Source organism: Acinetobacter sp. YK3 (assembly GCF_001729365.1).
GTDB classification, from domain to species: Bacteria; Pseudomonadota; Gammaproteobacteria; order Pseudomonadales; family Moraxellaceae; genus Acinetobacter; species Acinetobacter vivianii.
The window spans coordinates 1-43,910 of the sequence record NZ_LZPJ01000090.1 but is presented as its reverse complement, the minus strand read 5'-3'; the positions used below and the strand labels follow the sequence as shown (position 1 = coordinate 43,910).

Below are 43,910 nucleotides of genomic sequence, written 5' to 3'. Positions count from 1 at the left end.
AATCCTACTGCTCCGACCATCATCTTAAAGATGAGATAAAATACCGCTAATTTAGCGGTTTTTTTACGTCTGGATTTTTTCCTATCCTAAAATATGATATTTATAAAACTTATTAAAATTATTTTGTTAAACATTTAAAAATTATAAGTGGGGGCGGGGATATGTTTTTCTATTTCATTCTGATGTTTATTCTATTCATTTTGATTGCTTATTTAAAATCACCGCATTTTAAAGGTAAAGTCGGTGAGATGCAGGTTTCAGCCGATGTGACTAAGAACCTAGGTGAGGAATATATCTTATTAAATAATTGTACGCTGCCAGATCGCGAACAAGGTACCACACAAATTGATCATATTCTAATAAGCCCTTATGGGATTTTTATTATCGAAACCAAAAATTATACAGGCTGGATTTTTGGTAATGCACGGCAAAAACAGTGGACGCAGAAAATTTATAAAAAAAGTTATAAGTTTCAAAACCCTTTGCATCAGAACTATAAACATACCAAAGTACTGGAAACGGTTTTAAATGATGTTGTAGCACCTGAATATATTCATTCGGTTATTGTATTTACCGCACGGAGTGAATTTAAAACAGAAATGCCTGAAAATGTATGTCGTGGTAAATCATGGTTAAACTATATAAAAGGTTTTAATCAAGAAGTGATTAGTCCGATGAAACAAAAAAGAATTCGTTATCGTATAGAAAAAGAAGTGCTGGAGCCTTCTTGGAAAACAGACCGACAGCATGTAGAACACTTAAAACAGAAAAAGCTGGAGAAAGAATCTTTTTCCTGATTTTGAATACTGGCGATTTACTTCATGTGATTTGCGCGATTTTACGCTTGTGGTTTGATCGAGATCACGTTAACTTGCATTTGATGTATTAACTTGTTTATACAACGATAACAGTATTGAAATGCCAGATTTGGCATAATATTGCCGCTTTTTAAAAAGAAAAAACAGAGTATAGAGATGACACAAACAGCTTTTGATTTTGTAATTATAGGTGGTGGTTCAGCAGGTTCGGTGCTGGCTGGACGATTAACAGAGAATCCTAATATTTCGGTATGTTTATTAGAAGCGGGCGGAGAGGGTAATAGCTGGCTTGTGAATACACCTGCCGCCGCTGTCATCAGTATTCCCACTAAAATTAATAACTGGGCTTTTGAAACGATTCCACAAAAAGGCCTGAATGGCCGTAAAGGTTATCAACCGCGTGGTAAATGCTTAGGTGGAAGTTCTGCGGTCAATGCCATGGTCTATATTCGCGGACATCGTAGTGACTATGATCACTGGGCAGCCTTAGGCAATACGGGCTGGTCGTATGAAGAGGTGCTGCCTTATTTCAAAAAATCAGAACATAACGAACGTATCCATAATGAATATCATGGTCAACATGGCCCCTTAAATGTCAGTGAGTTATTTTCAGATAACCCTTATCAGAAAACTTTCATCGAAGCGGCAAAACAGGTCGGTTATCCATTGAATGATGATTTCAATGGCGCTGAACAAGAAGGTTTAGGTGTTTATCAGGTCACCCAGAAAAAGGGTGAGCGCTGGAGTGCTGCGCGCGGCTATTTATTCCCTTATTTAGGAAAACGTCCGAATCTGCATGTGGTTACGCAAGCTAAGGTTTCACGTATTGTGATTGAAAATGGTCGTGCAGTTGGAGTGGAATATAGACATAAAGGTCAAACCACGATTGTCAAAGCCAACAAGGAAGTCTTGTTGTCGGCAGGGGCATTCCAGTCACCGCATATCCTGATGCTTTCGGGTATTGGCCCACGTCAGGAACTGGAAAAGCATGGTATTCCTGTTGTTAAAGAACTTGCGGGAGTGGGTGAGAACCTGCATGATCATCCGGACTTTATCTTTGCCTATAAAACCAAACTGATGGATGGCACTTTTGGTGTCTCAATGGGTGGTAGTCTGGATCTGTTTAAGCAGATCGGGCTGTACCGTAAAGATCGCCGTGGTCTGCTCACCACGAACTATGCAGAGTGTGGTGGCTTCTTAAAGAGCCGCCCTGAGCTAGATAAACCGAACTTGCAATTACACTTTGTGATCGCCGTGGTGGATAACCATGCCCGTACCATGCATATGGGGCACGGGATTTCATGTCACGTCTGTTTGTTGAATCCACGTGCACGTGGTTCAGTCAAACTCGGCGGTAAGCATGTGGATGATCCATTACTCATCGACTTTAAATTCCTTGAAGATGAACAGGATCTTCAAGATATGGTAGATGGTTATAAAGTCACGCAAAAGTTGATGCAGGCACCCGCTTTACAAGACAAAATCAAAGAAGATATGTTCACGGCCAATGTAAAAACGGACGATGAAATCCGTGAGGTTTTACGTCAACGTGTCGATACGGTTTATCACCCCGTTGGTAGTTGTAAAATGGGCGTAGATGATATGGCTGTGGTTGATCCTGAACTTAAAGTATATGGTGTTGAAGGACTGCGAGTCATTGATGCGTCTATTATGCCAACGGTGGTCAATGGCAATACCAATGCGCCTACAATCATGATTGCAGAGAAAGCGGTAGATATGATTCGGCAGGCTTGGAAGTAATTTCTAAGTTGTGGGAGCTAAGGTATTTGCCTTAGCTCTTTTTATTTGGGGTGATGTTTCGAATAGAAATTGAATAAAAATATAATTTTCCAAGACTTTGTGAAAATGATTGAAACAGTGCTTATGCGTGTTGTTCTGAGCATAAGAATCATCTGAAATTAAAATATAAGTTGGAGCTGACCTTATTTATTCAAGATATTTATATTTCGGTCATAGGTTTTGACAATTATCCTTGTCAGGATTAAGGAAAGTGTTGTTTGCTTATTTCCTCAGCCCATCAGAACAAGCTGAAAAGTGAATAACTGGAATAAAACAAAAAAGGAATATCCTATGAAATCTCTGGTCTGTCATAACGCTCAACTGCAACTTGAAGATTCGTTTGAACTGATTCCAGCCAAAGGGCAGGTCTTGCTTGAGGTGGTGCGTTGCGGGATCTGCGGTTCGGATTTGCATATGCAACATCACTGTGACCACATGCATGATTTGGCAGCACGAGTTGGTTTTAATGGTGTGGCAAAATCTTCCGATAAACTGGTTTTTGGTCATGAATTTTGTGGCAAGGTCTTGGATTATGGTCCTAAAACACGTCGGAAATTGAAAGCGGATACCTTGGTTTGTGCCATGCCTTTATTAAATGTTGATCCACAGGGTTATGTTCCGACAGGTTTGTCGCCAACTGCTTCAGGGGGCTATGCAGAGCAGGTTCTGGTGCAATCCAGTTTGATGTTTGCAGTGCCGAATGGTTTAGATGCGGATCGTGCAGCATTAACTGAGCCAATGGCAGTGGCTTTACATGCAGTACGTCGTAGCCGAATCAAGAAAAATGAACCTGCCATCGTGATCGGTTGTGGTCCTGTGGGTTTGGGTGTGATTATTATGCTGAAAGCGGCAGGCGTTAAAACCGTGATTGCCAGTGATTTTTCACCAAATCGTCGTCGTCTGGCTGAACAATGTGGCGCAGATATCTTGATTGATCCTAGACAGCAATCTCCATTTAGTAACTGGAAAGAGCTGGGCTTACTGGGCAATGTTTCTGAAGCCATTAATATGGGAATGGGGCTTTTTGATAAGGTTCAAACCTACTCATTACCGTGGGTCAATGCCATGCGAGTGGGGGATAAACTTGGAGTGTTGCCAAAACGTCCTGTGATTTTTGAATGTGTGGGTGTGGCAGGGATCATGCAGCAGATTCTGGAAGGTGCTCCCTTATTCTCACGTATTGTAGGCGTGGGGGTGTGCATGCAAAGCGATAAGATTGAACCCGCATTGGCGATCAATAAGGAGTTGGAAATCCAATATGTGTTGGGTTATACACCACTGGAGTTTCGTGACACACTGCATATGATTGCAGAAGGAAAAGTGGACTGTTCACCATTGATCACGGGTGTGGTCGGGCTGGAAGGGGTGGGCAATGCCTTTGATGCCTTACGTGACCCAGAGCAGCATGCCAAAATTTTGATTGATCCGAAACGTGCAGGATCAGCAATCGATTTGGTCAAGTCTTAATACCAAAATTAAAAAAAGCCGCTCTCATCGAAAGCGGCTTTTTTATGGGAACTTGATTGATATTTGCTTATTTAAAAGGTTTTGGTCAGCGAAAATGTCACTGTTGAATCAATTGGATTCGAGACTTTGGCGTTTGGATTACCATTACTATATTGCTGATAAAAACCGTCTTTATCCCATGCTTTGCTATAGGTCAGGCTGCTGGACAGGTTATAGGGCAATTCTTTGTTGACTGCAAAACTGGCATCCTGAAAGTTGGCTGCAGAAAAGTTTTTGATGCGTTGATTGCCATAATGGGCATTGACTGACCAGCCTTGTGTGATCGGTTGATACCAGTTCACATCCAGATAACCTGAGCCGCGAGAATGTTGGTTATTTCCCATGCCTAGCGTATCGGAATTATTGCCAAAATAGTCTTGAGTATAAGTAATGGCATATTTAACGCTTAATGGGCCGTAACTGATTTCAGGGATGATTTCCCCATAGTCAAAGCGGGTGTTGCCTGTGTCAGCTGTGGTTTTTGCGCCTGGATAATAGTAATAGGCAACTTTAGTCCCGACCGTAAAATCCCCGATCGTACGGCTATAACCCGTATATACATCCCATTCAACAGAGGCATCACGAATAAAGTGATCGCTTACAGTCGATGCCCATGTCCCTGCATAAAAACCGCTGTCATGGTTGTAGTCCAGTCCACCCTGTAAGGCAGGTTTACCCCAAGTTTGCTGGAAACCGCGTGAAACGTATTGGCTGGCCGCAGTGATATTGGCAGAGTAAGGTGAGGTGGGTTCAGTTGCGTGAGTGCTTTGAAAATAAAAAGCGAAAGGTGCAATTACGAATAAGGTTTTTTTCATCATTTCTCCCTGAATGAAGTGAAACCCGAAGCCTAAGCCTCGGGTATCCCCTAAAGGAATTTCATGCTTATTGTATTGGACGTAACGGCGCTTGGCGTGCCGGTGTTGTACCCGCTTTGTAATAACCCGCCTCTGAACGTGGCAATTTTTTACCACGGATCTGATCGGCAATTTTTTCTGCGATCATGATGGTGGTGGCATTCAGGTTACCAGTAATGATCAATGGCATGATTGAGGCATCGACCACACGCAAGCTTTGTACGCCGTGAACGCGACCTTGACCATCTACAACCGCCATCTCATCTTCACCCATTTTGCAGCTACATGAAGGATGGAATGCTGTTTCCGCATGGGTACGGACGAATTCATCTAGCTCAGCATCAGTCTGGATATGTTTACCCGGGCTAATTTCTTCACCGCGATATGGATCGAGTGCTGGTTGTGCCATGATTTCACGGGTGATACGGATTGCATCACGGAACTCGCGCCAGTCTTGCTCGGTTGACATGTAGTTGAACAGGATACTTGGATGCTCAAACGGATCCTTTGATTTCAACTTAATACGACCGCGTGACGGTGAACGCATTGAACCGACATGGGCTTGGAAACCATGTTCTTTCACTGCATTACTACCGTTGTAGTTAATCGCGACAGGCAAGAAGTGGTACTGGATATTCGGCCAGTCAAATTCTTCCGAACTACGGATAAAACCACCCGCTTCGAACTGGTTACTCGCACCAACGCCAGTACCGTTGAATAGCCACTCAGCGCCAATCGCAGGCTGGTTATACCATTGCAGGGCAGGGTAAAGTGAAACCGGTTGCTTACATTGATATTGCAAGTACATTTCCAAGTGGTCTTGCAGATTTTCACCGACACCCGGTAAATCATGAACTACATCAATGTCCATCGATTTCAGGAAATTACTTTCACCCACGCCTGAACGTTGCAGGATTTGCGGTGACGCAATCGCACCTGCGCAAAGTAAGACTTCACGTTTGACCTGTGCCTGTTTCATATTGGCTTTGTCTGCACCAATAATATATTCCACGCCCACAGCCTGTTTTTGATTGAATAGGATGCGGTTGGTGGTGGCATGCGTAATGATGGTTAAGTTTGGACGACCTTTGGCCAGATCCAGATAACCACGCGCGGTACTTGAACGACGACCATTTGGCGTTACGGTACGATCCATTGGACCGAAGCCTTCCTGTTGATAGCCATTTAAGTCATCGGTACGAGGGTAACCCGCCTGTACGCCTGCTTCAACCATTGCATGGAATAGCACATTGTTGCCATTTTTAGGCGTTGCCACTGACACAGGACCATCACCACCGTGATAATCATTGGCACCAATGTCACGAGTTTCAGCTTTTCTGTAATACGGTAGGCAGTCTGCATAAGTCCAGTCTTCCAGACCTTTCATGGTTGCCCACTGATCCAGATCCATGGCATTACCACGGATGTAGCACATCCCGTTAATGAGAGAAGAGCCACCTAAACCTTTACCACGGCCACATTCCATACGGCGATTGTTCATGTGTGGTTCAGGATCGGTTTCATAAGCCCAGTTATAGCGACGACCTTGTAATGGGAACGCCAACGCGGCTGGCATTTGAGTGCGGAAATCTAAACGGTAGTCTGGGCCACCGGCTTCCAATAATAAAACAGACACATCTTTATCTTCAGTCAGACGTGTTGCGAGCACATTTCCGGCAGATCCTGCGCCAATGATAATGTAGTCGTATGCTTGAGTATTCATCGTTATCCCTTTTGTATTCTGGAGAGTGCCAGCGCGATCAGGTGACGGCGTGGCACATAGGATTAATCTTGAGGGTGAAGGGTGAGCGCATTAGAAAATGCTTTGATACTCACCTAACTCAACTTGAATAGATTTGATACGGGTGTAATGACCCAGTGTGGTTAAGCCATTTTCACGGCCTACGCCTGATTGCTTATAGCCACCTACGGGCATTTCCGCAGGGGATTCACCCCATGTATTGATCCAGCAAATACCTGCTTCAAGCTGGTGAATAATGCGATGTGCTTTGGTAATGTCTTGAGTCACCACACCTGCTGCCAGACCGAAGTCAGTGGCATTGGCACGGCGAATCACTTCTTCCTCAGTTTCATAGCTCAGAATGCTCATGACTGGGCCAAAGATTTCTTCCTGCACAATCGCCATATCATCTTGGCAATCACTGAAAACGGTTGGTAATACATATGCGCCTTTGGCTAGATCACCTTCAGTGGCACGGCCACCACCGATCAGCACTTTCGCACCTTGCTGTTTGCCAGACTCGATGAATGACAGCACTTTTTCCATATGCGGGAAGCTGGTGAGTGGACCAAAATTGGTTTGCTCAGCCATTGGATCACCAATACGGATACGTTTTACACGTTCAACAACGGCTGCTTCAAAATCAGCGAGCATGGTTTTTGGTACAAATACACGCGTACCATTGGTACATACCTGACCAGAACTAAAGAAGTTCGCCATCACTGCAATATCAGCAGCACGATCAAGATTGGCATCATCACAAATAACCAGCGGAGATTTACCACCAAGCTCCATCGTCACTTCTTTCAACGTTGAACCCGCAGCACTTGCCATCACTTTCTTGCCAGTTTCGACACCACCAGTGAACGAGATTTTTTCAATCACTGGGTGTTCAGTTAGCCATTGACCAATATCACGACCAGCGCCTTGTACTACGTTAAATACGCCGTCTGGTAAGCCTGCTTCGGTATAGATTTCAGCAAGTTTGAATGCAGTCAGTGGCGTGGTTTCGCTTGGTTTGAAAATCATGGCATTACCCGCAGCGAGGGCAGGGGCAGATTTCCACATTGCGATTTGAATTGGATAGTTCCATGCACCGATACCAGCCACTACACCGAGGGGTTCGCGACGGGTATAGAAGAAGCTTGATTCGCGAAGTGGAACTTGTTCACCTTGAATGGCAGTCGCAAGGCCTGCGTAGTATTCAAGTACATCGGCACCCGTTACGATATCGACAGTCGATGTTTCGCTGTAGGCTTTACCTGTATCGAGGGTTTCTAACTGAGCCAGTTCATCATTACGTTCGCGTAAGATATCAACTGCACGACGTAGGATACGAGAACGTTCCATTGCGGTCATGGCAGCCCAGATTCTCTGGCCTTGTTGTGCGCTTTGAACAGCCGCTTCAATGTCTTGTTGTGACGCTTGTTGAAGTGTTGCGATCACTTCACCGTTGGCAGGGTTAATACTGGTAAATGTTTTACCACTGGTCGCTGCGACATAACGTCCGTGGATATACAATTGATGAACTTGTGCATCACTCATTCTGTTTCTCCTGCAAGGGCTTGTTCGCAAATTGCAATTGCGTTTTTACATAATCGTAAGCAATGGAACGTGCCAGCTGGCTGTCAAACTCGTCATGACTGCTTAAACTGCCACGTAACCATAATCCGTCAATCAAAGCCGCCAATCCGCGGGCGGCAATGCTTGCCTGTTGTTTATCATCGACCAACATGAGGAAATAATGTTTCAGGTTGGAATACAGGCGTTGATCATTAATTCGTTGTAAACGTCCAAGTTCGGGAAGGTGCATACTTGCAGACCAAAAGTCTAACCAGACCCGCATGGCTTGTTTGTTGACCTGACTAATATCAAAGTTGGAATCAATAATGGCCTTGATCTGGCTTTCTGGATGTGGATCTGCTTCCGTTTTATATTGGTCAGTTTTCTGACGCAAAACGTTGAGCATCTCCTGCATACAGGTATTGATTAAACCCTGCTTGTCACCAAAATAGTGACTCACAATACCGGTTGATAGTTCGGCCTTTTTTGCAATCTGTGCAATGGTGGTATTGGATAACCCCACTTCAGAAATCACATAAAATGCGGCGTTAATAATTTCTTCACGTCGCACATGTTCCGGTTTTACTCTACGCTTTGTCATGCTTATCCATTTAAAGCCCTGCCAAGGTGCTTTTTATTCAACATTTCTCAATGTAGAGCATCATAACATTTTTTTATCATACTTTTTATTGATTGAACGTTCAATCAATAAAAAGTATAATCTGTAAAAATCAATTAATTTTTGCTTGGCAAGAATAGATGTAAAGTAAGAAATCAAGGCTTCTTATGGATAAGAAGGTAAGTACTCAATAGGACTTATCACATTATTTTTTAAGAAAAATACACCAATTGCAAGGAGCAAGAACATGGTGTCAAAAAGTAATGAAGGATCCCCATCCGAACCCATACGTTTAAATTTGTTTGTTTTTTGGAGCTCTGCAATCAGTATAGGCATTTTTGGCCTATTGTTTGTGCTGTTTCCAGCCCAAAGCCAGTTCTGGCTGACCTATGTGCAAGGGCAGGCAAACAAATTATTTGGCTGGTATTACATGCTGGTCATTATTCTGTGTTTAGGTTTTGTTGCCTGGCTGGCATTTTCGCGTGTCGGACAAATTCCCTTAGGGCGAGATGACGATAAACCTGAGTTCGGTTATCTGGCGTGGGTGTCTATGCTCTTTTCGGCGGGGATTGGTATTGCCTTGCTGTATTATGGCGTGGCTGAACCTGTTGATCACTTCTTGCGACCACCCGAAGGTACAGGCGGAACAATTCAGGCTGCACGGGATGCCATGATGTATAGCTTCCTGCATTGGGGGATTCATGGCTGGGTACTGTATGCCTTATTGGGTGTAACACTGGGTTATTTTGCCTTCCGTTTAGATTTGCCGCTGGCACTGCGTTCTGCGTTATATCCGATTTTTGGTGAACGTATTTATGGTCTGGTTGGTGATTTTGTCGATGGTTTCGGGATTCTGGCGACGGTTATTTCCCTTGTGACCAATCTGGGCATTGGCGCATTAGTGTTGGTGTCGGGCCTTCATTATTTAGTACCAGACATTCCCAATAATCATACAACGCTGATTGCCGTTGTGTTATTGATGATGTTTGTGGCGACCATTACAACAGTCATCGGTATTGAAAAAGGTCTGGCATGGCTATCGCGTATCAATCTGCGTCTGTTGTATGCCTTATTGTTATTTGTGTTCCTGACTGGCCCAACTAATCATTTACTCAATGGTCTGGTGCAGAACACGGGTGATTACCTCGATCATTTCATTAGTAAAAGTTTTGACATGTATCTTTTCAATGCCAAAGCGGGTGAATGGCAGGGTGCATGGACGGTATTTTACTGGGCATGGTGGATTGCGTGGGCGCCATTTGTCGGCATGTTTATCGCACGTATTTCTAAAGGCCGTACCATTCGTGAAGTTGTGCTGGGCGTTTGTCTGGTGCCATTGGGCTTTACCTTAGCCTGGATCTCAATTTTTGGAAATACAGCGATTGATCTGATTTTAAATCAAAAGCAGCAAGCACTCGGCGATATGGTGTTGACCGATGCGGCTTTATCTCTATTCAAGCTTCTCGAATATTTACCATTCAACCCCTATATTGCTGGCATTGTTGTTGTGATTTGTTTCGTATTGTTTTTGACCCCAGTGGGTTCTGGTACACTCATGATCGCAAATCTGTCCTCGAAAGGGGGTAGCAATGAAAGTGATTCACCAATTTGGTTAAGAGTTTTCTGGTCTGTGGTCATTACCATTGTCAGTATTGGCTTGCTTTTGGCAGGGAGTTTTCACTCCATGCAAAGCGCGGTGGTACTTTGTGGTTTGCCATTTTCCGTTATTATTTTGCTGTATATGTTTGGGTTAGCCAAAGCCCTGAAGCAGGATGCTTTACGACCTCAACCGCCGCAAGTTATAGCGCCAGTAACCCCACCATCACATTTTGCAACTGAAAAATCAGAAACATTGTAATTTGGGTAATGACTTTTATTTTTCATTTTTTATTCAGAAATGTCTTTTCATTGAAGATGCAGTGGAAAGACGTGGATGAATATTTTCTTTTTGTTCTCTAACTCCCTGAGGATTGTATGGCAACAGATAATCCAAGAGCGGTTGATGATTCTACATTAGCGAATAAAGATCATTTGAATCGTGTGGTCTTTTATGTTTCAGCTCTACTTATTTTAACATTTGCACTTGTTACGATTTTTTTTAACGATTTTGCCAACCACTTATTGAATGTGGTACTGGCATGGGTCAGTGATAAATTTAGCTGGTACTACCTGTTAGCAGCGACGCTTTATCTGGTCTTTGTGGTCTTTATCGCTTGTTCCCGTTATGGCGATATCAAGCTCGGCCCAAAACATTCGAAGCCTGAGTTCAGTCTACTGAGCTGGTCAGCCATGCTGTTTGCGGCAGGGATCGGGACAGACTTGATGTTCTTCTCGGTTGCAGAGCCGCTCTCCCACTATATGAATCCTCCTGTTGGCGAAGGTCAGACCTTTGAGGCGGCTCGTCAGGGGATGGTGTGGACGCTATTTCACTATGGTTTAACTGGTTGGGGCATGTATGCACTGGTCGGGATGGCGTTAGGTTACTTTAGTTACCGCTATAATCTGCCACTGACTATCCGTTCTGCGTTATACCCGATTTTTGGTAATAAAATTGATGGCCCGATTGGCCATACCGTCGATACTGCCGCCGTCATTGGTACCATTTTTGGTATAGCAACTACTTGTGGTATCGCGGTTGTACAGATCAATTATGGTCTGCATGTACTGTTTGGCTTACCAGAGAACCTGTGGATTCAGATTGCCCTGATTGGGCTTGCGGTAATCGTCACCATTATTTCAGTGACAGCAGGGGTCAATAAAGGCATTAAGATTTTATCTGAAATCAATATCTATGCTGCAATTGGCTTGATGCTGTTTGTATTGTTCCTCGGCAATACCGAATTCCTGCTCAATGCACTGGTACAAAACTTTGGCGATTATATTAGTCGTTTCCCGAGTCTGGCACTGGAAAGCTTTGCCTTTGACCGTCCAAAAGACTGGATGAATAGCTGGACCTTGTTCTTCTGGGCATGGTGGGTGGCTTGGTCTCCATTTGTTGGTCTGTTTCTGGCACGTATTTCCCGTGGTCGTACCATCCGTGAATTTGTCTGCGGTACCTTGATCATTCCATTATTGTTCACCATTACTTGGTTATCTATTTTTGGTAATAGTGCCTTACATAGCGTGATCTTTGATGGAAATACGGCACTGGCACAAACGGTATTGACCGATCCTGCGCATGGTTTCTATGACTTGCTGGCTCAATATCCGGGCTTTGCCTTTATTGCGGGTATTGCCACCATTACGGGTTTATTGTTCTATGTGACGTCAGCGGATTCTGGCGCTTTGGTGCTTGGTAACTTCACTACCAAATTCTCCAATGTCGATAATGATGCGCCGCGTTGGTTACGTATCTTCTGGGCCACTGCAATTGGCTTATTGACGGTTGCCATGCTGATGGCAAACGGGATTACCGCCTTGCAAAGTGCCACGGTCATCATGGGATTGCCGTTTAGTTTTGTTATGTTGCTGGTAATGGCGGGTCTGTATAAGTCCTTGCGCTTAGAAGATTATCGTAAAGCCAGCCGCAGTCTGAATGCGGCACCTGTGGTGGGTAACGTTGATATTCTAAACTGGAAACAGCGTTTATCTCGCGTTATGCATCATCCAGGCAGCAGCGAAACCCAACGTATGCTCGACAGTGTATGTAAACCTGCCGTTCAGACCGTTGCGGATGAGCTGGTCAAGCGTGGCATGAGTGTCGAAGTCACGCAAGGTGAAGTGGAAGAGAGTGATACGCTGTATCATCTTGATCTCACCATTTACATCGAAGAAGAGCATAACTTCGTTTACCAGATCTGGCCTGTGCGTTATATCGCGCCGACCTTTAGTGAGCGTGGCAAACGTGGTAAGCAACATTACTATCGTTTAGAGACGTTCCTGTATGAAGGTTCACAGGACAATGACTTGGTGGGATACACCAAAGAACAGGTGATTAATGACATTCTCGATAAGTATGAACGTCACATGACTTTCTTGCATATCAACCGCATTAGTCCCGGAAACCGTCCTTTGTATCCTGATTCGCAAGATTAGTATTCGCAATAAAAAAACCTCACGTCATGTGAGGTTTTTTATTGGATAGTTTTTATAAAGCGCCGTGTTGTTGCCAAGTTTCACCTGTTTCATAAGGCGCATATTTTTGTTTTAGTTCATGTAGGGACTGGCTTTGATACAGTGCAAAAATAATCATGATCAGAAATAAGCCTGCCAGTTTGATCAGGCGTTTATTCTTATACTCATCGGAATATAAATGGAAAATACAATAGAAGGCGACAATCAGATAAGTGCAAAACAGTGAGTTAAGCACCAGATAAATCAGCAAGGCTGCCGTCACAACGGTGGCAATTCGGTTTTTTAAGACGGTTGGACGAAGGCTGAGTACATTTAAAATCAGTAAGCCAAAAGAGGTCCAGAAAAGATAAGCGCTGCCGCCAATAATCACGATATAGATGGATTGCAGGCACAAAAGTACCAGCCATACAAAAATGGAAACAATAATGAACCTAGATGCACCAGAGGATGCGGGCAAAGTGTGTTTCATATGACTTACATTGATTTTTCTAAACAGCGATATAAAAGAATTTAAAAACGGAATTTAAATAACGCTTTGCTTCTGACGCTAGTTAAAGCCACGCAGAGCAAAGAAAGCGTGCCGCCGATCAACATTGCTGGAACCACGCTGAAAAAGCGTGTCATCACACTGGACTGCAATGCGCCTAGCTCATTACTAGACGTGACAAAGATGCCATTAATGGCAGCAATACGTCCAAGCATGTCCTTGGGGGGAATAAGTTGCAGTATGGTTTGACGAATGACAATGTTGATACTGTCACAAGCTCCCATAATAATGAGAACTGCGACAGAAAAATAGAGGTGTCTGGTAACAGCAAATAACAATGTGCAACAACCAAATCCTGCAACGGCCATTAGCATGATCTGCCAAGGTCTATGTTTGGGTGGATAACGAACCAGAATCATCATCATGATCAGGCCGCCAAACGCAGGCGCAGCACGCAATAGACCGAAACCGTCGGCACCGATATGCAACACATCCTGTGCAAAAATTGGTAGCAGGGCAATGATGCCACCAAAAAATACCGAGCCAAGATCGAGAAACATGGCCCAGAAAATAATTTTAGTTTTAAAAATAAATTGCAGTGCCTGTTGCAGGCTTTTAGCAATCGATTCGGTTTGAAGTTGTGGAAATTGTCTTTTTTGTAAGCGCCAGAGTGCCACACTGCCTGTCATAAATAATCCGACGATAACGGCAAAGGTAATATCTAGATCAAGATGCGCCAGCAAAAAACCACCGATCACGGGAGCAAGGATACCGCAGGCCTGCCAGCACATGCTGGTCCATGTTGCGGCATTGGTATAAAGATGTTCGGGCACGACAAAAGGTCGTAACGAGTTAAAGCACGGACTATAAATACCGCGAATGCAGCCAAATAGAAATAAAAGACTAAAGGTCGATATTAGTAAGACGGTGGTTGTGATTTTGTCCGACTGAAACAGATCGAAGCACAGCCATAAAGCGATGGAAAGGGGAATGGCAATACTAAAGCTGATCTGCAAAATACGCTGGCGATTAAAACGGTCAGCAATATAACCGCCCCATAAAGAGAGCGCCAAAAAGGGTAAGAAATCCATGATCCCAACCAGACCGAGGATGAGTGGATTCTTGGTAATTTGATAAAGATGAAAAGCAATCAGCACTTCCTGAATCAAAACCGCAAAGGTTAAGCAGCATTGATTGATGGTCAATAACTTGAAGTCACGACAGGCAAATGCGGCAAAAGCTGAGGGGCTTACATCGGAAGGCATAGATTTAAAAAGGCACAGAAAAAATAAAACAAAAAAGGGAAGAGCCGAAACTCCTCCCTTTTGAACTCATTCCTAAGCAGAATTACTGAGCAACAGCTTCAGCTTTTTCGACTTTTTTCGCAGGAATCAAGTTTGCTGGTGTCGTATAGTTCAAGCCAAGTGTTGAGCTTGAATAATGACGGATTTGATCAAGCAATGCTGGATCATTGGCAAGATCTTGACCATAAGAACGGACAATCTCGTGCAACTTGTCATTCCACACACCTTTGGTTTGCTCTGGGAATGCTTTTTCAAGCAAGTTAAGCATGATGTAAGGTGAAGTAGAAGCACCCGGAGAAGCACCCAACAATGCTGTTACAGACTTGTCTTTAGACGCAAAGATTTCTGTACCGAATTGCAATTTAGCTGGTTTGCCCGGTTCTTTCTTGATGATCTGAACACGTTGACCACCTTGTTGTAGATGCCAGTCTTTTGGATCTGCTTCAGGATAGTATTTTTTCAACTCGTTGAAACGGTCAGCATCCGACATCAATACCTGACTTACGAGATACTGTACAAGGTCAGCATTTTGTAGACCAATTGCCGCCATTGGTAACACATTGTTTTTGTTGGTCGATGTAAGCAAATCAAGTTGTGAACCATTTTTCAGGAACTTGTTTGAATAGGTTGCGAATGGGCCAAACAATACATATTTTTTACCGTCGATATAACGGGTATCAATATGTGGAACAGACATTGGAGGCGCACCAAGATCAGCACGGCCATACACTTTAGCTGTGTGTTTTGCAGTTACCGCTGGATTGTCGGTTACAAGGAACTCACCACCTACAGGGAAGCCAGCGTATTGTTGAGCTTCTGGAAGGCCAGTCATTTGCAATAATTTGATTGCCGCACCGCCCGCACCAATAAACACAAAACGCGTTTTTACATGATCAACTTTACCAGATTTCACATCTTTGAAAGCGACAGACCAAGTGTTGTCGTCATTTTTGCTAATGCCAGTGACTTCTGTTGAAGTGCTTAGCTTGAAGTTTGGACTTTTTTCGAGATTGCCAATTAACTGTTTGGTGATTGCACCGTAGTTCACGTCAGAACCTACGTCCATACGTGTTGCAGCAACTTTTTGTTGAGGATCACGACCGTCCATCACCAATGGAGCCCATTGTTGAATTTCAGCTTTGTCTTCACTCAATTTCATGCCAGCGAATAATGGATGTTGAACCATGGCAGCATAACGCTTTTCCATAAAGTTCACATTGTCGCCCCAGACAAACGCAATATGCGGTACTGGGTTGATGAATGTATTTGGAGTTTCAAGCACACCTTGTTTGACTTGGTAAGCCCAGAACTGTTTTGCAATTTCGAACTGGCTTGCCACGTTGATGGCTTTAGAAATGTCCATTTTACCGTCTTTTTCTTCGGTATAGTTCATTTCCATAAAGCCAGAGTGACCTGTACCCGCATTGTTAAAACCGTTTGAACTTTCTTGTGCAACAGCATCAAGACGTTCATACATGCGGATGTTCCAGTCTGGTTGTAATTCGTTGAGGTAAGTACCTAAAGTGGCACTCATGATCCCGCCGCCGATGAGTACAACATCGACAGTCGGCTCGTCATTTGCAGTTTTAATTGCCTTAGACGCAACTGGTCTAAAAAGAAAGGCAATTGCAATAATAATTAGTACTACGAGCAGTACTAATAAATATTTCCAAAATTTTTTCATTCAATTTACCTTAAAAATTAAATGACGCTCTATATGACAAACGATATAGAGAGAAAGAATTTAAATGATGATACAGACGCAATAAAGGCACATCAGTCAAGGGATGGCCTTGAAACAGACGTTGGAGGAGTTAGTTCATGAATTTTACTTTAAATTAGACAGTGTTTTAGTTAACGAATGTTTCAAAGTGTACTAATCAAGTCGCTTTTAATTATTTTATGTATTTATATTGTGTAAAGTGGTGGAAAATCTCTCGTTTATGGTTTAGAGAAGTGTGTCACATTTTAACCAAATATAACGTTAATAAATTGGTTCTGGTGAAAAAAGCCGATTGGCACTGCCTTTTGTTTAGGGTTGGCTTATGCTTTTGAAAATTAGAAGAGCAAATGGAAGTTATAAAGTGAAATTAAGACAGCTCTGCCAGCGAGATCAGCAAAACTGGATGTCATTATGGCAAGGATACCAAGCTTTTTATCAGGTTGAGATCGATCCTCAAATTACAGAAAAAACATTTTCTCGTTTACTTGATCCTGATGAAGCGATGTACTGTCTGGTTTTCGAAGAGCAAGAGAAGCTGGTTGGTTTTGTGCATTTTATTTTTCATCGAAGTACATGGACGATAGGCGACTATTGCTATTTACAGGATTTATTTGTTGAACCGAATGCGCGGGTAAAAGGTTTGGGACGCAAATTAATTGAAGCTGTTTATGAAAAAGCGGCTGAAAGACAATGTTCACGTGACTACTGGTTAACGCATGAAAGTAATGAGCAGGCCAGAAGGCTTTATGACAATATTGCTATAAACGCTGGTTTTATCCAATATCGAAAAAATCTGGAATAATTTTTAAAAATCCGTTATCTGAATGCTTATGCAATTGTGCTGGAGTATCGGAACTGACTGGTTGATAGAGGATGGTAATACCTTTAGTACGGAAGAAGAGGTATTGCAAGGATGACCTCTTCTCAATAAGCTTTTTTTATTTTAATTGATGGCTATAAATATGGGTGTCTTTTTTACTCTCATACACTGAGCCATCTACCCAAAAAACTTGGTCAGAGTTTGCTTCAACTCCTAGTACTCTGAGATAACCTTTAATTGCTAATTTTTGCCAAGATGTACCCCAGTCTTTTGAATAAAAGACTGCAGTTGCAGAAACTGTTCCTCCAGAGCTTGTTGGTTTGCGCCAAGTACTTGGTTGCAAAATGCGCGCTGCAATATGTTCACTCATTGTGGTAATCAAAAGTGCATCATGGGTTATCCAAATATCATAAACATATGAAGAACCATTAAAAGGTGAAAAAGGATGGGGTAAAGTTCCATGTATTTTCCAACTTAAATTTTCTGGGAGTAACTCTGCAATCACATCTTGATCTTGATCCATATAATTCTGAATGGTAATAACTTTACCTTGGGTATTCTGCGCTAATTTCTTGATTGCTAAACCCTGAATGCGCTTAACTTCACCCATGACCCATTTATCATTGATTCGATCAAGTTTAGCTTGGGTTGTCACTTGAAATGAGCCTGTAGTTAGAGCTCGACTAAAAACCTGTGTTACCCATAAGATTGCATGATCATTATGTAACTGAGTAATAAAAGCTTTTATTTCTCCAAGATCATCGGCCTTCCAGTCTGGGTCTAAATTGGATTTATCTGTCAGAGAAGTGATATCAAATAGAAGAGGGGCGGAAGCCATAATGGTTTCTATATTTTTTCCTTGATCTTTAGAAAAATAAAGTCCACTTGGTTGATTAGCTGCCAGTCCTTCTGTTGGTTGCTCAAAGGCAAAGTCTTTCCATACCCAGAGTGCATTGTCTTTATATGCTGTAGGACGAACCGTCCATGCTTGTTGCTCAACTGAGGAAAAAAAGCCTTCGTTCTGAATTTTCCAATGACGGCCTTGATCATCACTACGGAATACGGCAGTTTGTTTTGAATAATCTTGTTGACCTTTATTAAGATCCGTTAAGACTAATACGCTATTTAATATGGGCACTAAACAACCCACTCCTTCAAATCGTGCGACTTCTTCGAAATGCCCCTGATCATTAAGTCGTGAGATGTATGTGATCGGTATCTCTTTACTGAATCCGAGGAAGTTGCTGTACTCGTCAGCTTTTTTAGGAGGGAGTAATGTGTTTAGATCGAAAGATTTGCTAGGCTTATCATAACTAAAATATGTGGAATCACTTCGGGCGACTAACCATGTTCCACTGGGAGTGATTTTTATGCCTGTACAATATTGTTGCATTTCTCTTTGGAAAGGGCTCTCTACACTACCAATAATTTTATTTTGTGGCTTTTCGCCCAGCCACTCATATTTTGCTGCCGTTATAATAGTGAGGTAGATTCCTAATATTGTAAGAATTAATACAATAAAAAACCATTTAAGGCGAACGTAAGACATTGGATTCGAAAGCTCGTTATTTGTTATTAATAATCTAAACGTGACATAAATAAAGGTTAAAATTTAAAAATATTTTTGCTACTGAGATAAGAATAATATACAACATAAGATATTTATAATCTTATGCCACGTTATTATTAGATAACAACGTGGCATAATCAAATTTACCAGCTTAACGCGCCACCAGTTTGGTAATCCGTTACACGCGTTTCAAAGAAGTTCTTCTCTTTACGCAAGTCCATCATCTCAGACATCCAGCCAAACGGGTTAGTTACACCAGCAAACTGCTCTGGTAAACCAAGTTGCGCTAAACGACGGTTACAGATGAACTTCAAGTATTCTTCCATCATGCTTGCGTTCATACCCAATACACCACGTGGCATTGTGTCACGCGCATATTCGATTTCAAGCATAGTGCCTTCAAGAATCATTTGAATCACTTCTTCTTGGAACTCAGCTGTCCACAAGTGCGGGTTCTCGATCTTGATCTGGTTGATCATGTCGATACCGAAGTTCAAGTGCATAGATTCATCACGCAAGATATACTGGAACTGCTCAGCAACACCATTCATCTTGTTACGACGACCCATACTCAAGATTTGAGTAAAGCCACAGTAGAAGAAGATCCCTTCAAGAACACAGTAGAATGCGATCAAGTTACGAAGTAAACGTTGGTCGTTTTCAGGTGTACCTGTATTGAAAGTAGGATCACTTAAAGATTGAGTGTACTTCAAGCCCCATGATGCTTTACGCGCAACACTTGGAATCTCACGATACATGTTGAAGACTTCGCCTTCGTCCATACCCAAAGATTCGATACAGTATTGATAAGCATGGGTGTGAATCGCTTCTTCAAATGCTTGACGTAAGATGTATTGACGGCATTCTGGGTTGGTAATGTGACGATAAATCGCCAATACCAAGTTGTTTGCAACCAATGAATCGGCAGTCGAGAAGAAACCTAAAGAACGCATGATAATGGTACGCTCATCTTCGGTTAAGCCATTTTCAGACTTCCAAAGTGCGATATCGTGGTTCATGTTGACTTCTTGCGGCATCCAGTGGTTTGCACACCCGTCAAGGTACTTCTGCCAAGCCCACTCGTATTTGAATGGCACAAGCTGGTTCAAGTCTGCGCGACAGTTGATCATCGCTTTATCATCAACCTGAACGCGCTGAGCACCCATTTCAAGTTCTTCTAAACCTGGTGCAACGTCTAAGTGTTCTAGGGCTGCAGATGCTCGAGCCAGCGAATCGGCTGAATCTGTTGATCGCACGGTACTGGTTCCAGCGGATTGTGGAGCTGCCACGCGCGGCGATGGTTGCTCTGAATCAGATACCACTTGCGTATTAACCGTTTTTTGCGTGTCGATGGGCGCAGACTTGTGTTCAGGTGCAGTCGGTTTTTGCGAATCATCTTCAAAATCGTCCCAACTAAGGATAGACATATCAATTCTCTCTTCGTTGCTTTATATCTTTTATGAAGACATCTCAATCAAGAAGATGTCCTTACTATACGCTCAATTTGTGTAAGCAAAATTAAGTTTTATTGATTGATTTTTTATAAGTGACCAGTGGGCACTGACAATCCCTAAGACTTATTTTGATTACGCTGTTGTCTACGTATTTTAAAAAACGCGTAAACGAGGGGGATATAAAACACTAGAAAGGCACAAATCAGAACAATCACACCAAATTGATAATTATGACTGAGATGGAACATGATCTATGCCTCTATAGATTTAAATCTTGCAAGGCCCTTCCAGAGTGAGAAGGGCGTATGCGGATTCAATTACTGACAAGCTTCACAGTCTGGATTGTCGATTGAACAAGCCATTGGTACTGGTGCTGCTGTCGTAAAACCATCTTCTTCAACTGGAGTTTCTGGTTTTTTCTCTGCAACCGCCGCAGGTGCTGCTGCAACCACAGGCGCTTCAACCGATGCTGGTTTTACTGCATTGAGTGCACCAGTATTAATTGTTGATTTCTCAGCAGAGGTCGCACCTAAAGCTCGGAGGTAATATGTGGTTTTAAGACCACGTAACCATGCCATCTTATAAGTGATGTCAAGTTTCTTACCGTTCGCGCCAGCGATATAAAGGTTCAATGACTGTGCTTGGTCGATCCATTTTTGACGACGTGATGCAGCATCTACGATCCAGCGTGTATCAACTTCAAACGCTGTTGCGAAGATTGCTTTTAATTCGTCAGGAATACGTGCAATCTTTTGAACCGAACCTTCAAAGTGTTTCAGGTCATTTACCATCACTGTATCCCAAAGACCACGTTCTTTTAATGCACGAACAAGGTAAGGGTTGATCACAGTGAATTCACCAGACAGGTTAGATTTCACATACAAGTTCTGGAATGTTGGCTCAATTGATTGAGACACACCACAAATGTTTGAAATGGTTGCTGTTGGTGCAATCGCCATCACATTCGAGTTACGCATACCGTCTTTTTGAACTTTGGCACGTAAAGTGTCCCAGTCTAAACGTTGTGTACGATCCACTTCGAACATGCGTTCTGGACGTGATTTTGCAACGATTTCTAAAGAGTCGATTGGTAAGATACCTTGATCCCACAATGAACCTTTGAATGTTGAGTAAGCACCACGTTCGATTGCAAGGTTGCTTGATGTTTCGATTGCGTAGTAGCTGATCACTTCCATTGATTCATCAGCAAAATCAACTGCTGCGTCAGAACCGTAAGCAAGATTCATTTCATATAATGCATCTTGGAAGCCCATGATACCCATACCCACTGGGCGGTGTTTCATGTTTGAGTTTTTCGCTTGTGGAACAGCGTAGTAGTTGATGTCGATTACGTTATCGAGCATGCGTACCGCAGTTTTTACTGTACGAGCAAGCTTCTCACGATCTAACACACCACCTTGAACGTGTTGTACAAGGTTGATCGAACCTAAGTTACATACCGCGATTTCGTCTTGGTTTGTGTTTAAGGTAATTTCTGTACACAAGTTCGATGAGTGAACCACGCCCACGTGTTGTTGTGGTGAACGTAAGTTACATACATCTTTGAACGTGATCCACGGATGACCAGTTTCGAATAACATCGAAAGCATTTTGCGCCATAAGTCTTTCGCACGTACTTTCTTGTGTAGCATGTTTTGTTCTTTTGCTACAGCTTCGTAGTGTGCATAACGCTCAGCAAATTCAGCACCTGTTAAGTCATGCAGGTCTGGTGTTTCAGAAGGGGTGAACAGTGTCCATTCCGCGTCTTCAAATACACGTTGCATGAATAGGTCAGGAACCCAGTTTGCAGTGTTCATGTCATGGGTACGACGACGGTCATCACCTGTGTTTTTACGTAGCTCTAGGAATTCTTCAACATCCAAGTGCCAAGTTTCGAGGTACGCACAGACTGCACCTTTACGCTTACCACCTTGGTTAACCGCAACCGCTGTATCATTTGCAACTTTAAGGAATGGTACAACACCTTGTGATTTACCGTTGGTGCCTTTGATATAAGAGTTCAATGCACGTACAGGTGTCCAGTCATTACCTAAACCGCCAGCCCATTTTGACAGCATTGCGTTGTCACGCATTGCGCCATAAATGTCATACAGGTCATCACCAATCGTGGTTAAGTAACAGCTTGATAACTGTGGACGTAACGTACCTGAGTTAAACAGGGTTGGTGTAGACGCCATGTAATCGAAGCTAGACAATAAGTCATAGAATTCGATTGCGCGGTCTTCTTTATGTTCTTCGTTGAGTGCAAGACCCATCGATACACGCATAAAGAATAATTGTGGTAATTCGAAACGTACGCCATTCGAGTGAATGAAGTAACGGTCAAATAAAGTTTGTAGACCTAAATAGGTAAACTGGTTTGAGCGCTCTGGCTTGATTGCAGCTGCCAATTTTTCAAGGTCAAAGTCAAGCAGGTCAGCAGAAAGAAGATCAAGCTCAATACCTTTCTTCAAGAAGGTTTCTAAAGCATTGCCTTCAGGTGTATCTGAAGGTAGACCTAAGAATTCAAGACCTGTGCTCACCAATTCATTTGATAATAAACGTGCAGTCACATAAGTATAGTTTGGCTCTTGTTCGATACGCGTACGGGTCGCCATCATCATGGTCGTCGCGATATCGCTTTCTTTTACGCCGTTATATAAGTTTTTAACGGTTTCATCAACGATCGCTTGAACATCAATACCTTCCAAACCTTCGCTTGCCGTCTGGATGGTTGCAGTCAACGCATCAAGATCTAATGGCTGGAGCTGGCCATTGCTGTCGGTGATCTGAAGAGTAGGGTGATGGTTCGCACCAGTTTGCTGACGGGCACTTGCGCGTTGGTCACGATAGATCACATACGCACGGGCAACTTTTTGCTCGCCAGTACGCATCAGGGCCAATTCAACCTGATCCTGAATTTCTTCGATATGAATCGTGCCACCAGAAGGTAAACGACGGTTAAATGTGTTCATAACCATTTCTGTAAGTTGGGTGATGCGGTCATGGATACGACTAGAGTCAGTACCTTGTTGACCTTCAACAGCTAGAAATGCTTTCCCAATCGCAACAGAAATTTTCTCGGCATTAAATGGCGCAATCTCACCGGTGCGCTTAATGACCTGAAGTTGGCCAGGAGTAGAAGTGATGATGCTCATGTCAGCATAGCTCCATTATCATCTATTTTTATGTTCATTGACCGTTTGAATCGAGCAAAAAGCATGCCACGATGTTTGAGGGATAAACACAATACTTAGTGGTTAAAGTTTATTTTCAACACAAGATACGGGATTTTTAGTACTAGATCAATCCTTGACATTTTACTAATTTTTTTTTCATGTCTTAACTGCTGAATTCACAGGGACATAGCATAACAAAGCCATTAAAAAAGGCTTATAGATAACTCTGTGGATAAGTCAAAAAACAGACACTTAAATTGTTATAGGCGAAGAAAGAAACAAATTGTTTAACATTGGCACAAAATCTATACTAAACATCCATCCTGAAGAAAAAACGCTTACAATTCTGAAAAATATATTAAAATTCATAATTTTAATAAAAAGATAACAAAACAGGGTGAGCGTGTATCAGTTTGGTGAACGGCTACTTGTTTACAATGTAAACGTGTGTATATTGCAATTCATAAACCAATGTATCTGTCAGATTTCATAGACAGATTCACTCAGATTTTAGGGGCAACAAATGAGCCAAGAAGAAAAGTTACCGAAGATTTTGATTGTTGAAGATGACGAGCGTTTAGCGCGTTTAACCCAAGAGTATTTGATTCGTAACGGTTTAGAAGTTGGTGTTGAAACTGATGGTAATCGTGCCATTCGTCGTATTATCAGCGAGCAACCAGATTTAGTGGTTCTCGATGTGATGTTACCTGGTGCAGATGGCTTAACCGTTTGTCGTGAAGTTCGTCCGCATTATCATCAACCCATCTTAATGTTAACTGCTCGTACCGAAGATATGGATCAGGTACTTGGTCTGGAAATGGGCGCAGATGACTATGTTGCCAAGCCTGTTCAGCCACGCGTACTGTTAGCGCGTATTCGTGCCTTATTACGTCGTACAGATAAGACGGTTGAAGACGAAGTTGCACAACGTATCGAGTTTGATGATCTTGTGATTGATAACGGTGGTCGTTCAGTGACTTTAAATGGTGATCTGGTTGATTTCACCAGCGCTGAATATGACTTGTTATGGTTACTTGCTTCAAATGCAGGCCGTATCTTGTCTCGTGAAGATATCTTCGAGCGTTTACGCGGTATCGAATATGATGGTCAAGACCGTTCGATTGACGTACGTATCTCGCGTATCCGTCCAAAAATCGGTGATGATCCAGAAAATCCAAAACGTATTAAAACAGTACGTAGTAAAGGTTATCTCTTCGTTAAAGAAACCAACGGGATCTAAATCCCTGGAATCCTCCTTCTTTAAGGGGGATTCTTTCCTTTCTGCTAAGGACTTGCGTAGCAGGCTGCTCAAGCGGGGTTTTAATGAGCTTGGAATTATTTAGCTTATGGTAAGTCGAGTACTGAAAAACAGCATATTCTTGCGTATTTATGCTGGCTTGGTGGTTTTAGTTGTTGTCGTTGCCGCATTTTGTTATTTGCTGGTGCAGATTATCAACTACCAACGGGCGCAAGAATATCGTGAATCTCTGACCGATGGCATTTCCTATGTCATTAGTGAGGGGGTATCTCGCCAGCCAGAAAAACAACAGAAACTCGACTGGATTTCCGATGCATCTGATTTGCTGGAATTACCCATCTACTATGTGGATGCGGAACGGGTAGAGTTATCGCGTACCGAGAAAAAGCGCATTGCCGAGCAAAAGTCGGTGGTTCGTTATGATGCCAATAATGGGATTGGCTATATTATTATCGGTCTAAAAGACGATCCCAAGCATTTTCTCTATATCAAAGTGGATAAAATTGGCGAACGCCAGATGAAGGCGCTGCCGATTTTTGTGCTGGATTATTTGATTTTCTATCCCGGACAAGAGCGCGAATATTTAGACCGAATCAAAAAGCATTTCTATTATCCGATTGAAATTGCAGATATTAAAGATATTAATTTGGATTCAGAGCAAATTGGTCGTTTACGCCAAGATCAAAGTATCTTGCTTTATAAAGACAGTGCAACAGTCCGTGGCACGACCATTTCAATTGTGTCTCCAATGCCAAACCATCCTGCACAAGTGCTGATCTTAGGCCCAGTGCCGATGTTTAACTGGATGCCATTCCAGCTTTCAGCAGGGATTACCTTATTCAGCTTATTCTTACTGAGTTTGGGTGTTTACGGTTTGATTCTGCCGCTTGAACGTAAAATCCGTCAGGTACGTTATGCCTTGAACAAGATGAAGTCAGGTGATTTGTCTTTACGTGTTCCGATTGAAGGAACCGATGAAATGGCGAATCTGGCATCAAGTTATAACAATATGTCGGATCATATTCAGCGTTTGATTGAAGCACAGCGTGAATTGATGCGTGCGGTATCACATGAACTCAGAACCCCTGTTGCACGAATCCGTTTTGGGATGGAAATGCTGGCAGAGGAAGATGACTATAATTACCGTATCCAGCAAGTCGACATGATTGATAAGGATATTGAAGCACTCAATACCCTGATTGATGAAATCATGACCTATGCCAAACTGGAGCAGGGCACACCATCTCTCGATTTTGAAGAAATTGTACTGGTTGAAGTTCTAGACCAAGTGGCAATGGAAACGGAAGCGCTGAAGACACAAAAAGAAATCGAGTTGATTGCACCACCAATGGCGTTGCAGGTCGATGCAGAGCGTCGCTATCTACACCGTGTGGTACAGAATCTGGTTGGAAATGCCGTGCGCTACTGTGACCATAAGGTGCGTATTAGTGGTGGTATCCGTGCCGATGGCAATGCCTATGTCTGCGTTGAAGATGATGGGCCGGGGATTCCTGAGCAGGAGCGCGCCCGTATCTTTGAAGCCTTTGCGCGTCTGGATGATAGTCGTACTCGTGCTTCAGGTGGTTATGGACTTGGTTTGTCGATTGTCAGCCGTATTGCTTACTGGTTTGGTGGTACCATTCAGGTTGATCAGAGTCCAAATCTAGGCGGTGCACGTTTTATCATGACTTGGCCCGCAAAACGATATAAGCAAGTCTTAAAGAAATAATTAAAGAAAAAGGAATGGCGAGTACCATTCCTTTTTTGTTTTAAAGCCAATAAAAAAGCCAAAGCGATAAACACCTTGGCTCAATTGAAATAAAAACTTTTAAATCAATTCATCTACTTTTACTCATGAACCGAAGGATCTGGTTCGATCAATGGTTTGCCTGAGCGCAGCGCATGTAATGCGTCGGCATTGAAATCAATGAGTAGGGAATTGTTTTTAATATCGATTTTATAGCCTTGGATCAGTGCCTGATCTCCATTTAAGGTTTCGACCTTATAACTGTCTGCAATATTAAGAATGCTTTCTAAATTAGTTGTGGTTGCGGCAAAATCCTCTCTAAATACTTCATAGATATCTCTTAAATCGAAAATTGCATTATCAGCATCTGGATGTTTTCGAACATAACTTTCTATATGACGCATGAGTAGTTGTGAAAAAAAGAAATAATCCGAGTCGTGTGTGTATTCTAGATGCATGTTTTTCTCCTTCTTTGCTTCTATTAGAATAACGATCTATTGCTCGAGCTGTGTATAAAGATAATTAAAGTATTTAGCTGAATTGCAACATATTATGTCGAAATGACAACTTGATTTCAGTGCGGTCTTTTAGTCGGAGAAAGTGCCTGATCTGCCTGTTTAAATCATTGTTTAATAGAATAGGGATTCTCCGCTTGATAAATACAAATATAGAGAGTGATTTGAATAAATTTTGTTTAAATTTTCAGCACAAATTTGTATCAATGCAATGATTTAGTTCGTGCTGCTATATTTAGGAACATTACGCAGAAATGATGAATGTTTTTGATGCACTAATAAAGAAAAAAATGATCAATATAGAGTCTTTGATTAGATAATTCGATTTCTAGGGGTGAATTAACCATGATCTTGTATATATCAGTAACTTTATGGACAAAATCATCCGAAAGACTAAAGCGCTTCAACTAGCATGAGAAATTAGAAATCAGGTACAATTGGCGGGATTAATTTTGTGTTTGGTGTATTTGAAGGCCAATACATACATTCTTTGTTAAAAATAGGCCTGCCAGGAGTTATCCCCGCATGAGTGCCATTACTCCATACGATTGGGCAATTATTGCCTTCGTGATCGGCGTTACATTTCTTTGCGTTTTTATGCTCACTGTTCCCTTACTCCTAGGGGGTAAAGCATGGGGACGTGCGAAGCAAGAGCAGTTTGAGTCAGGTGTAGTTGGTGCGGGCGGTGCTCGTATCCGCTTGTCTGCCAAGTTCTATTTAGTTGCAATTTTCTTTGTGGTTTTCGATCTGGAAGCCCTCTATCTCTACGCTTGGTCAACTTCAGTTCGTGAAGTCGGTTGGGTTGGTTTTGCAACTGCCGCAGTCTTTATTCTAGTTTTATTAATTGGTTTGATTTACGAACTTTCAACAGGCGCACTCAACTGGGCTCCTTCTGATCGTCGTAAAGCTGCTGGTGTTAAAACTAATATCGGTTCGCCAAATATGAACATTGCTGACATTACCCGATTCAATAACATTGAAGAGTTGGTTGTCGATCCTACTGGTCATATTCCAGCACAGTCTTCTGGTCGTGTTAAATCTAAAACACCGACTACCTCAACATCTGAACAGGAGTAAGTCGGGATGAAATATACTTTAACCCGTGCGAATCCGGATGCCGATCAATATCCATTACAAGATCGTCAAATTGTCACTGATCCCCTTGAGGAAGAAGTTAATAAAAGTGTGATGATGACACGTCTTGAAGATGTGTTGCATACAGCGGTGAACTGGGGGCGTAAAAACTCTTTGTGGCCATTTAACTTTGGTACTTCATGCTGCTACGTTGAATATGCAACCACATTAACCGGCGTTCATGACTTGTCACGTTTTGGTGCCGAGGTTATTCGTGCTTCACCGCGTCAGGCAGACTTGATGATTGTTGCAGGGACCTGCTTTGTCAAAATGGCACCTGTAATTCAACGTTTGTATGAACAAATGCTTGAGCCTAAATGGGTTATTTCAATGGGTGCTTGTGCTAACTCTGGTGGTATGTACGACATCTATTCCGTGGTTCAGGGTGTAGACAAAATTATTCCTGTTGATGTGTACATCCCAGGTTGTCCACCTCGTCCAGAAGCATTGATTCAAGCATTGATGTTACTTCAAGACCAAATTCAACTAGAGCGCCGTCCACTTTCAGCGGTTATTGGTGATGATCTTCAGCCTGTGTATAAGCCAAAGATGATGCCAGAACGTGACCGTAAAAATGCTGAACGTATTGCGGTAAAAAACTTACGCTCTATGGATGATATTAAATAATTTTAACGATGAGTTTTTGACATATCCCGTGATGGATATGGTCATCGGAAAAATTGCCAGAATTTGTATTAAATAGGAAGCCAAGCCAATGGCTGAAACTGACATTGCTATGCCAGAATCAACTCCAGTTGATTCACGCCCAGCATTTGCAATCGTAGAAGAGCTCAAAACCAAATTTGGTGAGAACTTTTACGTGCAGGCGACTTTTGAAGAGTTTCCAACAGTCTGGGTTGAGCGCGCACGCGTGCAAGAAGTCCTCATGTTCCTCCGTAAAGTGGAACGTCCTTATGTCATGCTGTTTGACTTGTCAGCGGTAGATGAGCGTTTACGTGTTCACCGCGATGGTTTGCCAGCATCTGACTTCACTGTGTTCTATCATTTGTTATCGCTTGAGCGTAACAGTGACATCCGTATCAAAGTTGCGTTGAATGAAAATGATTTAAGCATTCCAACGGCAACCAACATTTGGCCAAACTCCAACTGGTACGAGCGTGAAGCTTACGATATGTTCGGTATCGATTTCGCAGGGCATCCAATGCTCCGTCGTATCTTGTTACCAACCTATTGGGAAGGTCATCCGTTACGTAAAGAATATTCTGCGCGTGCGACAGAATATACGCCGTACATGCAAGACCAGGCAAAGCAAGATTTCGAACAAGAACACTTACGCTTTGTACCAGAAGACTGGGGTCTAAAACGCGGTAATGATGACGAAGACTTCATGTTCCTGAACTTGGGTCCTAACCATCCATCTGCGCACGGTGCGTTCCGTGTGGTCTTACAGTTAGACGGCGAAGAAGTTAAAGACTGTGTGCCTGATATCGGTTATCACCACCGTGGTGTGGAAAAGATGGCTGAACGTCAAACATGGCATTCATTCATTCCTTATACGGATCGTGTTGACTACTTGGGTGGTTGTGCGCAAAACATGCCATACGTGATGGCTGTTGAGCAAATGGCAGGGATTAAAGTTCCTGAGCGTGCACAAGTCATTCGTGTCATGTTGAACGAATTATTCCGTATCAATAACCACTTGTTGTTCTGTGGTACAGCGATTCAGGATGCGGGTGGGATGACACCAGTATTCTATATGTTCGCAGACCGTCAAAAAGTCTATGACATCGTTGAAGCGATTACCGGTTACCGTATGCACCCAGCATGGTTCCGTATCGGTGGTACAGCACACGACCTTCCAAACAACTGGCAAAAACTTGTTAAAGAATTGCTAGAGTGGATGCCGAAGCGTTTGAACGAGTACTACACTGCTGCACTTAAAAACTCGGTATTTATTGGTCGTACGCGTAACGTTGCGCAATACGATGCTAAATCTGCGTTGGCTTGGGGTGTAACGGGTACAGGTTTACGTGCGACGGGTATCGATTTTGATGTTCGTAAATATCGTCCATACAGTGGTTATGAAAACTTCGACTTTGATATTCCAGTGGAATATGAAGGCGATGCATACGCACGTGTCTTGGTTCACTTCCGTGAAATCACTGAATCATTGAAAATTATTCAACAGTGCTTGGATAACATGCCATCTGGTCCATATAAAGCGGATCACCCATTGGCTGTTCCACCACCAAAAGACAAGACATTACAAGATATTGAAACCTTGATTACGCACTTCTTGAGCGTATCTTGGGGTCCTGTAATGCCAGCAGGCGAGTCTTCATTTATGACTGAAGTTGTGAAGGGTGCGAGTACGTATTACCTCACTTCAGATAAGTCAACCATGAGTTATCGTACGCGTATTCGTACGCCAACGTTCACGCATTTACAGCAAATGCCATCTGTGATTAACGGCAGTCTGGTTTCTGACTTGATCATTTATTTGGCGACCATTGACGTGGTTATGGCTGACGTGGATCGCTAGGGGTAAACGATTATGATGATTTTGACTGATAAAAAACCACGTGTGAATGTTGAAGGGATTTTGACTGCTGACGAAATCCATGAGATTGAACATCACATTGGTCATTACCCATACCCACGTGCAGCCTCTCTGGATGCATTGAAGTGTGTACAGCGCCGTAATGGCTGGGTAGATGACGCACAAATGAATGCGATTGCACAATTGCTCAGCATGAGTGTGGCAGATCTGGAAGGCGTAGCAACGTTCTATAACCGTATCTACCGTCAACCTGTTGGCCGTCACGTGATTTTATTGTGTGACTCGATTGCATGCTTCTTGATGGGTGCAGAAACTTTGGCAGAAGCGTTCCAGCGCGAGTTGGGAATCCAGTATGGACAAACCACAGCAGATGGTCGTTTTACCTTGCTCCCAATTTGCTGTCTAGGCAACTGCGATAAAGGGCCAACTTTAATGATTGATGAAGATACCCACGGTTTAGTGGATGTGTCATCAGTTAAACAGTTATTGGAGAAGTATGTATGAATACTGAACCAAAACCAATTTATGGCGACGGTAATCCAGAAACTCATCCGCTGACTTGGCGTTTGAGCAAACAAGATGCAGTACGTAATGCTGACGAGTACGAAACACTAGAAGGCTATGCAGGCTTTAAAAAAGCACTGAGCATGCCACCAAAAGATGTACTTGAAGTCATTAAGGCTGCAACAGTAAAAGGTCGTGGTGGTGCAGGTTTCCCAGCAGGGATCAAATGGTCATTGATGGCGCCAAATGATGGCGGCCCTCGCTATTTGATCTGTAATGCCGATGAAATGGAACCGGGTACCTTTAAAGACCGTTTGTTGATGGAAAAACTTCCACATCAATTGATCGAAGGTATGTTGATTGCAGGTTATACCCTAGAGGCAACTCAAGGTTATATCTTCATCCGTGGCGAATATATCGAAGCAGCTCAATACTTAAATGAAGCATTAGAGCAAATCCGTGCTAAAGGTTACCTAGGCGAAAATATCCTCGGAACTGGCTGGAACTTTGATTTACACGTTCATACTGGTGCAGGCCGTTATATTTGCGGTGAAGAAACTGCATTGATTAACTCGCTTGAAGGCCGTCGTGCCAATCCGCGTACCAAGCCGCCATTCCCGCAAGTTGCAGGGGCATGGGGTCGTCCAACGATTGTCAACAACGTTGAGACCTACAATAACTTGCCAGCAATCATGTTGCGTGGCCCTGAGTGGTATATCAACCTTTCAGCAGGTAAGTCAAAAGATCCAGGCACCAAGATTTATGGCGCATCAGGTAAAGTCAAATTCCCTGGTCTTTGGGAACTTCCATTCGGTACAACTGCGCGTGAAGTGATTGAAGAACATGCGGGCGGTATGCGTGATGGTTTGACCTTGAAAGCTTGGTTACCAGGTGGTGCATCAACTGACTTCTTGGCAGCTGAACACATTGACCTACCAATGGATTCTGAAAGCATCATGAAAGCAGGTTCACGTTTAGGTACGTGTCTGTTGATGGTGGTCGATGAAACTCAATGTATGGTCTCTGCTACACGTAATTTAGAAGAATTCTTTGCGCGTGAATCATGTGGTTTCTGTACGCCATGCCGTGATGGTTTACCTTGGGCAGTTAAAGCGCTTAAAGCACTGGAAACAGGCGAAGGTAAGAAAGAAGATATCGACCATTTACAAGAGCTTACTCGTAAATTATGGATTGGTAAAACTTTCTGTGCTCACGCACCAGGTGCGATGGAGCCGCTTATGGGCGCACTTAAATATTTCCGTAGCGAGTTTGAAGCAAAGGTTAAAACCCATGCTCCAGCTCTAGACGTAGAACAAGCTTAAGGAATTCGACTATGGCTACAATTCATGTCGATGGAAAATCGTATGAAGTCAACGGCTCAGAAAACTTGCTACAAGCATGTCTCAGCCTTGGCATCGACATCCCGTATTTTTGTTGGCACCCATCCTTAGGTTCTGTTGGTTCTTGTCGTCAATGTGCGGTGACTCAGTATGCGAATCCTGAGGACACACGTGGACGCTTGGTGATGTCATGTATGACACCTGCTGCCGACAATACCTATATCTCGATTGAAGACAAAGAAGCAACGGATTTCCGTGCGTCGATCGTTGAATTCTTGATGACGAACCACCCACACGACTGCCCAGTCTGTGAAGAAGGTGGTCATTGTCATTTACAAGATATGACGGTGATGACTCAGCACGATCGTCGTCGCTACCGCTTTACCAAACGTACTCACTATAACCAAGAGTTAGGTTCGTTTATTGCGCATGAGATGAACCGTTGTATCGCTTGCTACCGTTGTGTGCGTTACTACAAAGACTATGCTGGCGGTACTGACTTTGGTGTTTATGCCAATGCTTCACGTGTGTATTTCGGTCGTCCAGAATCAGGCACTTTAGAATCTGAATTCTCGGGTAACCTGACTGAAGTATGTCCAACAGGTGTATTCACGGATAAGACGCATTCAGCACGTTATAACCGTAAATGGGACATGCAGTATGCGCCAAGCGTATGCTTCGGCTGTTCTTCTGGTTGTAACATCTCTCCGGGTGAGCGTTATGGCGAAATCCGTCGTGTTGAAAACCGTTTCAACGGCTCAGTCAACCAATACTTCCTTTGTGATAAAGGCCGCTTTGGTACAGGCTATGTGAACCGTGAAGATCGTCCACGTCAACCTCAATTCCGCAATGGCGAAACTGTTGCGACGGTGAGTGTGGATCAGGCACTTGATCAGGTGATTGCTCAACTTCAAGGTAAGAAAGTGTTAGGTATTGGTTCACCACGCGCAAGCTTGGAATCAAACTACGCACTTCGCGAACTGGTTGGACAAGACAACTATTCAACAGGTATGTCTCAAAAAGACCAAAACCTAGTTGAGTTAGCTGCATCAATCATGCAAACACAGGGCATCTATAACCCGAACATGCGTGAAATTGAAAGCTATGACGCCGTGTTGATCTTGGGTGAAGACTTAACTCAAACTGCGCCACGTATGGCTTTATCTGTTCGCCAAGCTGCGAAAAATAAAGCCAAAGAAATGGCTGCTGCAACACGTACACCAGACTGGTTAGCTGAACCTGTTCAACGTATTGGTCAAGATGCAAAATCACCAATTTATATCCTTGCTGCAACGCAAACCCGTTTAGCGGATGTTGCAACAGGTGAAGTGGTTGCGTCCCCAAATGACATCGCACGTTTAGGTTTCGCGGTTGCTGCTGCTGTTAATGGCGAAGCGCTTTCTGGTTTAGCTGATGATGCAAAAGCATTTGCGCAAACCATTGCGGATACCTTGAAAGCTGCGAAAAAGCCATTGATTATCTCTGGTACCAGCTTACAAGATCCTGCCATCATGGAAGCTGCGGCTCAAGTTGCGCAAAACCTCGGTGAACATGCAGGCTTGTCATTGACTGTTCCTGAAGTGAACTCAATGGGCTTGGCACTGTTTGGTGGTTTAAGTTTAGAACAAGCATTTGCACAAGATTATGATGCTGTTGTTGTCATTGAAAATGACTTGACTCGTCGTTTACCAGTGGCTCAAGTGAAAGCTGCATTTGACAAGGCTGAAACTGTGATCGTACTCGATCATAGCGAAACTGAAACCTTGAAACTTGCAGATATCGTACTTTCAGCAGCAAGTTTTGCTGAGGGTGATGGTACTGTCGTGAGCCAAGAAGGCCGTGCACAACGTTTCTATCAAGTGTATGACCCAAGCTACTACAAACCTGAATATGCGATCAAAGAATCTTGGCGCTGGTTACATGCCATTGAGACAGGTCTTAAAGGCAAAGCTGTGGACTGGACTTTACTTGATGATGTGATTGATGACATCGTGAAGAATGTTCCTGTGCTTGAAGCGATTCAAGATGTTGCACCTGATGCGGGTTATCGTATTCACGGTTTGAAGATTGCGCGTGAACCACGTCGTTACTCTGGCCGTACGGCAATGCGTGCGCCGTTATCGATTCACGAGCCTAAACAACCGACTGATCCTGATTCGGCATTAACATTCTCAATGGAAGGTTATGTGGGTAATCAGACAGCATCGTCATTGGTACCTTTCGCATGGTCTGCGGGCTGGAACTCACCACAAGCTTGGAACAAATACCAAGATGAAGTGGGCGGTCACTTAAAAGGTGGTGATTCAGGTGTTCGTTTATTCGATCGTTTAGCAAAACGTCCTGCACGTAGCTATGTCGCGCCGTCAGCTGTTGTTGTGAATCCTGAAAGCTTCCGTCTTGTGCCAATGCACCATATTTTTGGTTCTGGCGAATTCACCATTAAAACACCTGCGATGGAATCTCGTATTCCTGAAGCGATGTTTGCTGTGGGCGAACAAGATGCGACACGTTTAAATGTTCAGGATGGTCAACGTATTACCGTGAAAGCGGGCGAGACCAGCATCAGCTTACCTGTACAAGTGATCGAATATTTACCAACAGGTTATATCGGTTATCCAATTGGTCTGGCACCAACAGTTTCATTGGCAGAGCCTGTTTCTGTGGCGGTAGGAGTGTAATTCATGAATCAAGAAATTATACGTCAAACGCCACTTTGGGCTGAGAACTGGCCAATCGCTTATTCGGTGATTCAAGCCATTGTGATCTTGCTGGTGGTGGTTTTGGTTGCTGCGTTAATGTCATTTATTGAGCGTCGTCTCTTGGCATTATGGCAAGACCGTTACGGTCCAAACCGTGTTGGTCCGGGTGGTATGTTCCAGATCGTTGCCGACATGCTCAAGATCATGTTCAAAGAAGACTGGACACCAAAGTTTGCTGATAAGCTGACTTTCCGTTTAGCACCAGCAGTTGCGATGGCAACTGCGGTACTTTCGTTTATGGTTATTCCAGTAAGTCCTACACTGGGCGTTGCGGATATGAGTATCGGCCTATTGTTCTTTATGGCAATGGCGGGTATCGCAGTCTATGCAGTGTTATTTGGTGGTTGGGCATCTAACAACAAATACTCATTACTCGGTGGTCTGCGTTCTGCTGCTCAAACCATTTCTTATGAAGTGTTCTTGGGTATCTCGTTGATGGGTGTGGTTGCGATTGCAGGCTCATTCAACATGCGTGAGATTGTTGAAGCACAACGTGATATGTGGTTCATCATTCCTCAGTTCTTAGGCTTCCTAATCTTCGTTGTTGCTGGTGTTGCAGTCACGCATCGTCATCCATTTGACCAACCAGAAGCTGAGCAAGAATTGGCTGAAGGTTACCACGTAGAATATGGTGGTATGAAGTGGGGGATGTTCTTCGTTGCGGAATATGTCAACGTGGTATTGATCTCTGCTTTGATCGTGACTTTATTCTTCGGCGGATGGCTTGCACCATTTAATCTGGAAATTCCATTTGTTCCACCATTATTCTGGTTCATTATCAAAACAGCATTCTTTGTAATGATGTTTGTCTTGGCACGTGGTTCGTTAATGCGTCCTCGTTATGACCAAGTGATGAACTTTGGTTGGAAAGTTTGTTTGCCATTGGCGTTGGTCAACTTGTTAGTGACTGGTGCTGTGATTCTGATGAATCAGGCCTAGGACAGCAGGGAGTACAAAATGTATAAAATTCTAGCTGGCTTTGGATCGATTGTACGTTCGTTATGGATGGTGTTCAGCCATGTAACGCGTAAACGTGACACGATCTTATATCCAGAAGTACCAGGTGAACAAATTGCACCTCCACGCTATCGTGGTCGTATCGTGTTAACACGTGACCCAGATGGTGAAGAGCGTTGTGTGGCATGTAACCTTTGTGCGGTTGCTTGTCCTGTTGGCTGTATTTCATTACAGAAAGCGGAAAAAGAAGATGGACGTTGGTATCCAGAATTTTTCCGTATCAACTTCTCACGCTGCATTTTCTGCGGTATGTGTGAAGAAGCTTGCCCGACCACTGCGATTCAAATGACACCAGATTTCGAACTTGGTGAATATGTACGTCAAGACTTGGTGTATGAGAAAGAAAACTTACTCATCTCTGGACCAGGTAAATATCCTGACTACAACTTCTACCGTGTCACTGGTATGGCAGTAAGCGGTAAAGAAAAAGGTCAAGCACAAAAAGAAAGTGCACCAGTTGATGTACGGAGCTTATTACCATGATGTGGCCATTTTATTTGATGGCACTTGTGGCCATTGTTTCGACAGTACGTGTTGTGACCAACACCAATCCTGTGCATGCATTATTAAGTTTGATCGTTTCTCTTCTTGCAGTTGCAGGCATTTTCATGATCGTCGGCGCGCCATTTGCTGGTGCGCTTGAGATCATCGTTTATGCGGGTGCAATCATGGTCTTGTTCGTCTTCGTTGTCATGATGTTGAATCTTGGCCAGGATACGATCGAACAGGAAAGCAAATGGTTGACCTCAGATGCATGGGCATATCCTGCACTCATGAGCTTCTTGTTGGGCTTAATCCTGGTGTGGATGTTAGGCGGTGAATACACCACAATTTCTGCGCCAATGGGTACAGAAGTTGTTGGCCCTAAAGCAGTCGGTCAAGCACTATTTACTCACTATCTATTATTGGTAGAAGTTGCCGCGATGTTATTGCTTGCAGCACTTGTTGCAGCATTCCACTTAGGCAAACGTGAACCAGGTGCAGAAGAGGATAAAGAATAATGGGACACATCCCTTTAGAACATGGTTTGATCGTTGCAACCATCCTTTTTGCACTCGGTTTTTACGGTGTGATGGTGCGACGCAACCTATTATTTATGCTAATGAGCCTTGAAATCATGATGAATGCCGCTGCGTTGGCATTCGTTTTGGCAGGTAGTGTTTGGGCACAGCCAGATGGACAAGTCATGTTCATCCTGATTTTGACCCTTGCTGCAGCAGAGGCATGTATCGGTCTTGCGATCGTCCTTCAGTTTTATCATCGCTTCCATCATCTGGATGTGGATGCTGCTAGTGAGATGCGCGGATGAGTACATTATATTTAACCGTTTTATTCCCGCTCATTGGTTTTATCCTTTTAGCGGCAGGGCGTGACAAACTTTCTGAAAATGTAGCTGCCATTATTGGTGTCGGTTCAGTCGGTTTATCTGCGTTATTTGCTTTAATTGCTGGTCTTGCATTTACCAGCAGCGGTCAAACCGTTTTTGTTCAGCACTTATGGACGTGGTTCAGTGTTGGCGGTTTTGAGCCAGGTATCAGCTTGCACCTTGATGGCTTGTCATTATTGATGACAGGTATGGTCACTGGTGTTGGCTTCCTGATTCACATTTTCGCATCATGGTATATGCGTGGTGAAGAAGGCTATGCGCGTTTCTTCTCTTATTTCAACCTGTTCGTTGCCAGCATGTTGTTGTTGGTATTGGGCGATAACCTTGCGTTATTGTTCTTGGGTTGGGAAGGCGTAGGTCTGTGTTCATATCTCTTGATTGGTTTCTACTACTCAAACCCTGCAAATGGTTGGGCAGCAATCAAGGCATTCACGGTAACACGTGTGGGTGACGTATTCTTACTCATCGCATTGTTCCTGATTTATCAACAGTTTGGTACTTTGAATATTCAGTACGTTGTTGAAAATGCAGCAACTGTAATGACGCAAAGCTCATCATTGTCAATCTGGACAGCATTGATGTTGTTCTTGGGTGCAGCAGGTAAATCTGCGCAAATCCCATTGCAAACATGGTTGGCAGATGCGATGGCTGGTCCTACACCAGTATCTGCATTGATCCACGCTGCGACAATGGTTACAGCGGGCGTGTACTTATGCTGCCGTATGTTCTCTGTGATGGAAATGGCACCAGAAGTGATGCAGTTCATCTCGATTACAGGTGCAGTGACCTTGCTTGTGGCTGGTTTTGCCGCATTGGTTCAAACCGATATCAAACGTATTCTGGCTTACTCAACCATGAGTCAGCTCGGTTATATGTTTATGGCGGTGGGCGCTGAAGCGTACCAAGCAGGTTTATTCCACATGCTTGCTCACGCATTCTTCAAAGCATTATTGTTCCTTTCTTCAGGTGCCGTAATTCTTGCATGTCATCACGAACAGAACATTTTCAAAATGGGTGGATTACGTCACAAGATTCCATTCGTATTCTGGTGTTTCGTGATCGGTGGTGGCGCATTGGCAGCACTTCCAATCGTAACGGTTGGCTTCTTCTCTAAAGATGCGATCTTGGGCGCGGTATATGCTCAATCAACCATTGCAAACCTTCCGCTTTACAATACTTTGTACTGGGTCGGTGTTGCGGGCGCATTCTTAACGTCTATTTATACATTCCGCTTAATCTGGGTCGTATTCTTCGGCGAAGAGAAAACGCATGCACATGCCATTCATGGTGTAACTTATTGGGGCCCGCTTGCGATTCTTGCTGCACTGTCAACAGGTATTGGTTACTTCTTACAAGCACCAGTTGCCAAGTTATTGACGGCTGCAAATATTCCAAGTTTTGTGATTCCTGAAACATTAGAAGCTGCTGTTTCTCATGCTGAACATTTAGCAAGTGGTGTTGCCCTTGTTGGTCTGGCTGTAGGTATCTTCTTGTTTGCCTTTGCGTATGGTGCAGTTAAATCATTTGCTCAAAGTTCTTTGGGTTCTGGTTTGGCGCATATTTGCCGTACTGCATTTGGTTTTGATGCTTTGTATGACATCGTATTTGTAAAACCTTACTTATTGATTGCGAAAATTTTAGGTCGTGATCCAGTTGATGGTCTATGGTTAGTACTCCCTGCAATTGTGAAGGGCGGTAATAGCTTTACAAGTTCGCGTCAAACAGGTTCATTACGTGAATACGCATCAAGCATGTCACTCGGTGTAGTGGTGTTATTGATGATCTTGATCGTGATTCAGGTTGTGGGGAAATAAAATGGAAAACAATTTAATTTTACCCGCACTGATTTTAGTTCCTTTCATTGCTGGTTTTATTTGCTGGTTGGTTGATAAATTCGACCAGCACTTACCGCGTTGGATTGCCTTAATTGGTATGCTCATTACTTTTGGTTTGGGCATCGCACTTTGGCAAAGTGGTACATATAGCTACGAGTTGGGCGGTAAAGTCCCGACTTGGGCAGCTGAATTCCATCTTCCATGGATTCAGACTTTAGGTATTAGCATTCACTTGGCGGTGGATGGTTTATCTCTTCTTATGGTGTTGTTAACCGCATTACTTGGTGTACTTGCAGTTGGCTGTTCATGGGGTGAGATTCAAAAGAATGTTGGTTTCTTCCATTTAAACTTGCTTTGGAGTTTAGGTGGGGTGATCGGCGTATTCTTGGCGATTGACTTATTCTTGTTCTTCTTCTTCTGGGAGATGATGCTTGTACCAATCTACTTCCTGATTGCGTTATGGGGTCATAAAGGTTCGAATGGTCGTTCACGTGTTTACGCTGCAACTAAATTCTTCCTCTATACACAAATCGCTGGTTTGATCATGTTAATCGGTATCTTGGGCTTAGTTGTCTATGGATACATGATGACAGGCATGATCGGTTTCGATTACAACTATTTATTGGCTGTTGCGAACCACTTACCACCTGAAGTTGCTTATGCATTCATGCTGTGTTTCTTCATCGGCTTTGCCGTGAAATTACCAGTATTCCCATTACACGGCTGGTTGCCTGATGCGCATGCGCAAGCACCAACAGCAGGTTCTGTGGATTTAGCGGGTATCTTGATTAAGACAGCTGCGTACGGTTTGCTTCGTTTCGTAATTCCATTCTTCCCGGCAGCGTCAGCACAATTTGCTGATATCGCCATTATTCTGGGCTTGATTGGTATTTTCTACGGTGCATTCCTTGCTTACCAGCAAACAGATATGAAGCGCTTACTTGCGTATACGTCTATTTCGCACATGGGTTTTATCTTACTTGCAATCTACGCAGGTAATATTCTGACATTCCAAGGCCTCATGATCATGATGTTGGCACATGGCTTGTCATCTGCTGCATTGTTCATTATGTCTGGTCAGGTTTATGAGCGTTTACACACACGTGATTTACGTTTAATGGGCGGCCTTCGTGGTCAGCTTCAATACTTACCATTCTTCCTGATGTTCTTTGTTGCAGCATTGGTTGGTGTACCAGGTCTAGGTAACTTTATTGGTGAATTCCTGATTCTTATGGGTTCATTTAAAGCTTATCCAGCTTTCACCATTATTGCAGCAGTGAGCTTGGTATTTGCTGGTCTTTATGGTCTGATCCTGATTCACAAAGCATTGTTTGGTGAACCAAACCCAGAGCAAAAACAGCACTATACCAGCCCGCTTAAAGATTTATCTGCACGTGAAGTCAGCATTTTGATGATCTGTGTGATCGGCTTAGTTTGGTTAGGTATTTACCCACAAACTTTCTTGGATATGTCACATTCAAGCATGCAGTGGTTAGTAAATAGTTATATGCCAGTACAAGAAGTTGTTGAAACTGTTCAACAGGCTGCAACTCAACTTGAACATGTGGAGATGCAATAAACCATGAACTTCACAATTTCTTTTTCTGAGCTGATGCCTTTAGCTCCAGTGATGATTGTGGCACTGACCGCAATCGTCGTGATGTTGTTGACTGCGATTAAACGTAATCACAACCTCATTGCGACCACTTCGGTTGTAGGTTTAAACCTTGCTGCAATCTTTATTGCATACACCATGTTTACTGGGCACTTTGCGCCAGTAAACGTGATGGGCATGTTTATGGTTGATCCATTTACCATGCTCTATCAATTCCTGATTCTGATTGCTGCTTTGGCGTGCTGTACCTTGTCTCATGCGTATATCGAGACTTATAAGGAAAACCGCGAAGAACTTTATATCTTGTTGCTGTCTTCAGTTGCAGGTGCAATGTTATTGGTTGCAAGTTCGCATTATGCAGCATTCTTCATCAGCTTAGAGTTGATGTCGATTCCTGTGTACGGCATGTTGGCGTATACCTACCAACGTAGCCAGTCTTTGGAAGCGGGGATCAAATACCTTGTACTTTCAGCGACTGCATCTGCAATGTTGTTGATGGGTATGGCGTATATTTATGCTTATACAGGTTCATTGTCATTCTATGACTCTGTTCAGGCATTGTTTACTGCAATCAAACAACCAATGGTGTTATTGGGCTTAGGTTTAATTATCTTTGCCGTTGCATTCAAACTTTCACTTGCGCCATTCCATAAATGGACGCCAGATGTGTATGCTGGTGCGCCAGCGCCAATGGCGACCTTCTTGGCTACGGCTGCGAAAGTTGCAACGATTGGTTTATTTGTCCGTTACTTACTCACTTCTGGTGCGATCCTGATTGAGTCAATTGTGACAGTGATTACCATCATTGCAGTATTGTCGATTGTCGTGGGTAACTTACTTGCAGTACGTCAAGTTAACTTGAAGCGTATCTTGGGTTATTCATCAATTGCACACTTTGGTTATTTGTTGATTGCTTTGATCAGCATGACTTATGCAAGCTTAGGTAGCGTGACGGTTTACGTGATTACTTATGTACTCACTACCATCGGTGCGTTCGGTGCAGTTGCATTAATGTCTAGTCCATATAACAACGTTGATGAAGCACAAAGTCTTGCAGACTACCGTGGTTTGTTCTGGCGCCGTCCGATCTTGACTGCAACATTGACTGTAATGATGCTGTCTTTAGCGGGTATTCCATTAACTGCAGGCTTTATTGGTAAGTTCCTTGTGGTGATGGCTGCGGTAACCACACAACACTGGTTCCTGGCTGCAATGATCGTTGTGGGTAGTGGTATCGGTTTGTATTACTACTTACGTGTGATGGTTGTCATGTACATGACACCACCAGATGTACCACGTATTGATGCTGATGCACACTGGGGTACTAAAGTGGGTGGCTTGATGGTGCTTGCTGCTGCATTACTTGTATTCGTATTGGGTGTCTACCCAGATCCGATGATTAACCTCGCATTGAAGGCTGAGATCATGTCTCCATTGCACTTTATGTTGTCTCAACAACAGTAATCGTCTGATTTGTACAAAAAAGCCTCCAAAATTGGGGGCTTTTTTATTGCCGAGTAAAAAAACGCTTTATAATAGACAAAGATTAACATTACCTAGGTACTCACTCGTGTCGATTCAAGAAATTCGTCATCCGCTTATTCGCCATAAACTTGGTTTACTACGTCGCTCTGACATCAGTACCAAGAATTTTCGTGAATTAGCGCAAGAAGTCACGATGTTACTGACTTATGAAGCAACAAAGGATCTTCCTGTTGTTGAGCATGAAATTGATGGGTGGGCAGGGAAAGTCTCAACTCAGCGTATCGCAGGGAAGAAAATCACAATTGTACCTATCTTGCGTGCTGGTATTGGGATGTTAGAAGGCGTATTGAGCCTGATCCCAAGTGCGAAAGTGAGTGTTTTGGGTTTAGAGCGTGATGAAGCAACGTTGGAAGTTCGTACTTACTATAAAAAGTTAGTGCCAGATGTTGCCAATCGTTTGGCTATGATCATTGATCCAATGCTTGCGACGGGTAATTCACTCATCGCTGCGATTGATGTATTGAAAGCAAGTGGCTGTAAAGATATTCGTGTTATGGTCTTGGTTGCCGCACCAGAAGGTGTAGCTAAAGTAGAAGCGGCACATCCTGATGTTCGCATTTATACTGCCTCGATTGACCAAGGTTTAAATGAAGAAGGTTATATCGTTCCTGGTCTAGGTGATGCAGGCGATAAAATCTTTGGTAGTGTTCAAAAAGACTAATTTTTGACTCATTCTTAAAAGAGACTTGATCTCATCCTGAAGCTGTTTTGAGGATTGATTGAAAGTCTCTTTTTTATTTTTATATACTGTCATCATCGCATTGAGAAAATAGGATAAATGTCATGAAGCAAGAATTCTATCAAGGCAAAGTTAAACAATATAATCCAGACAAAGGCTTTGGTTTTATTGGGACGTCTGAAGGGGATGTATTTTTTCATATTTCAGAGTATCCAGCCGATGCTGAGCCAAAAAGAAATGAAAAAGTGAAATTTATCGTTGTTGAAAATGACGGGAAGTACAAAGCGACCAAGATTGAACGTCTTGATCCGAATCCTGCCAAAACCAAGAAAACCAAAATTGCTGAGCACAATAATTCGATTACGTCGGCATTATTGTCAAACTTCCGTCGCTAAATACACAACATTTATCCTTTCTTTATTTAGGTATCCACTTAAATATTATGAGAATAGAGGCTTTTTGGCCTCTTTTTTTATTTGGCCTAAAATATCAAGGTGTGAAATAGTTATTACTTTATTAATTGTTTTTATTATCATTTGTTA

Annotated in this window: 34 protein-coding genes and 1 pseudogene; 23 read left to right on the top strand and 12 right to left on the bottom strand. The window is 43.1% G+C overall.

Annotation, left to right across the window (positions count from 1 at the left end; genetic code table 11):
- Positions 1-161 precede the first annotated feature (161 nt).
- From A9Z07_RS10035 to A9Z07_RS10025, 3 genes are all read left to right on the top strand, one after another.
- Positions 162-797 carry a nuclease-related domain-containing protein gene (locus A9Z07_RS10035; protein WP_069578323.1) on the top strand — a complete coding sequence of 212 codons (636 nt, stop codon included), beginning with the start codon at positions 162-164 and terminating at the stop codon, positions 795-797.
- A 177-nt stretch (positions 798-974) separates the two neighbouring features.
- Positions 975-2,579, top strand: coding sequence for a GMC family oxidoreductase (locus A9Z07_RS10030; RefSeq protein WP_069578321.1), 1,605 nt, complete (start codon positions 975-977; stop codon positions 2,577-2,579).
- Between the two features lie 330 nt (positions 2,580-2,909).
- A complete protein-coding gene (locus A9Z07_RS10025; protein ID WP_069578319.1) occupies positions 2,910-4,085 on the top strand; it encodes a zinc-binding dehydrogenase in 1,176 nt (391 codons plus the stop codon).
- 71 nt (positions 4,086-4,156) lie between these two features.
- On the opposite strand, the gene A9Z07_RS10020 is transcribed toward A9Z07_RS10025, so the two are convergent.
- The 4 genes from A9Z07_RS10020 to betI form a co-directional block, all read right to left on the bottom strand.
- Entirely contained in the window at positions 4,157-4,939 is a 783-nt protein-coding gene (locus A9Z07_RS10020; protein ID WP_047430824.1) for a TorF family putative porin, read from the bottom strand.
- Between the two features lie 67 nt (positions 4,940-5,006).
- Positions 5,007-6,701 carry a choline dehydrogenase gene (betA, locus tag A9Z07_RS10015; RefSeq protein ID WP_069578314.1) on the bottom strand — a complete coding sequence of 565 codons (1,695 nt, stop codon included), beginning with the start codon at positions 6,699-6,701 and terminating at the stop codon, positions 5,007-5,009.
- A 90-nt stretch (positions 6,702-6,791) separates the two neighbouring features.
- The gene (gene betB / locus A9Z07_RS10010) at positions 6,792-8,264 is read right to left on the bottom strand and encodes a betaine-aldehyde dehydrogenase (RefSeq protein WP_069578311.1); all 1,473 of its coding nucleotides are present in this window, start codon (positions 8,262-8,264) and stop codon (positions 6,792-6,794) included.
- Positions 8,257-8,883 carry a transcriptional regulator BetI gene (gene betI / locus A9Z07_RS10005; protein ID WP_005228886.1) on the bottom strand — a complete coding sequence of 209 codons (627 nt, stop codon included), beginning with the start codon at positions 8,881-8,883 and terminating at the stop codon, positions 8,257-8,259. Before betI ends, betB begins: the two co-directional genes overlap by 8 nt.
- A gap of 265 nt (positions 8,884-9,148) precedes the next feature.
- Here betI and A9Z07_RS10000 point away from each other — a divergent pair, with 265 nt between their 5' ends.
- Positions 9,149-10,759, top strand: coding sequence for a BCCT family transporter (locus A9Z07_RS10000; protein WP_069578307.1), 1,611 nt, complete (start codon positions 9,149-9,151; stop codon positions 10,757-10,759).
- Between the two features lie 116 nt (positions 10,760-10,875).
- A complete protein-coding gene (locus A9Z07_RS09995) occupies positions 10,876-12,936 on the top strand; it encodes a choline transporter (protein ID WP_047430836.1) in 2,061 nt (686 codons plus the stop codon).
- Positions 12,937-12,988: 52 nt separating this feature from the next.
- On the opposite strand, the gene A9Z07_RS09990 is transcribed toward A9Z07_RS09995, so the two are convergent.
- The 3 genes and pseudogenes from A9Z07_RS09990 to mqo all read right to left on the bottom strand — a co-directional run bounded on the left by A9Z07_RS09990 (position 12,989) and on the right by mqo (position 16,450).
- Positions 12,989-13,444, bottom strand: a complete 456-nt coding sequence (locus tag A9Z07_RS09990) for a hypothetical protein (protein WP_069578302.1) — start codon at positions 13,442-13,444, stop codon at positions 12,989-12,991.
- Positions 13,445-13,485: 41 nt separating this feature from the next.
- Positions 13,486-14,763, bottom strand: a pseudogene (locus tag A9Z07_RS09985) (MFS transporter); the annotation flags it as partial.
- A gap of 46 nt (positions 14,764-14,809) precedes the next feature.
- A complete protein-coding gene (gene mqo, locus A9Z07_RS09980) occupies positions 14,810-16,450 on the bottom strand; it encodes a malate dehydrogenase (quinone) (protein WP_069578294.1) in 1,641 nt (546 codons plus the stop codon).
- A gap of 400 nt (positions 16,451-16,850) precedes the next feature.
- Between mqo and A9Z07_RS09975 the strand changes: the two genes are divergently transcribed.
- On the top strand, positions 16,851-17,291 hold the full coding sequence (locus A9Z07_RS09975) for a GNAT family N-acetyltransferase (RefSeq protein WP_069578289.1): 441 nt from the start codon (positions 16,851-16,853) through the stop codon (positions 17,289-17,291).
- Between the two features lie 136 nt (positions 17,292-17,427).
- Here the strand turns inward: A9Z07_RS09975 and A9Z07_RS09970 are convergent, their stop codons facing one another.
- The 4 genes from A9Z07_RS09970 to A9Z07_RS09960 all read right to left on the bottom strand — a co-directional run bounded on the left by A9Z07_RS09970 (position 17,428) and on the right by A9Z07_RS09960 (position 23,491).
- Entirely contained in the window at positions 17,428-18,858 is a 1,431-nt protein-coding gene (locus tag A9Z07_RS09970; RefSeq protein ID WP_069578284.1) for a hypothetical protein, read from the bottom strand.
- Positions 18,859-19,022: 164 nt separating this feature from the next.
- Positions 19,023-20,306, bottom strand: a complete 1,284-nt coding sequence (locus A9Z07_RS09965) for a ribonucleotide-diphosphate reductase subunit beta (RefSeq protein WP_069578280.1) — start codon at positions 20,304-20,306, stop codon at positions 19,023-19,025.
- A gap of 143 nt (positions 20,307-20,449) precedes the next feature.
- Positions 20,450-20,581: a hypothetical protein gene (locus tag A9Z07_RS17630; protein ID WP_004655460.1), complete on the bottom strand. Its 132-nt coding sequence runs from the start codon at positions 20,579-20,581 to the stop codon at positions 20,450-20,452.
- Positions 20,582-20,650: 69 nt separating this feature from the next.
- Positions 20,651-23,491 carry a ribonucleoside-diphosphate reductase subunit alpha gene (locus A9Z07_RS09960; protein WP_004770761.1) on the bottom strand — a complete coding sequence of 947 codons (2,841 nt, stop codon included), beginning with the start codon at positions 23,489-23,491 and terminating at the stop codon, positions 20,651-20,653.
- A gap of 544 nt (positions 23,492-24,035) precedes the next feature.
- Between A9Z07_RS09960 and bfmR the strand changes: the two genes are divergently transcribed.
- Entirely contained in the window at positions 24,036-24,752 is a 717-nt protein-coding gene (bfmR, locus tag A9Z07_RS09955; RefSeq protein WP_004770762.1) for a response regulator transcription factor BfmR, read from the top strand.
- 106 nt (positions 24,753-24,858) lie between these two features.
- A complete protein-coding gene (gene bfmS / locus A9Z07_RS09950) occupies positions 24,859-26,499 on the top strand; it encodes a sensor histidine kinase BfmS (RefSeq protein WP_005256169.1) in 1,641 nt (546 codons plus the stop codon).
- 119 nt (positions 26,500-26,618) lie between these two features.
- Here bfmS and A9Z07_RS09945 read toward each other — a convergent pair whose 3' ends face one another.
- Entirely contained in the window at positions 26,619-26,975 is a 357-nt protein-coding gene (locus tag A9Z07_RS09945) for a hypothetical protein (RefSeq protein WP_004770764.1), read from the bottom strand.
- Between the two features lie 582 nt (positions 26,976-27,557).
- On the opposite strand from A9Z07_RS09945, the gene A9Z07_RS09940 reads away from it, so the two are divergent.
- From A9Z07_RS09940 to A9Z07_RS09870, 15 genes are all read left to right on the top strand, one after another.
- Complete coding sequence (locus tag A9Z07_RS09940) at positions 27,558-28,109, top strand: NADH-quinone oxidoreductase subunit A (protein WP_004770765.1); 552 nt, start codon at positions 27,558-27,560, stop codon at positions 28,107-28,109.
- 6 nt (positions 28,110-28,115) lie between these two features.
- Positions 28,116-28,793, top strand: coding sequence for a NuoB/complex I 20 kDa subunit family protein (locus A9Z07_RS09935; protein ID WP_004655450.1), 678 nt, complete (start codon positions 28,116-28,118; stop codon positions 28,791-28,793).
- 88 nt (positions 28,794-28,881) lie between these two features.
- Entirely contained in the window at positions 28,882-30,669 is a 1,788-nt protein-coding gene (nuoC, locus tag A9Z07_RS09930; RefSeq protein ID WP_069578275.1) for an NADH-quinone oxidoreductase subunit C/D, read from the top strand.
- 12 nt (positions 30,670-30,681) lie between these two features.
- Positions 30,682-31,191 carry an NADH-quinone oxidoreductase subunit NuoE gene (gene nuoE, locus A9Z07_RS09925; protein ID WP_004770767.1) on the top strand — a complete coding sequence of 170 codons (510 nt, stop codon included), beginning with the start codon at positions 30,682-30,684 and terminating at the stop codon, positions 31,189-31,191.
- The gene (nuoF, locus tag A9Z07_RS09920) at positions 31,188-32,513 is read left to right on the top strand and encodes an NADH-quinone oxidoreductase subunit NuoF (protein WP_005228924.1); all 1,326 of its coding nucleotides are present in this window, start codon (positions 31,188-31,190) and stop codon (positions 32,511-32,513) included. Before nuoE ends, nuoF begins: the two co-directional genes overlap by 4 nt.
- 11 nt (positions 32,514-32,524) lie before the next feature.
- Positions 32,525-35,209, top strand: a complete 2,685-nt coding sequence (nuoG, locus tag A9Z07_RS09915) for an NADH-quinone oxidoreductase subunit NuoG (protein WP_069578270.1) — start codon at positions 32,525-32,527, stop codon at positions 35,207-35,209.
- 3 nt (positions 35,210-35,212) lie between these two features.
- The gene (nuoH, locus tag A9Z07_RS09910; protein WP_004770773.1) at positions 35,213-36,229 is read left to right on the top strand and encodes an NADH-quinone oxidoreductase subunit NuoH; all 1,017 of its coding nucleotides are present in this window, start codon (positions 35,213-35,215) and stop codon (positions 36,227-36,229) included.
- An 18-nt stretch (positions 36,230-36,247) separates the two neighbouring features.
- Complete coding sequence (gene nuoI, locus A9Z07_RS09905; RefSeq protein WP_004655439.1) at positions 36,248-36,790, top strand: NADH-quinone oxidoreductase subunit NuoI; 543 nt, start codon at positions 36,248-36,250, stop codon at positions 36,788-36,790.
- Positions 36,790-37,308, top strand: a complete 519-nt coding sequence (nuoJ, locus tag A9Z07_RS09900) for an NADH-quinone oxidoreductase subunit J (RefSeq protein ID WP_171062196.1) — start codon at positions 36,790-36,792, stop codon at positions 37,306-37,308. Before nuoI ends, nuoJ begins: the two co-directional genes overlap by 1 nt.
- Positions 37,308-37,616, top strand: coding sequence for an NADH-quinone oxidoreductase subunit NuoK (nuoK, locus tag A9Z07_RS09895; protein ID WP_004770776.1), 309 nt, complete (start codon positions 37,308-37,310; stop codon positions 37,614-37,616). Before nuoJ ends, nuoK begins: the two co-directional genes overlap by 1 nt.
- Positions 37,613-39,508 carry an NADH-quinone oxidoreductase subunit L gene (nuoL, locus tag A9Z07_RS09890; protein WP_069578264.1) on the top strand — a complete coding sequence of 632 codons (1,896 nt, stop codon included), beginning with the start codon at positions 37,613-37,615 and terminating at the stop codon, positions 39,506-39,508. Before nuoK ends, nuoL begins: the two co-directional genes overlap by 4 nt.
- Position 39,509: 1 nt before the next feature.
- Positions 39,510-41,108: an NADH-quinone oxidoreductase subunit M gene (gene nuoM, locus A9Z07_RS09885; protein ID WP_004770779.1), complete on the top strand. Its 1,599-nt coding sequence runs from the start codon at positions 39,510-39,512 to the stop codon at positions 41,106-41,108.
- Positions 41,109-41,111: 3 nt separating this feature from the next.
- Complete coding sequence (gene nuoN, locus A9Z07_RS09880; protein ID WP_004770781.1) at positions 41,112-42,608, top strand: NADH-quinone oxidoreductase subunit NuoN; 1,497 nt, start codon at positions 41,112-41,114, stop codon at positions 42,606-42,608.
- Between the two features lie 106 nt (positions 42,609-42,714).
- Complete coding sequence (gene upp, locus A9Z07_RS09875; RefSeq protein ID WP_004770784.1) at positions 42,715-43,350, top strand: uracil phosphoribosyltransferase; 636 nt, start codon at positions 42,715-42,717, stop codon at positions 43,348-43,350.
- Between the two features lie 122 nt (positions 43,351-43,472).
- On the top strand, positions 43,473-43,763 hold the full coding sequence (locus A9Z07_RS09870) for a cold shock domain-containing protein (protein ID WP_004770785.1): 291 nt from the start codon (positions 43,473-43,475) through the stop codon (positions 43,761-43,763).
- Positions 43,764-43,910: the final 147 nt, after the last annotated feature.

Bases quoted from the DNA above. Each gene is read 5' to 3' on its own strand.
- nuoG (WP_069578270.1), top strand. From the start codon at position 32,525: ATGGCTACAATTCATGTCGATGGAAAATCGTATGAAGTCAACGGCTCA.
- A9Z07_RS10000 (WP_069578307.1), top strand. From the start codon at position 9,149: ATGGTGTCAAAAAGTAATGAAGGATCCCCATCCGAACCCATACGTTTA.
- A9Z07_RS09965 (WP_069578280.1), bottom strand. From the start codon at position 20,306: ATGTCTATCCTTAGTTGGGACGATTTTGAAGATGATTCGCAAAAACCG.
- A9Z07_RS09995 (WP_047430836.1), top strand. From the start codon at position 10,876: ATGGCAACAGATAATCCAAGAGCGGTTGATGATTCTACATTAGCGAAT.
- A9Z07_RS09935 (WP_004655450.1), top strand. From the start codon at position 28,116: ATGAAATATACTTTAACCCGTGCGAATCCGGATGCCGATCAATATCCA.
- betA (WP_069578314.1), bottom strand. From the start codon at position 6,701: ATGAATACTCAAGCATACGACTACATTATCATTGGCGCAGGATCTGCC.
- A9Z07_RS10030 (WP_069578321.1), top strand. From the start codon at position 975: ATGACACAAACAGCTTTTGATTTTGTAATTATAGGTGGTGGTTCAGCA.
- betB (WP_069578311.1), bottom strand. From the start codon at position 8,264: ATGAGTGATGCACAAGTTCATCAATTGTATATCCACGGACGTTATGTC.
- A9Z07_RS09870 (WP_004770785.1), top strand. From the start codon at position 43,473: ATGAAGCAAGAATTCTATCAAGGCAAAGTTAAACAATATAATCCAGAC.
- A9Z07_RS10035 (WP_069578323.1), top strand. From the start codon at position 162: ATGTTTTTCTATTTCATTCTGATGTTTATTCTATTCATTTTGATTGCT.
- A9Z07_RS10020 (WP_047430824.1), bottom strand. From the start codon at position 4,939: ATGAAAAAAACCTTATTCGTAATTGCACCTTTCGCTTTTTATTTTCAA.
- A9Z07_RS09990 (WP_069578302.1), bottom strand. From the start codon at position 13,444: ATGAAACACACTTTGCCCGCATCCTCTGGTGCATCTAGGTTCATTATT.
- nuoJ (WP_171062196.1), top strand. From the start codon at position 36,790: ATGTGGCCATTTTATTTGATGGCACTTGTGGCCATTGTTTCGACAGTA.
- betI (WP_005228886.1), bottom strand. From the start codon at position 8,883: ATGACAAAGCGTAGAGTAAAACCGGAACATGTGCGACGTGAAGAAATT.
- nuoL (WP_069578264.1), top strand. From the start codon at position 37,613: ATGAGTACATTATATTTAACCGTTTTATTCCCGCTCATTGGTTTTATC.
- bfmR (WP_004770762.1), top strand. From the start codon at position 24,036: ATGAGCCAAGAAGAAAAGTTACCGAAGATTTTGATTGTTGAAGATGAC.
- A9Z07_RS09960 (WP_004770761.1), bottom strand. From the start codon at position 23,491: ATGAGCATCATCACTTCTACTCCTGGCCAACTTCAGGTCATTAAGCGC.
- nuoM (WP_004770779.1), top strand. From the start codon at position 39,510: ATGGAAAACAATTTAATTTTACCCGCACTGATTTTAGTTCCTTTCATT.
- nuoF (WP_005228924.1), top strand. From the start codon at position 31,188: ATGAATACTGAACCAAAACCAATTTATGGCGACGGTAATCCAGAAACT.
- A9Z07_RS09970 (WP_069578284.1), bottom strand. From the start codon at position 18,858: ATGTCTTACGTTCGCCTTAAATGGTTTTTTATTGTATTAATTCTTACA.
- nuoN (WP_004770781.1), top strand. From the start codon at position 41,112: ATGAACTTCACAATTTCTTTTTCTGAGCTGATGCCTTTAGCTCCAGTG.
- nuoK (WP_004770776.1), top strand. From the start codon at position 37,308: ATGGGACACATCCCTTTAGAACATGGTTTGATCGTTGCAACCATCCTT.
- A9Z07_RS09940 (WP_004770765.1), top strand. From the start codon at position 27,558: ATGAGTGCCATTACTCCATACGATTGGGCAATTATTGCCTTCGTGATC.
- nuoI (WP_004655439.1), top strand. From the start codon at position 36,248: ATGTATAAAATTCTAGCTGGCTTTGGATCGATTGTACGTTCGTTATGG.
- A9Z07_RS10025 (WP_069578319.1), top strand. From the start codon at position 2,910: ATGAAATCTCTGGTCTGTCATAACGCTCAACTGCAACTTGAAGATTCG.
- A9Z07_RS09945 (WP_004770764.1), bottom strand. From the start codon at position 26,975: ATGCATCTAGAATACACACACGACTCGGATTATTTCTTTTTTTCACAA.
- A9Z07_RS17630 (WP_004655460.1), bottom strand. From the start codon at position 20,581: ATGTTCCATCTCAGTCATAATTATCAATTTGGTGTGATTGTTCTGATT.
- mqo (WP_069578294.1), bottom strand. From the start codon at position 16,450: ATGAAAAAATTTTGGAAATATTTATTAGTACTGCTCGTAGTACTAATT.
- nuoC (WP_069578275.1), top strand. From the start codon at position 28,882: ATGGCTGAAACTGACATTGCTATGCCAGAATCAACTCCAGTTGATTCA.
- nuoH (WP_004770773.1), top strand. From the start codon at position 35,213: ATGAATCAAGAAATTATACGTCAAACGCCACTTTGGGCTGAGAACTGG.
- bfmS (WP_005256169.1), top strand. From the start codon at position 24,859: ATGGTAAGTCGAGTACTGAAAAACAGCATATTCTTGCGTATTTATGCT.
- nuoE (WP_004770767.1), top strand. From the start codon at position 30,682: ATGATGATTTTGACTGATAAAAAACCACGTGTGAATGTTGAAGGGATT.